The following is a 45,316-nucleotide window of genomic DNA, read 5'->3' on the forward strand; positions in this document are numbered from 1 at the left end:
TTTTCCGCGGGGGAAGCCATGTAGGTACGTACACGTCGTCCTTTTCCGCAGGGGAAGCCATGTAGGTACGTACACGTCGTCCTTTTCCGCGGGGGAAGCCATGTAGGTACGTACACGTCGTCCTTTTCCGCAGGGGAAGCCATGTAGGTACGTACACGTCATCCTTTTCCGCGGGGGAAGCCATGTAGGTATGTACACGTTGTCCTTTCCTGTGGGGGAAGCCATATTTATATGTAAAAAGCTTCACTTCTCAGGATTTTAACAATTATCCGAATGTAAAAAGCGTCCACCGTGCGTCGGCAAAAATTGGATTCTTTTCAGGCTTATGCATCGCCTTTTTCCGGGGCTTTCTAGTGTGCGTTTTATTTAGATTTAGCCTTCTTTGGCCACGTTTTGTGTTTCGGATGTGGCTGGCATAAAAAAGCGGTAATGCCGCTTACGTCTGTTTTTGGTGAAGGCTGAAAGTTCAAAATTTAATAATCCGGGCTGTCTGAGCGAAGCGAGTTCCCGGATTTTAGACAATGAAATTGATTTTTAGAAAATTACTTGCAGCGGCGGCATTTTAATGTTATTGAATTTTGTTACGTTCGGCATTGTTGCAAACAAGTTTGCACACTGCGCTCACTAAACGCAAAATTTTTGTTTACTTTTTTTTGCTGTAGTGGAGCGAAGCGGATCACGAATACCTTTGAAATAGAAATTTCAATGAGTAAAAATAGTAAAAGCCTGTGCGGCTTGCGCAATTAAATGGAGCGTCTTTTTTTACCGGACAACAGTCATTTAATTTAAAGAATAACGCCGTTTTTGCCACATAAGGCAAAAACGGCGTTTCTTTATTTTTATGTATCTTCTTTCTAACCTCTAAGTTGAGCGCCCAGCTCTCTTTCGAAGGCAGCTATAAGGTTTTTCATGATTTTATCAATTTGCTTGTCGTTAAGCGTTTTGGTTGTATCCTGAAGGGTGAAACTGACAGCGTATGACTTTTTGCCGGCGCCAAGTTTCTCTCCTTCATAAACATCAAACAGAGAAATGTTCTTTAATAATTTTTTCCCTGTTTTAATTGCCACAGCCTCAATATCGGCAAATGTTACGTTTTGATCAATCAGTAATGCCAAATCTCTGTTTACTTCCGGGAATTTTGACAGCTCTTTAAAGAGCACCGTTTGTCGCGATGCTATTTTGATCATATTATCCCAGTTAAACTCGGCAAAGTAAACGGCTTCGTCAATATCAAATTGTTTGGTTAAGTTGGGGGCTACAATACCCAGCGTGACCAGTTGTGTCTCATTTTGGCTGTAATCCAGACCGTCGGCTAAAATATCATGTTCTTTAATGGCTTGGGTATGCCAGATGTTTTTGTCAATACCCAAACGAATAAGGATGTTTTCAACTTCTGTTTTTAAATCAGCGAAAGAAGTTTTTTGTGCCGGTGTATTCCAGTTTATTGGTGCTTTCAGACCAGTCATGAACAGAGCCAGATGCTGTTCTTCTTTGTAGCTCTTCTGAATGGATTTGTCTTTCCCTTTAAGGTATTGACAATTTCCTATTTCAAATAGTTTTAAATCCGGATTTTGTCTGTTGCGATTATGTCTGATGGTTTCCAGTCCACCAAAAAGTAATGTTTGACGCATTCCGTTCAGATCGCTGCTCAGCGGATTAACCGGCATTACTGTTTGTGAGGCCGGATAAGTGGTCAGCGGTTCATAATAGGCTGCTTTTGTTAGTGAGTTACACATGATTTCGATGAATCCAGCTGCGGTTAGCTGATCCGAAATTGTGTTGCGTAACTGGTGCTGGTTGGGTTTGGGTGAATATACAATGGTAGAATTAACTTTTGATGATATTTCTATATTGTTATAACCATAAACCCTGAGTATTTCTTCAATCACATCGGCTTCGCGTTGAACATCCACCCGGTATGGCGGAACCGCTACCAAAAGGGTGTCATTTTCTTCGTTTAATATTTTAATATCCAAAGCGCTCAATATGGTTTTAATCAGGTTTCGATCAATGGATTTTCCTATTAAACTGTCGATATGTGTGTAGCTCAGTGTTACTTCGAAATCGGATACCGGCTCAGGATAGACATCAACAATACTGGATGATATATTGCCGCCTGCCAGTTCTTTGATTAACAGTGCAGCACGTTTCAATGCATACAATGTATTATTAGGGTCGGTGCCACGTTCAAAGCGGAACGAAGCATCGGTAAATAAGGTGTGTCTGCGTGAGGTTTGACGAATGTATACCGGATTAAAACAGGCACTTTCTAAAAATATTTTGTTGGTTTGTTCGGTTACGCCACTGTCTATCCCCCCAAAAACACCGGCTAAACACATGCCCGTTTCTTCGTTGCAAATCATCAGGTCGTCGCCACTCAATTCGCGGTTTTTTCCATCCAACGTGGTGAATGAGGTGCCTTCAGAAAGGGTCTTTACAATGACGTGCTGCCCACTGATTTTATCGCCGTCGAAAGCATGCAGTGGTTGGCCGCATTCATGTAATACAAAATTTGTTACATCAACGATGTTATTAATTGGCGTCATACCAATGCTGCGTAACCGATTTTTTAGCCACGCGGGTGACTCCTGAACCTTAAGCCCTGATATCGTTACTCCGCTGTAACGTGAGCAGGCTTTATTATCGTCAACCGTTACTTTGACGGTAAAGTTGTTGTTGTCAACATGAAAGTCGTCAACTGACGGTTTTTTTATTTCGCTGTTAATACCGGTTGCTTTGAGGGCAGCGGCTAAATCGCGCGCTACACCTATGTGCGAAGCGGCATCAATGCGGTTGGGGGTGAGGTCCACTTCAAGGATAACATCCGATTCGACATTGAAATATTCGGCGGCCGGCATACCTGTTTTTGTCTCGGATGGCAATACCATAATGCCGTCGTGAGATGCGCCTATTCCTATTTCATCTTCAGCACAGATCATTCCTTCAGATACTTCACCTCTGATTTTGGCTTTTTTTATCTGGAACGACTCATCACCGCTGTATAGTGTTGTGCCAACAGTTGCCACCACCACTTTTTGTCCGGCAGCCACATTGGGTGCTCCGCAAACAATGGGTAATATTTCGCCTGTGCCAATATCAACTGTTGTTTTACTTAATTTGTCGGCGTTGGGATGTTTTTCGCACGTAAGTACGTGGCCAATAACCAATCCTTTAAGACCGCCCTTTATGGTTTCTATTTCTTCAATGCTGCCCACTTCTAAACCTAAAGAAGTTAGAATTTCAGCCGTTTCTTCGGGTGTCTTATCTGTAGAAAGGTAACATTTCAGCCATTTGTATGAAATATTCATGCCGGTACTGATTCTTTTATGTGTTAAACGATATTTGTCTCCTGTTTCGGAGTGACCTACAAAAGTAAGTATTTTAGACTGAATTACTAACTCTGTCTTCTTTTATCTGAATATTTATAGCTTGCCGGTTGAATGAAAATGATGCTTTAGATCTATCCTTTTATTTTTTGTTGTACTATTCAGTGTTTGTCTATGAAGTCCAATTTCTGCGTTGCGATTGTCATAAAAACAGTTATTTAAGCGACGTAAACGTCTTGATTTTTATGATTGCACAGGCCTTGTATCTGAGCTTTATATTTCAAACATTTTGCTTATCGACAGGCTTTGAGTATCGTTGGGCTACCATTGAGACTATAACAAATAGTAATGAAGGTGTAAGCCGCTTTCTGATGGCTTTAACATCTTTGCCTGTTGCTGCTATTTTGTTATCTTTGGAGACGAAAAAAAACAGGTATGGAAAAGATAAGGAAGAACCACCGGCCTTTAATTTTGGTGACTAATGATGATGGTGTTATGGCAGGTGGTATCAAGGCGTTGGTGGAGGCGGTTCGTTCATTTGGAGATGTGGTTGTGGTGGCTCCCGATGCCGCCATGTCGGGAATGTCGCATGCTATTACTGTAAAGGTTCCTTTAGCACTCACGAAGGTGTCGGAAGAAGAAGGCTTGAAAGTTTATAAGACAAATGGAACCCCTGCCGATTGTGTTAAATTATCAATTAATGCGTTGTTCGAAGATAAACCCGATTTTGTTGTATCGGGCATTAACCACGGTACCAACAGCTCGGTAAGCGTACATTATTCAGGAACTGTGGGCGCGGCTCGCGAGGGGGCTTTGAATGGTATCCCTTCCATTGGGTTTTCTCTTTTAAACTACAATGCGGATGCTGATTTTAGCACCGCGGTGAAATACTGTCGAATGGTTTTCGACTATTTCCTGCGTGAGGGGATGGAAAATGGTATCTATTATAATGTTAATGTACCCGATGGCCAGACTATTAAAGGTATAAAAGTATGTCGGCAGGCCCGCGGTACCTGGACTGAAGAGTTTGAGAAACGGGTAGATCCTCGTGGAAAAATATATTTTTGGCTGACAGGTTATTTTGTGAATAATGAACCGGAGAACGATGATACGGATGAATGGGCATTGACCAATGGCTATGTGGCTGTGGTTCCCTGCTCGGTAGATGTGACACATTATTCTTCGCTTGAGCGACTGAAGCAGCGTGAGATGCCACTGTTTGAAAAATAGTGATGTGGAACGGTTTATGAGGAATATGACAGTTAAACTGTTTACACACAATGTTTGAGGAGATAATGAAACGAGACGTGAAATGAAACAATGTTGGTGTAATAAGCAAATAATAGGGCTTTTAATTGGGGTGTTTTTACCTGTTATTACGTCCTATCTGATTTATTTGAACAGGTATCATGGTGTGAAAAGTTATGGCGAATTTGTTGCAGCTCTTTTTCAATTGTATAGTGTCGGCAAGTTTGTTAGTATTAGTGTGTTGCCCAATTTGTTGCTTTTTTTTGTGGCCATTTGGATGGATCGTATGCTGGCAGCTCGTGGCATCGTCATTGCCACGGCTTTTTATGCGATAGGTATTTTTGTTTTATTTTTGATTAAATAGAGTCTGTCAATAAACTAAGTGTTTGAAGTATAAAGTTTCAATAAAAGGCGGACGAAGTCATAAAAATCCAAGAGTTTGCTTTTCGTAAATGACTGTTTTTATGGCAGGCATAACTGAAGTCGTTGACTTGATAGACAAGCGCTAAATATCAAATTGGTGGGTTGAAGCCGTTTTCGATCGTGTTTGCCCGAAAATTAAAAAGCAGAATTCATTACTGAAATAATTATTTACGGATGAAGTATTACATCATTGCTGGTGAAGCTTCCGGCGACCTGCACGCTTCAAATTTGATGCGTGAGATGAAAAAGATGGATCCCATGGCGAGCTTTCGTTTTTGGGGTGGTGATTTGATGGTTGCTGAAGGTGGTCAACTGGTACGGCATTATCGCGATACAGCATACATGGGTTTTTTTGAGGTGGTGACGCATCTGCCTTCCATCTTTGGGAATATTAAAAAGTGCAAGGATGATATACAATCATGGCAGCCCGATGTGGTGATTTTAGTGGATTATCCGGGATTTAATTTACGTATTGCCAAATTTGCCAAAGAAGCCGGTTTTAAGGTGTTTTATTATATCGCGCCAAAAATTTGGGCCTGGAATCAAAGACGGGTGCATACCATTCGTAAATATGTGGATAAGGTATTTACCATTTTGCCGTTCGAAACCGATTTCTATGCTAAATATGATGTCCCTGTCGTTTATTCAGGCAATCCTCTGCTCGATGCGTTGGAGAACAGAGCCCATAAAGAGGAGAGTCTGGATAATTTTGTTCAGCGTACGCATCTTGGTAACCAACCAATTATCGCATTGTTGGCTGGTAGCCGGAAGCAAGAAATAGATCGTTTGTTGCCTGAAATGCTCTCGGTGGTAAAGGATTTTCCCGGTTATCAGTTTGTAGTGGCCGGTGCGCCATCGTTTACCGCCGAAGACTATCTGCCATATGTTAAAAATTATTCGAACGTAAAAGTTTTATTTGGTGAAACATATAGTCTGCTGGTTCATGCCAGAGCTTCATTAATCACCTCTGGAACGGCAACGCTCGAAGCCGCTTTATTGCGCTCTCCGCAAGTGGTCTGCTATAAAATGTGGGGCGGAAGCTTTACCGATTTTATGGCAAAAAAAGTCATCATTAAAGTCCCTTTTATTTCGTTGGTTAACCTGATTATGAACCGGGAAGTGGTTAAAGAATTGTTTCAAAGTACGTTTAGCCAAGTGGCTTTGCGTGAAGAACTGAATCGTTTGTGCCATGATGATGAATACCGTCGTCAGATGTTGAGTAATTACGACGAACTGGCATTGATTATGGGCGGGGCTGGAAGTAGCGCCCGCACGGCCCGCTTGATGTGGGAAACGCTGAGGAGTGAGTAGCCTTTAATGGATTCAGGCTGTTTGTATTACTGTTTATAGTTACTTTTTTTGACAACTAGTTGTATGTTTGCACTTTACAGAAAAGAGGTCGTGTTATTTTTTAGTACCATAACGGGTTATCTGGTAGCTGGGCTTTTTTTGCTGCTAACTGCTTTGTTTTTATGGGTATTACCGGGTGATCTGAATATTCCGCAAGGCGGATATGCTGTTTTGGATTCTTTTTTTTGGCTGGCTCCCTGGCTTTATCTTTTTTTTATTCCGGCAGTTACCATGCGTTTGCTGGCCGAAGAAAAGCGTTCGGGAACCATGGAGCTTTTGTTAACGCATCCTCTTTCTGATTGGCATATCATATTTGCCAAGTTTTTGGCTGGTTTCACCGTTGTTGGGGTGTCGCTGATACCTACGTTGGTCTATTTTTTCTCAGTTTATCACATGGCGCAGCCTCTGGGTAATGTTGATATGGGTGCCATTTGGGGATCCTATATAGGCTTGTTTTTGCTGGCGGCTGTATATACTGCCATTGGATTGTTTACGTCTTCGTTAACCTCCAATCAGATCGTCGCTTTTTTATTGGCAGCTTTGGTTTCTTTTGTCCTTTATACAGGCTTTCAAACAGTCGCACAAATATCTTTAATGAAACCGGTGGGTAGTCTGTTGGTTAATATGGGAATTGATGAACATTACAGTTCCATTAGCCGTGGGGTGGTCGACTCACGTGATATCATTTACTTCTTGAGTGTAATAGCACTCTTTTTGTCATTTACCAGAATTGTTATCGCCCGTCGACGGTGGTAGTATTAATAGTTATTCAGGGATCGTAATTATGGCGCGTAATAATAGAAACAGAAAACGTGACTTACTTCAGCTTTTGTTGGTTTTGGCCGCAGTGGCGTTGTTCAATTTAATTTCCACTTATTGGTTTTTTAGATGGGATTTGACGGCTGAGAAGCGGTATACCATATCGCCTGTGACGGTTGAACTTATGAAACAACTCGATAAGGAGGTAATGGTTAAAATATATCTTGGGGGCGATTTGACAGTCGATTTTCAGAGGTTGTCACGTGCTACCCGTGAAATGTTGGATGAGGTGGGCCGTTTTTCTGGTGCTACGTTTACTTATGAAATGATTGACCCCCTAAAACAACCTCAGGCATTAAGTGATTTGAAGGATTTTGGTCTGAACGCTGTCCCTGTCTTCGACACTGAAGCGGACGGCCGTAAGACTCAGTTTAATATATATCCCTATGCCATTTTTGGAATGGGCGGTTACCAGGTGTCGGTTTCTTTACTGGACAATTTATCCGGACGGTCGGGGGTTGAGAATCTTAATAGTTCAATGGAATCTCTTGAGTATAAGGTGGTCGATGCCATTCGGCGGCTGAAAACAGATGAGACACCTTCGGTTGCTTTTTTGGAAGGCCAGAGCGAATTGGATGAGTTGGATGTTTATGATATTACCGAAGCCTTATCGCAGTATTTTCAGGTTGACCGTGGCGTGTTGGGCCGTGATGCCCATAGTCTCGATAATTATAAAGTAGTGATAGTGGCAAAGCCACAAACGGCATTCTCTGAAAAGGACAAATTAATACTCGATCAGTATATTATGCGTGGCGGGCGTGTTTTGTGGCTGGTGGATGCAGTTAATGTGACGCTCGACAGTCTCAGGCATGCGTCCGAGACTGTGGGGTTGGCTACTGATATTAACATTTCGGATATGTTGTTCAGGTATGGTGTACGCATTAATCCTGAATTGGTGCAGGATGTTCAGGCTGCTTTGATTCCTGTGAATGTGTCACAGCCGGGAGAGAAAGCGCAGCTGGAACCTATGCCGTGGATGTTCAATCCTTTACTCAATACCAATTTACAGCACCCGGTCACCCGGAATGTGAATGTTGTTAAGACTGAGTTTGCCAGTAGTATTGATACGGTGGGCGAAAATGATGTCACCAAAACGATTCTGCTACAAACAGGCCGCTTCTCGCGTCGTATGCCGGTGCCGGTTTTTATTTCTTTGGCAATGGTGAGCGAACGCCCCGTACCGGAAGCTTTTAACCAGTCGGGCATCCCTGTCGCCGTAGCTTTGGAAGGGCATTTTCAGTCCCTGTTTGCCAATAGACCAATTCCGCCGGGCGTTGATTTTTCTTCGGAGGAGCTGATGAAAAATAGTAAGGCAACCCGTATGATTGTGGTAGCCGATGGTGACGTGATCCGAAATGAGGTCAGACAACGCCATGGCGCGCAACCACAGGCCATTCCCCTGGGGTATGATGAGCTGAGTCATCAGATGTTTGGAAATAAGCAGTTTGTTGTGAATGCGGTGAATTATCTTGCCGATGATGAGGGCTGGATGGCGCTTCGTAACCGGAGTTATGAATTGCGGTTGCTCAACCGGGAAGTGCTGGCTAATAGTCTGACATTCTGGAAATGGTTTAATGTGTCGCTGCCTTTGATGCTTTTATTGATTTTAGGCGTTGTTCTCCCGTTGCGCCGACGTTATAAATATGGACGAAAAGGTTAATCATATTATAAATATAGTCTTAAGTTGTTTTTTTTCGTTTGGTAAATTACTTTTTTGTATTTTCGGACTCCGGTAGCCTCAAAAAGCTTTGGTCTGCCGTCGTCAATTGATTGATATTTCATATCTTTGAAAAGTAACTTTAAAAATCATCCTAAATGAAATTTGTCGTATCCAGTTCTGATTTGCTTTCGCATTTGCAGGCTATTAGCAGGGCCATCGCATCCAAAAGTCAGTATCCTATTCTTGATTATTTTTTGTTTGATGTGAACAAGGATACCTCCTTAAATATTACAGCTTCCGATTTGGAGGTTACCATGATCACGCGTATGGTGGCCGATTCGTCAGACGGAGATGGCGTAATTGCGATGCCTTCGAAAATGTTACTCGAAATTTTGAAGAAATTGCCCGAACAGCCCTTAACGTTCGATGTTAACATGGAAACATTGGCTGTTGATATTTTATCTGAAAAAGGTAAATATAATTTTGTGGGACAGCCGGGAGCCGAATATCCTGAAATTCCAAAGGTGGAAGAGGATAAAGCCAGTCGGTTGCAAATACCTGCATCGCTATTGATGACAGGTATTACTAAAACGTTGTTTGCCACGGCCGATGATGAGTTACGACCCGTTATGAACGGTGTTTTGTTCGAGTTTTCGCCCGAAAATCTGACATTTGTGGCTTCTGATTCGCATAAATTGGTGCGCTACAGACGTCTGGATGCGAAGGCTGAATTTGAGGCTTCTTTTATCTTGCCTAAAAAACCTGCCGGTTTGTTGAAGAATATTTTGCCACGTGAGAGTGGTGACGTAATGGTTGAGTTTGACCATAAAAATGCTATTTTTAATTTACCGAATTATAAAATGGTGTGCCGTCTGGTGGAAGGAAATTATCCCAGCTATACTGCTGTTATTCCGCAAGACAACCCAAATAAGTCGGTCATTGATCGTGTGGATTTGGCCAATACACTGGGGCGCGTTTCTATTTTCTCAAATCAGGCTTCCAATCTGGTTAAATTACATATGAGTACCGACGAAATGGTTGTTTCTGCTCAGGATATTGACTTTTCAGTGTCGGCTTTTGAGAAATTGACGTGTCAGTATGATGGAACGGAAATGGAAATAGGTTTTAAATCAGCCTTTTTGGCCGATATTCTGGACAATATTTCATCGGACGATATCATTCTTGAAATGTCGGATCCTTCAAGGGCTGCCATCATCCTGCCATTTGAGAAAAAGGAAAATGAAGATGAATTTATGCTTCTGATGCCGATGATGATTAATGCCTGATTGAAACAATATGATCGTAAAAAAGCAGTTCCGCCAGATGTCGGGGCTGCTTTTTTTAGTTGGTGCTTGTTCAAGAGTTAGAGAGACAGCTGTGCGCGCTTAACTTTTGAGGCTTGCTCACCTATAAAATATGAGTTTACTTCTTTCATTGATCCAGTGTACAAGAGCCACCCGGACGTTGGTCTTTCTATTATTTATTGGTCTGAAGATTCGTCAAATGACATTATTGTTATTTCACAAAAGGCTCTTTTTCTTACTGTCTGAATTTCCGTATATTTGCACCCTTAAATTATTTTTTGGAAGGAGATTTGATGTCTGAGAACAAGAAAAAGGTAGTTGTGGGTTTGTCGGGCGGTGTCGATTCAAGCGTTGCGGCCTATGTTTTAAAGGAACAGGGCTATGAGGTGATAGGCTTGTTTATGAAGAACTGGCACGACACCACCGGGGTGTTGAAAGCCGATTGTCCCTGGCTCGACGATAAGTTTGATGCCGAGGCGGTGGCGCGTAAGCTGGATATTCCTTTTCACATGGTTGATTTAAGTGACCAATATCGGGCACGTGTGGTTGATTATATGTTTTCGGAATATGAAAAAGGGCGTACGCCTAATCCTGATGTGCTTTGTAATCGTGAGATAAAATTTGATGTTTTTTTGGATGAGGCATTGAAGTTGGGCGCTGATTTCGTCGCAACGGGTCATTATTGTCGTAAAGAAACCATTGATGTGGATGGTCAGCCGGTTTACCGTTTGATAGCCGGATCAGATCATAATAAAGATCAGAGTTATTTTCTCTGTCAATTGTCGCAAAAACAGTTATCTAAAGCATTATTTCCCATCGGCGATATGCAAAAACCCGATGTGCGTCGTATTGCCGGTGAGTTGAATTTGATAACGGCTCATAAAAAAGACTCACAAGGGATTTGTTTTGTCGGTAAAGTTGATTTACCTGTTTTTCTTCAGCAGAAGTTAAAGGCTAAGCCCGGTAAGGTTTTTCTTATTCCACCCGAAAGTGATTTGTTTAAGCGGGATTGGCAGACTGCCATACGTGAGCATACCGAGGCTGTTTTGGATGAGATTTCGCATCCTTATCCTTTTCACCCCAAATATGGACAAAGCATAGGAGTGCATAATGGCGCTCATTTTTATACCATTGGTCAACGTAAAGGTTTGAATATTGGGGGGTTTCCGGAGCCGTTGTTTGTGATTGGCATAGATGTTAATTATAACCAGGTGTATGTTGGAATGGGGCAGTCGCATCCGGGGTTGTTTCGTTCTGTGCTGAAAATTTGCACCAAGGAGATTCACTGGGTGCGTCCGGATATGACAATGAACGATGGAGAGAGCCGTCGTTATAAATTGCGTATTCGGTATCGTCAGCCATTGCAGGATGGCGTTATTTATCAGCATGCCGGCGGTATGTATATCGTATTTGATGAGCCGCAACGTGGTATCACAGCAGGTCAGTTTGCGGCCTGGTACGATGAAAATGAAGAACTGTTGGGTTCAGGAGTTATACATGCCTGAGTGTTGCCTGTTGGTACGACGTTTTTTTATGTGTCTGGAAATGAAGAATCAGGATTTGAGGTGTTAATGCTTGCTATAAAATTTCATATGTTTATATTTTGTTTTTTAAGGTCATATGGAACTCGCCTAACTTAATCATCCCCCTGTGTGTGAAATAATTTCCATGGCTCGTTTCATATGATTATAATTTGTTTTTCAGTTGCCATATGGAACTCGCCGGATAATCATCCACCTGTGTGAGAGATTACACTCATGGCTCGTTTCATAACACAGAAATTGTTTTTTTGCAAGCACCAAATAATTAAGCGAATGAAAAGTTACGATCCATATATGCACACTACCGAGCATATCCTTAACCGTACCATGGTTAATATGTTTGGCTGTGACCGTTCTTTTTCAAATCATCTGGAAAAGAAAAAGTCGAAATGTGATTACCGCTTTAACAGGGCATTGACGGCTGAAGAGGAAACGCTTATTTCTGAGAAAGTGAATGAGCAGCTTACACGAAACCTTGATGTGACACAAAAGGTGGTGAGCAGGGAGGATGCGGCACTCGATTTTGATCTTGATCGTTTGCCCGATGCTGCCGGTGACACAATTCGTTTGGTTTCTGTTGGTGATTACGATGTTTGTCCCTGTATTGGCGATCATGTCCTGAATACTTCCGAAATAGGTGAGTTTGTTCTGGTCAGTTCGTCGTTCGACGATGGCGTGTTGCGTATTCGGTTTAAGTTGAAGTAGTTATTTTGAGTGTTTACGAAGTTTTTGTACTTTTTCTTGTTGGGTCGTGTCATATCCTATATTTAGAAATAAGATCTGTTAGTGTTTTTATTTCAGACTAACTCACCCGCCATTGAAAGTCAATATGCAAGGGTCAATTTTTTTTCACACTAACATACAAACATATCATGCAGCCACAACATGATGTCATGGGGCAGGCAGGCCTCAGCTTTTTGGAAGAAGCTGACAATACTGCTGTTATTAAAGTCTGGTGCGATATCGCCGAAACAGAAGAGTTGCCTGTTTCCTATCTCTTTAGATCTTATCATGATATGCCACTTCTGGAGCAACAGGCGCTGGCACATTGCCGTGGGCGCGTGTTGGATGTTGGCGCAGGAATGGGGAGCCATTCTTTGTATTTGCAGGAGGCCGGGTTCGATGTCACGGCACTTGAGGTGTCGCCATTGGCTTGTGAAGTCATGCAGCGACGTGGCGTGAACAATATTGTATGTCACGATTTTTTTGATTTTAGGTGCGACACTAAATTTGACACGATTTTTTTATTAATGAACGGTATTGGTGTGGCGCAGACGCTTGATCGTTTGCCTGCTTTTTTTGAGCAAGCCCGTAAATTACTGCAACCGGGAGGGCAAATTTTGATGGATTCGTCCGACCTGAAATATCTTTTTATGGAAGAGGATGGCAGTTTGTTGATAGACCTCAATGCCCCGTATTATGGCGAAGTGATGTATAAAATGAGCTTTCGTCATTTTCGCAGTAATAAGTTTCCATGGCTTTTTGTGGGCGATGACCTGTTGGCGCTTTACGCTGCTGAAAATGGGTTTCGTTTTCGTAAATTGCTTGATGGACCTAACTATGATTACCTTGGATTGCTGGAGTGAATCTTTTTTCTGTTTCGTGGCAACATTTCTGTTCTCTTTTTGTTTCTGTTTTTTGTGATTTTAGTCTCATTATGAGAAGTCAAGTCCGTTCGTCAAAAGATTGCGTCTGTTTATCAATAAATAGATATGTTTATATAACATTAAATGTTATTTCCCGTACAAATATTTAATTTTGCACGTCGCACGTTTTTAGGTATTTGTGTGTGGGTTTTTAAATATAGGGATAATTAAGGGAAAGGGAATACTGGCCGATTATTTGAGTTTAATTTGAGGGGTTGGCAGTGTGAAGAGTTAAAAATTTAGACTATGAAAAAAATTTTACAGGAAGTTGGGCTAATTGTACTTTTAATTAGCATGGTAGGGGGAAGTAAAGCGCAGACTTACACATTTAGTCCGGCAGATGGTTCAACGGACGTGTCAACATCTCCTACGCTTACAATCACCTTTGATGGACCGGTGTCGTTGGTGAAAGGGAAATCTATTTATGTGACGAATAGTGATTGGAGTGCATATTTTGCTTTTTCTACAGGTTCTGACGGTGTAGGCTTACCACCTGTGTCCGTACCTGCGGATGATGAGTTGATCGTTTCCGGTAATACTTTAACAATTGATTTGAGCGGTGAGGTGCTGGAGAGTGAACAGGAATATTCTGTTTTTACTGATGCCGGTGCCATTAAAGTATCAGATGATGTTTGGGACGGTCTTGCCACTTATCCAACTTCCATCTGGTCGTTTACGACGGAGTCGTCGGTTGTAGTATCTGTTACGGATTTTTCGCCTGCCGATGATGCCACTGATGTTTCCATCAGTCCTACTTTGTCGGTTACCTTTGATCAGGATATTATTCTGGGTAGTACCGGTTTTTTTAGGATTTATGATGAGCTCAATCAACAGGTTGTGACTATTGATGTTACGAGCCCTAAAGTGTCTGTCAATGCGAATGTGTTGGAAGTCAGCCTGTCTAACGTGCTATTGTCTTATTCATCCCTTTATCACGTCAATATCGATGCCGGGTTTGTCGAATCTTTTGGCGGTATAAGTGATAATACTTCGTGGACGTTTACCACAGAAACAACGCCACCTTCCTGGTTGGTCGATCCAACTGTTTCTCAGTCTACAACGGGATACACTGTGTCAGGACAAACCGATTCAGGTGGTATTTACTATTTTATTGTAACGGATGAATTGAAAACGCCTACGGCAGCTCAGATAAAAGCCGGAACGGATGCATACGGTAACAGCGCTATTGTTGCAATAAATGATCAGATGTATGCCAGTACCACTTTTTCAAACAATCAGACTTTTAGCTCGGCATTGCCTTTAGGACAAGTCTATTATGTCTACATTGTAGCAGCTTCCATCGATTCTAAAAATAGTGATGTGAAGTTGTCATATATTGATCGGACCCTACCCTCTGTTAACGAAGGATTGTGTGACCCACAGGATGGAGAAACCTCAGCTGCCGTGAATACCGATATTACCATTACGTTTACCGAAAAGATGTATGGCTATAGCGGCGGAACACTCGTTGCTTTGGACGAAACTTTTTTTGATTTGACCACGGGTGACACTCCTGTAGACTTTACCTTTTCTGTTAGTACCGACGGAAAAGTGGTTGTCTTGACGCCGGTGGATGAGTTGCTGGGCTCTACTGAGTATCAAATTGCAATCAGTACGCTGTCGGATGCTTATTATAATCAACTGGCGTCCTTAACCCGTACTTTTGAGACGGATGACCTGAACATCTGGACAGGGGCAAATGCAAGCGATCCAACCAACTGGTTTTTGGATGCCAACTGGGCATCTTCTTATGTGTCAGGCAAAAGTGTCAAAATTCCGGCAGACCTGAGTAATTATCCCGTTATTGCTGATGGCGACGATGTTTCTGTCAATAATCTAACCATAGAAGCTGGAGCAAATCTTTCTCAAACCGGTGGACAATTAACCATTGTTGGCGATTTCGTGTTGGAGTCAACGGTTGACATTAACGCATCATATATTTATCAGGGCGGAACATTAAACGTTAGTGATGATAATGTGCATGTGGAACAACAAATATCAAATATTGACTGGACTTATCTTTTGGCATCGCCCACCATGGGTGCTACCAAGTCAGGTATTTTATCAACATATCCTTTAAGGTATTACGATAATCCTACCGACTCCTGGATAGATATTGGCAATACGGCCACCATGGAGCCCGGACGTGGCTATTCTATTTGGACCGATTATACTGACTTTGAATTTACCGGCGCGTTGAATTTGTCTGATGTCAGCGTTGATTTGGTGCGAACCGATGGTCAGGGGTATGGGTGGAATTTGTTGGGAAATCCTTTTACTGCGGCTATTGACTGGTCGTTGCTTGATGTGGATACCTCTAAAATTGTTAATGGTTACTGGATTTGGGATCCTCGTCTGAGTTTATATGGCGCATTAAACAGTGAGAGTGGGGTCATGGTGAATATGGATTACGACAAAATTCCCTCCAATCATGCTTTTCTTGTAAAGGTAAAACCCGGCATCTCGTCTGCTTCTCTCAATATCACCAATCAGGCTTTGGTCGCCAATGTGGGGTCTATGCTTAAGTCTTCTACTCCGTTTGATTATATTAAAATGGCCGGTATTAATGGCGATTATAAGGATGAAATCGCTTTGGCTTTTTCCGATAAAGCGTCGATACTGGAAGATAAATATGATACTGAAAAGAAATTTGCCAACCGCAGTTATCTGCTTGAATTATATACTGAAGTTGGAGATTTAAAAGCCTGTATTAATTCGTTTCCATTGGATGGGGAACGTATTATTCCTTTGGGCTATTATGCTAAAAAAACAGGGTCTTATTCGATAGAGTTAGTTGATAATCCGTCGGCTGTAGAGGTTTCGTTGATTGATCACCAGACCGATAAGGAGTTTGATTTTTCGGAAGGTAATTCGTATTCGTTTACTGCTGGTGAGACTGGTTATAACAGTGAACGTTTTGCTTTGCGTTTAAAACGTGTGGCAACGGATATAACTTCTTTGAAGCACCAAAGTTTGGTGTCGTATGTGAATAATGGAACTCTGTTTGTTGAGGTTCCGGATGATATGGCCGGCGATTATATGACCGTTGTGGATGTTAATGGCAAGGTAATAACAAAAGTAATGCTAAAGGATGGCACGAATCAAATTGATGGTTTGGTTGCTGGTTTATATTTTCTTAATTTTACCACCAATTCTGAAAGTATAAAAGTCCTTGTAAAGTAATATTTATTGACTTTGATGAAGTTAAAAAATAAATACAATAAACCCGAGATTCGTGAAGTCCTGATTGATCAGTCAATTGCTGTTTTTATGACTTCTGAAGGTTCAGGACCTGATCCGAGTGATAAACCTAAAAATGCTTCGCCATCTTCGGATGGCGATAGCTTCAATGAAAATAAACTGGAAGAGAATCCCTTTGAGCGTTAGCTTGAAGGGATTTCCTTTTTATTATCTGTTACCAGTGCATACTTACTGGGCGGGACACCGTATTTCCCTTTGAAACTTTTTGAAAAGGCCGATTGACTTGTGAACCCCACGGCATACATGGCTTCTGAGATGTTGCTGTTTTGGCTTTTAATATATAAGGCCGCTTTTTGCAAGCGGTAGTCTATAATAATTTCCTTGGTCCCTTTGCCTGTGATTTGCCTTAGTCTTCGGTATAAATGTGTGGCACTCATGCCTATTTGTGTCGCAATGTATTCTACGGTGAGTTCAGGGTCATCAACCTTATTTTCGATGATTGTCATCACTTTGGTTAGTAATTGTTCGTCGGCTGTTGGTTTTTCGTTATTTGGGCTTTTAGGCGTGATAAGTAGTTGCTTTTTGATAAATTCTGAGAGTTGACTTTCGCGACGGAAAATGGCTTCTATACACGATTGCAGGTATTCAATATCAAATGGTTTGGTAATGTACATGTCGGCACCGCTTTGCATCCCTTCCAATTTTTGTTGATCCATTGTTTTGGCCGTGAGCAGAATTACCGGCAGGTGCATTGTTTTCTTTTCCTGTTTAATCATTCTACAGAGTTCCAGTCCATTGATGCCGGGCATCATAATATCTGAAATAACCAATTGTGGTTTTTCTTTTTGCAGGATATTCCATCCTTCGTTGCCATCATGTGCTGTTTGTATATAATAGCTGTTTTGCAGGTTCCAACGAATCAGATCAAGAATATCGTCGTTGTCATCAATTACCAGGATTCGTTTGGCCGTTGCCTGATCCAATGGGCGTTTTTCCTGATTGAAAAATGCGGGTACGGTATGGGGGGTTGAATTGGTCGCAATCTCTGGCTTTGTTTTGCAAGCTGGCAGAGTTAATAGAAAGGTGCTTCCCTTATTGATTTCACTTTTAACGGATAGTGTTCCATTGTGCAGCTGCGCGTATTTATGGGCAAGGGTTAGGCCTATACCACTCCCGGTTTTTAGCTTTTTATTTTTCTCGTTGGTTTGGTAAAAATGTTTGAATATGTGTTGCTGGTCGTTGCCCGAAATGCCAATGCCGGTATCTGAAATGGCTATTTGCAGACGTTGCTCTTTATCATTCGTCATTTTCAGAGAAATACTGCCGCCCGACGGGGTATATTTAAATGCATTGGAAAGGATGTTGAACAGGATCGTTTCAATTTTTTCTTTGTCAATGTTGGCGAAGACTGGTTCTATAGGCAGATTAATGGTGTAGTCAATTTCATGTCGGGTGGCGATGTCATCAAAAAAGATGAAAACATCTTTACAGAATTGATTCATGTTGGTTATTTCTGTAGACAGCAATAGTTTATCCGATTCTATTTTTCGAAGATCAAGCAGTTGATTAACCAGCTTGTATAGTCGTAGCGCATTTCGGTAGGCCAGATTAAGCATTTTTTGCTGCACGGGGTTGCCCGGTTGATTCAACAATTGTTTTAGCGGTGGTATAATGAGGCTTAATGGGGTGCGGAATTCGTGTGAGATGTTGGTGAAAAAGTCAATTTTGGCTTCGTACATTTTTTCGCTGTGCTCGTTTTTAAGTTTCAGAATATGTAATTGGTTATTTAATTTTTGTCGATAGTTATATATTTTGAAGATGGTATAGGTGAGCCCTATTGCTATTAATATATAGAGTAGTATGAAAGCTTTGCTGAGAAGGAGTGATGGCGCAATATGAATGGGAAGTTGTCTTGTTTCACTCCATACGCCCAGCCGGTTGGTGCCACTGACTTCGAGCGTGTAATCACCGGGTGTTAGGTTCGAAAAAACTGCGAAGTTTTTGATGCCTGAGGTGAAAGTCCATTCATCCTGCAAAGGCGTTAGTCGATAGCGGAATTGCGAGACATCCGGAAACAGATAGTCGAAGGTGGAGAATTCAAAGGTCAGCGAATTTTCATAGAATTTAAGTTTTAACAGGTCGGTAAAGGCAATGTCGTTAATTGAGACGTGAGTGCTGTCGCTGGGGACTATTTTGCGGTTATTGATGAACAGACCTGAAATAAGCAATGTGGGACGCTTCTCAGGGCCATTGAATGCTGTGGGTTTTACTTCTACATAGCCGTTGTCGCCACCAAAATATAAAATCCCGTCGGTGTTAATGGTGGCTGCATAATTGTAAAATCCCTTGAAGTAGGTGTTGGTATTGACAGGTAGTGTTGTATAGCTTTTGGTGGTTGGGTCAATGCGTAGTATTGTATTGTGAGTCGTGGCCCAGATAAAACCCTGTCTGTCCTCTTGTAGATTGATTATTTTTACCGGTGTCCCTGTGATTATTTTTATCGATGAAATTGAATCAGTCGTTGGGGTATATCTGATGATTTCATTGTGTACACCCAGCCATAAGTCACCATTTTGTGTGGCAATTTGGCTTGTAATATGTTTGTTTTTAATGTGTTGAACAATGGCTTTAACAGAGCTCTTTTCGAGCGTATGGGGATTTATTTTCCAGAATTTATTGGCCTGACTCATATAGATGTTGTTTTTACTGGCCAGGAAACGGGCCTCTCCGTTGTTGTCAAATTGCAGGAAATGAATTTTATCGACGTTTCTTATATCTCCGGTTATCTTGTACATACCACCTTCCCAGGCACTTACCCACATGGAGCCATCATCAAGCACAGCAAAGCCGCTGATGTAGTTGGAGGTGAGACCATTGTTTTTATTGGCTGTGATAGACGTCATTGTTTGAGTTGACGGATTCCATAGGTTGATACCACCTGCTGTTCCTATCCAGATACGGTTCATGGTGTCTTTGGTCAGAGCGTATACATTGTCCAGAAGTATTTGTCGTTCGGGAGCCGAATTGGTTGAGAAATCGGTTTCCAGACCTGTTTTGTTCGACTTGTGAATGACGCCGTGGATCGAAGCCATCCATAAGTCATTATTTTCGTCACAGAGCAGCGCTCTGATCTGATTTCCAATACGGGGTTCCTGGTATGAGAAAAAAGCCTGATGTAATATGTAGCCTGTTTTTGAGGGATCGATGATGCTGATTCCGCCCGAGGTAATGAGCCATACTCGCTGGCTTTGGTCTTCAAATATCTCCCAAATAACATTGTTTGCAATGGAGTGGATGACTTGCGGGTCATGATATAAGGTGATTATCTTACTCGTGTAACGGTTAAAAATATTTAAACCAAAATCGGTCCCCAGCCATATTAGTGAATCGTTTTGTTGATACAGACATTTAACAACTTCATTACTTATGGCGGTGTTGCTGGTGTTATAGGTTTTAGTCTGACCGTTGCGTGTGTCAAAGGCTACCAGTCCGGTTTCAGTGCCTACCCAGAGTAAGGTGTCATTGTTGGATGAAAAGGGGTGAATGGTGCAGATCAGGTTATTTTCGAGTAGTGGCTTGTATGTCCCTTTCAGATTATAGCTGGTAAATGTGCCATTATGAAAGCCGTTTAAACCGTTATAGGTGCCCACCCAGATAGTCCCGTTTTGCGCTTGGTAAAAGGCTCTGATGGTGTTATGGCTTAGTGCTGAGTTGGCGGTGTTGTATAGCGTGTAGGTTTGGGTGGCTGCTGTGTAGATGAGTATCCCTTTGGTGGTTCCAATCCATATTCTTCCACGCTGGTCTTTCATCAGGGCTCTTATTGCTTTAGCGTCACCGGTGTTGATCTGTGTGACTTTAAAGGTGCGGATATTTATGCGTGATAAGCCATTCCAGGTTCCAACCCAAATGTAATCGTCATCGTACAGCAGGGTGCTTATATTATTGGATATGATAGATGTCGGATGGCCTTCATTTTGGAATTGGGTCATTTGGTAGCCGTCGTATCTTGAAAGTCCCTCCTGCGTCCCTATCCAAATGAAGCCATATTTGTCCTGAACAATGGAATTGGTTACGTTACTACCCAGTCCGTTATCAATTGTCAGGTTGGTGAAGAAATAGGCGTCTGTGTTGGCCGCTGATGAAGTCCAGTGACCTAATAGTAATATTGATATGATAATAAGTTTGTTCATGTTAATGCTGCTTTTATGACAAGCGTAACGCAGAAGTTGACTTTAAAGACAAACACTATTTAGTGTTATTGCAATGCCTGTTCATTTTTAGTTTAAGATCAAATTTAAGATATTTTTAGTGATTGTTGGGGGCTTGTTCCATTTTCTGAATTGGAGTGTATGATTTGAGCATTGTTTTATCTGGTTATGGTATAATATGTTGCGTGCATAGGTTCGTATTTTATATTTGACTTGTATGATTTTGACAACTTTCTGTATGATTTGTTTTACACTCTTAATTAACGTTTTTTTAGTTTTAAAAATCTTTCAAAGGAGAGGAAAGTAAGTGCGGAAATGTATCGGTCTTCAGGACTTTGATGATTTGTTTTTTGACATCGAATAAATATTTAAATCGGGCGGTGTTGATGTGAATGTTTCTGCTGATTTGATTTAGTGGCAAGGAGTAGGAGAATAGTATCTTAAGGAATAGTCTGAGACTACTGTCTCAAGGTGTCCGAGACCATTGACTCGGGGTGTATGAGACCATTGTCTCAAGGTGTCCGAGGTTACTGTCTCAAGGTGTCCGAGGTTACTGTCTCAAGGAGTCTGAGGTTACTGTCTCAAGGAGCATGAGGTTACTGTCTCAGGGAGCATGAGGTTACTGTCTCAGGGAGCATGAGGTTACTGTCTCAGGGAGTATGAGACTACTGTCTCAAGGAGTCTGAGACTATCGTCTCAAGGTTTAGATTCGTTGAACTAAGGGTGTTTGTTAATATATAAATGATATTATGATGGGAATGATGAGATTTTTTAGACAACTGTTTGTTCTTTCATTTTTGGTGCTGCTTAGCATGGGTGCCGGATGTTCGGAATCGGATAATGGCAGCACCGAGCCGGATCCGGACGTGGTTATACCGGTCGATTTTCCCGCTTTTGTCAAAGGGGTTGATTTATCCTATGTTAATCAAATAGAAGATAATGGCGGTGTTTATTATAAAGATGGTGTTGCAGCCGATCCTTATGTTTTGCTCAAAGACAAAGGGGCTAATTTGGTGCGGTTGCGCTTGTGGCATAACCCTTCCTGGTATCAAACTATTTATGGGTCAGAGGCGGTGCTTTACAGTGGTTTTGATGATGTGAAGAAGAGCATCAGACGGGCAAAAGAGGCCGGGATGGCTGTTTGTCTGGATTTTCATTATTCTGATACATGGGCCGATCCGGCTCGTCAGGATGTCCCGGCTGCATGGAAAGACATTACGGATATTGAGGTCTTAGAGGATTCTGTTTACCAATATACGTTTGGTGTCCTAAATCAACTTTATTTAGATGGGTTATTGCCCCAGATGGTGCAAATTGGTAATGAAACCAATAGAGGTATGATGGATACCGATGTTTCGGCTGCTTTTCCTAAACTTAATGTGTATGATGGGAACTGGGATAATTATGGTCAGGTCGTGAATGCTGCCATTAAAGCCGTTCGCGATGTTGATGCCATATCTGGTCAGGAAACGGTGGTAGCGCTGCACGTAGCCGATCCTAAAAATCTCGAATGGTGGTTTACTGCTGCCATTAATCAGGGGCATATCAATGATTTTGATGTTATGGGGTTTTCTTATTACCATATCTGGCATACCGAGGTCGCTTTTGATGATTTGCCTGATTTGGTTACTTCTTTATCTGCGCGTTTTGGTAAAAAGTTGATGATTCTCGAAACGGCCTATCCTTTTACGAGGGATAATAATGATACTTATGGCAATATATACTATAACCAGCCGGCATTAGCTCAATTTCCATATACCGTTGAGGGGCAAAAGGCGTTTCTTACATCGTTGCATCAGAATATGTCGGAGGCCGGCGTTTGGGGTGTTATGTACTGGGAACCTGCATGGATAAGTTCACCTATGAGCGATTTGTGGGGAAAGGGGTCGGCCTGGGAAAACTGTGCTTTATTCGATTTTTCCGGTGAGATAAGCACGGCAGCTGATTATTTAAATGAAACCTATTGATTGGTAGTAGGGGAGTGGCAGTACGTTTATTTGTAGTGATTATTAAAATATTGGAATAATGAAAAATAGTTTGCTCTTAGTCATCGTCCTTGTGATGTTTGGGATAGTGGGTTGTAATTCGAATGATACCGGTGCGAAAATACGCGAGCAGTTATTTAATGATAATTGGCAATTTATGAAGGCTGTTGACAGCCTGACTGTTAATGATATGCCTGATGCGTCAGATGCGGCATGGGAAGCGGTGTCGTTGCCTCATACGGCCAATATTGAACCGTTGGTGATTAAAGGGGATCAATGGCAGGGGACGGCCTGGTATCGTAAATCTTTTTTTGTGGCGAAGAGCTGGCGCGACCGTCATTTGGCATTGCGTTTTGAAGGTGCGATGCAAGTGGCCGAAGTGTATATAAACGGTCGGCTGGTGATGAGTCATTATGGTGGTTATCTGCCTTTTTATGTGGAATTGAACGATTGGGTGAATTATGGCGCCGGGAATACCGTAATGGTGCGGTTGAATAATGAGGATAACCCGCAGGTACCTCCGGGCAAGTCTTTGAAGCATCTCGACTTTAATATTTACAGCGGCATATATCGTAATGTGTGGTTTATAAATAAGGATAAGCTGCATGTTTCGGATGCTGTGGGTGCCAATCGGGTGGCTGGTGGTGGCATTATGGTCAGCTATCAAAATGTGTCGTCGCAGTCGGCAACCGTTCAGGTCAGGGTGGAAGTTGAAAATCAGTATGTCGATGCCCGCCCGGCTCGCGTATTACTGGATCTTATTTCGCCTGATGGGATAACGGTTGTATCGCGTGAGTCGGAAGATGTAATGGTTCAACCTGACACTTTTAATGTCTTTAGTTTCTATGTGGATGTGGATCAGCCTGCGTTATGGTCTCCTGATAGCCCGTCTTTGTATCAGCTTGTTGTGCGCGTGGTTAATGATGGTCAGCCGGTTGATTATGTGGAAGAGCATATTGGTATTCGAACATTTCAGTTTACAACCAGTGGCTTTGAGTTAAATGGAAAGCCTTTGTGGCTCCGTGGAACCAACAGGCATCAGGAATATCCGTATGTTGGCTATGCTCTTTCTGATAACGCCAATTACAGAGATGCCTGGAAGATCAAAGCGGCCGGGTTTAATATTGTTCGTCTGTCTCATTACCCTCAATCGCAATCGTTTATGGATGCTTGTGATGAGTTGGGGTTATTTACGGTGGATGCCATTCCCGGGTGGCAGTTTTTTGGTGATACTCTTTTTCAGGAACGTGCCATCAGTGATGTGCGTAATATGGTGAGGCGCGATCGCAATCGTCCTTCTGTGATTTTGTGGGAGGCATCGCTGAACGAATCACGAATGTCTCACGATTTTATGCGGCGTGCGCATGATGCGGTGCATGAGGAGCTGCCTGTACCCGATGTTTATACCTGCGGATGGATCGATGATGTATACGATGTTTATATTCCGGCTCGTCAGCATGGAAAGGCGCCTTATTATTGGAATCAATATAATCGTAAACCTGTTTTTATCGCTGAATATGGCGATTGGGAGTATTATGCTCAGAATGCAGGTTTTAATCAAACCGCATTTGATGATTTAACCTCCGATGAACGTAACTCTCGTCAGTTGCGGGGTTTTGGGCAGAAGCGTTTGGTGCAGCAGGCGCTCAATTATCAGGAAGCCCATAATTCGAATTTAAAGGGTCAGGCTGCCGGCGATGCCAATTGGTTGATGTTTGACTATAATCGTGGTTATGCACCCGATTTGGAAGCGTCTGGTATCATGGACATTTTTCGTCTCCCTAAGTTTGCATTCTGGTTTTATAAGAGTCAGGCGGGCGTAGCGGACAACGATCCGTTTCGTCAGCCATTTGTGCAAATAGCCAATTACTACAACGACCCATCACTCATGGAAGTGAAAGTATTCAGCAATTGTGATGAGGTCGAACTTTTTAGGAATGGGACCTCTTTGGGGCGGCAAAAACCCGATATCGATAATTTTAGCGATGCTATTGAACAACCTCCATTTACTTTTAGGCTGAAGACTTTCGTGCCCGGACAACTGGAGGCCAAAGGATATATTAATGGTGAGCCGGTTGCTAATCATATTAGAAAAACACCGGGGCAGGCAGCAAGAATACATCTGACCGCAGATGAGAATGGACGTCCACTTGAGGGTAACGTCAACGACCTGGTGTTTGTTTATGCCCGTGTAACGGATGATGATGGCATTGAGGTGCCTGATTATAGCAGCGAAATAACTTTTAACCTTTCGGGCGATGGTGAATTAATAGGATATAATCCCATTACTGCGGAGGCTGGTATTGCAACCATCATTTTGAAGGCCGGGAAACCGGGTGATATTACTGTAACTGCCGAAGGATCAGGTTTGGTATCGGCTACCATGAAATTACAGGTGAAATAAAATTATAACTGGATGATGTTTAGAGGGATTAGTTCTGAATTTCCAAAACAAGTTAATAAATCAACGATGTCTATGAAAAACAGGAATGTAAAATTGTTGAGCACCTGGCTTTTGATGTGGAGCTTTGGTTTTATTTTGGCGGCACAAGGACGTTTGGTCACAGGTAATGTGATCGACGGCGTTGATGGTGCTACGGTGCCTGGGGCTACAGTGATGGTTGATGGCACTCAGCGTGGAACGATTACCGATATGGATGGCAATTTCTCAATTGCTGCCGAAGTTGGTGAGACTCTGGTTGTATCGTATTTAGGGTATAAACAAGAACGTGTATTGGTCGACAATCGTTCTAATTACGTCATACGTCTTGTGACGGATGTGATTAGTTTTGATGAGGTTGTGGTGATAGGATATGGTATTCAGCGTAAGGGAGACCTTACCGGAGCTGTGTCCAGCGTAAACAGTAAAGATTTTAATAAGGGGGTAATCAGTTCTCCCGAACAGTTGATAAATGGCAAGGTGTCGGGGGTGCAGATCATGTCCAACAGTGGTTCGCCAACGGCCGGCAGTTCCATTCGTATTCGTGGTGGCGCCTCACTGAACGCCAGTAACGATCCGCTGATAGTCCTCGACGGTGTGCCCCTCGAAACGGGCGGTATTAGTGGTAACAGCAGTAATTTTCTGAGTCTGATCAATCCCAACGACATTGAAAGTATGACTGTTCTTAAGGATGCGTCATCTACGGCTATTTATGGTTCACGGGCTTCCAACGGCGTGATTCTTATATCAACGAAAAAGGGAACTGGCGGTCGGTTGCGAGTGGGGTTTAGCACAACCAATTCGGTGCAGGTGAAGACGAAATTGGCCGATATGTTATCGCGTAATGAATTTATCGATGTGGTCAATAGTGAAGGTTCTGATGAGCAGCGTGCATTGCTGGGTGACTATGACACCAATTGGAACGATGAAATTTATCAACTGGCATTGGGTACTGATAATAATTTAAGCTTTTCAGGGAAATATAAAAGTGTGCCCTTTCGCGTGTCAATGGGGTATTATAATCAGGATGGTATTGTAAAAACCGATAATGCGGAGCGTTGGACTGGCAACCTGTCTGTTTCGCCTTCTTTGCTTGACAACCATTTGAAGTTGACTCTGGGTTTAAAAGGATCTTTGAATAATAATCAGTTTGCTCAGACCAGCGCTATATGGGGGGCTGCCACCTATAATCCAACCATTCCTGTTTATTCGGGGGAGGATGCTTTTGGTGGTTATACCGAGGCCATTGATAGCGGAACTCCTGTTACACGAGCTGTTTTAAACCCGCTTGGAACTTTGGAACAGTATTCGTCAACCAGCACTGTTAAGCGGGTTATTGGTAATTTTGATGTCGATTATAAATTTCATGTTTTGCCTGAGCTGAAATTTCATGCCACTTTGGGCTATGATTATGCCACAGGCGAAGGTTCTGTTATTGTGCCTTTGGAGGCTGCGCAGTATTACACCTCCTCAGGTCGTAATTATTCCTATGGGCCGCAGGAAAAGGAGAATCAACTGTTAACAACCTATTTTAATTATAATAAGGATCTTGAAAATATTAACAGTACACTTGATGTTACTGCCGGATATGATTTCCAGTCATGGAAGAGTACTTCCGATGCTTATGAGGAATTAAATCAGGCTGGAGTATCTCAAAATTTAGTGGCAGCGACCGATCAGCGGCATACTTTATTATCGTATTACGGAAGGGTTAATTATTCATTTAATTCTAAGTACATGCTTACGGCGACCATTCGTCGCGACGGGACATCACGTTTTAGCGATGATAATCGTTGGGGAACTTTTCCCTCTGTGGCTTTGGGGTGGCGTCTGTCTGAGGAAAGTTTTTTGTCGGGCATGGAGGTTCTTAGTAATTTAAAATTGCGTGCCAGCTATGGCGTTACCGGCCAGCAGGAAGGTATTGGAAATTATAATTATTTGCCGGTCTATACCATTAGTCAGACCGGCGCTCAATATATTTTTGGCAATAACCCTGTTTATATTTACCGCCCTGAAGCTTATGTTGCCGGATTAACCTGGGAAACAACAAAATCTTTTAACTATGGTCTTGATCTGGGGTTCTTTGATAATAGAATTTCTGGTGCTTTCGAGTACTACACACGTAAGACGGAAGATTTGCTGGCAACGGTGCCTCCACCGGCCGGCACCAATTTTGATAAAACAATTTTGACCAATGTTGGCAATGTGGATAGTGAAGGTGTGGAATTGACCTTAAATGCGGTTCCCATCGATAATGAAAACTGGACCTGGGATTTAACTTTTAATGCCTCATGGCAATCGCAAACCATTAAGAATCTTTCGAATTTGCCCGGCACCCAAATTAGTAATACTTCTGCCGGAGCAGCTATTGATACCTATTATCTTCAAGTGCTAACCGAAGGGTATACGCCTTATATGTTCTATGTTTATCATCAGTTATACGATGAATCGGGTAAGCCAATTGAAGGTGCTTATGCCGATTTAGACCGGAATGGACTGATTAATTCTGATGATTTGTATCGTTATCACGCACCCACGCCAGATTACATTCTGGGCTTCAGTACTTCTGTCAGGTATAAAGACTGGACGCTTAGTACCAGTTTACGTGCCAATATCGGTAATTATGTGTATAACGGAATGGCGATGAATGCTGGTGCCTTTGGAACCATGTCGTACAATGCCAAACAACTCAATAATTTGCATTCCAGCTATCTGGAAACGGGATTTCAAGCCCGACAGTTTCTGTCTGATTATTATGTCGAAAACGCTTCTTTCCTGAAAATGGATAATCTGATACTGAATTACAATTTTGGAAAAATCCCGGGACTCAGAAATTTGAATGCTTCGGCCATGGTCCAGAATGTTTTTACCATTACTAAATATTCAGGTGTCGACCCTGAGGTTCCGCAAGGTCTGGATGTTTCTTTTTATCCTCGTCCCCGTATTTTTTCATTAAGTCTGGGAGTTGAATTTTAAGTTTAATAATTAATTTTTAGGAAGATGAAACGAGCCATGGAAATTATTTCACACACAGTAGTATGATTAATTCCGGCGAGTTCCATGTAACCTTAAAAATCAAAATATAAACACATGGAAAAGTTATTATATATATGGATACTGGCCATTGTGACCGGATTCACAGCTTGTACCGAGCAACTGGATCAATATCCGGAGATTGAGGATACGTCTGAGTCCGTTTATTCAAATCCGGCCAATTATTTATCCGTTCTGGGTAAGTGCTATGCCTCTTTTGTGATTGCAGGGCAGGAAAAAGGAGGCGGTAACGTCGATTTGAGTAGCAATAATGGCTTTGATTACATGCGTAATTATTTAAACCTGCAAGAGGTAGGAACCGATGAAATTGGTTATACCTGGGTGGAAGGGGATAATTTAACGGCCTTGTCTTATCTGAGCTGGGATGCCAACGATCCTTTTTTAACGGATATGTATTATCGAATTTATTATACGATTTCTTTGTGTAATGAATTTATTAAGAATAGCACCGATGAGGCTATTGCATCTTTTACGAGGGCTGAGCAAGATGAGATTGTAAGCTACAGGGCTGAGGCCCGTTTTTTAAGAGCTTTGGCCTATTATCACGCTTTGGATCTTTATCATGATGTTGCATTTGCCGATGAATCGATTATTGGTGAAGAAGTCCTTCCGGAGAGATGGGAGTCTGTGAAAATCTTTAATTATATCGAGAAAGAGCTCCTTGAATGTAGCATTGACATGCCCACTGCCGATAATTGTGAGTATGGTCATGCGCCGCAGGCTGCTGCCTGGATGTTATTGGCGAGGTTATATCTGAACGCTCCGGTTTATGAAGCCGGCGATTATTATAGCCAGTGTAAGATTTATAGCCAGAAAGTGATTGACGAAGGTTATGTGCTTGAATCGGACTACGCCAGTCTCTTTAATGCCGATAACGATTTGAGAACAGGTAAAGGACATGAAATCATTTTTCCCTTAGTGGTTGATAGCCGGTATGTCGTTTCATGGGGGGCTTCTACCTATATGGTTTGTGGGTCTGTTGATTCTGATTATGGGCCGTCTCCTAATAATCAGGGGGTGGATACTCCCTGGAACAGCTTTCGGATGAAAGGTGAGCTGACATCTCTTTTCGATATGGAGAACGATAGCCGTGCTCTGTTTTTTGTGGGAAGTCAAAGCCAGTATATGGATGGTGGTGTGGCTGATCGTACGGGTGGTTACTTATCCTACAAATGGAGTAATCTTAAAGACGATGGTTCTGTTGCGTCGCTCGCCAGCAACGATGGCGTGGATACTGATTTCCCTCTGTTTCGTCTGGCCGATGCTTATCTGATGTACGCCGAGGCTGCGGCCCGCAGTAATACCGATTTGAGTATTGCCCTGAACTATGTCAACACACTGCGTAACAAACGAAACCTATCAGCTGTTGCGGAATCTGATTTAGTGGCCACTGTAGATGCCATTCCGTATAAATTTTTTCTCGATGAACGCGGTCGTGAATTTTATCTGGAAGGATTGCGTCGTACCGATTTAATTCGATTTAGTTGTTTTACTTCCAGCGATTATCTATGGCAATGGAAAGGCGGTGTTAAAGACGGAGCTGCTGTTGATGATAAATATAGTGTGTATCCAATTCCGGCTACCGAACTGATGGCTAATCCCAATTTATGGAATGAAAATTATTAATCCCTAATTTTAGTCTTACTATGAGATGTTTAAAATTATATATAAGTGTTCTGATGATGTCGTTAGTGGCATTATCATGCGAAGAAGACGGTGATAAATTTATCGTATCGGGATTTGGCGGCGCAGAATTTAGCGTAAGCCAGAATGATATTTTTTTAACGCAGTCGGCTGAAAATGATGTAGCCATCACTTTTTCATGGGATGGGAGCGATCTGACGTTGAATAACGATTCTGTTAAAGTCCCCGCTTCGCTGCCTATGGTTGTTATTGAGGGCTCTGCTTCGTCAGATTTTGAAACAATAATTGAGGTTAATCCTTCTTCAAATCCTTTTTCGCTGACGGTATTGGCATTAAATACCCTCGTTAAGAATATGGGACTTACGGCTGATATCAGTCAGCCTGTTTATTTTAGGGTCCGTTCTTCTTTAGGGAATAATATAGCACCGAAATACAGCGCTGTATCAACGGTTAATGTAACGCCCTATTCCATCGATATGTCAAAAGGTTTTATTCTGGATGTTAAAAAGGAAGATACAGGATTCTTTCTGTATTCGCCAAACAGCAATGGTGAATACAGCGGTTTTGTAAATGCCTCCTCCTGGTTGAATTGGTATATGAAAGAAGTCGATGGCACAATTTGGGGCAATATTGCTGATGATACTCAGGAATTTGTTTTGTCTGATGACGATGAAAACTGGAACTTTTGGTATCCAGGACAAGACGGTTGTTATTATACAACATTGAGTACTGTTGATAAGGTGTGGACGGCTACTTATATCTCTTCGTTAACGGCAACAGGCGATGTGACGGGCGAGTTATCTTTTGTGAAAGCCGATGTGTACTGGATGTTGTCGTTCACCACAAATATTGATAATGCAACATTTAGTGTTGCCGGTAATGCCGCGTTATACAATAAAGCCACCACCACCAGCGATGATGCCGCTATAGCAAAAACAATTGGTTTTATGCCGTCTGCCAATGGGGCACTCGATTTTAGTCTGGAAGGGCAAACCCTGAATTTTACCGTAGCTGAGGCCGGCGATTATACTTTAAAGTTATTCCTTGCCGATCCTACCAATCTGAACTACACCATAACATCAGGTGGAACAGTAATTGAAGAACCCATCAGTGAATTTCTCTATTTACCCGGCATTGATGATGGTATATCGGGGAGTTGGACCTTTGATAATTATCTCCGGTTATTAAATGATCTGGATTCTACTTTTGCCGGCGTTGTGAATGTTAATTCCCAATGGGGTTATAATATGGGGTTGGAAGCCGATAACTGGACGGATGTTTATACGATGGGGGAGGCTGAAGGGCAACTGGCGTTTCAGGGTAGTGAGAATATTGCTGCTCCGGCGCCGGGTCTTTACCTTATTAAAGCCGATCTCAAACAACTGACGTACAGCCATACGGAGGTTCAATCTTTGAGTTATTCCGGATTTAATGATAATTGGGATTTGATCAATATGACGCCGACTGATGTGGCGGGTGTCTATTCCGGTTCTGTGGCGTTAAGTTCCGTTTCAGAGTGGGGCGGAAAATTATATCTCAATGGCGAGTGGGATGATTTCTTTGGTGGACAGGGCGGACATCTTTCCTTTTTGTCTGATGGAATTACTGACGATGCCACCCTTCCTTTGGGAACTTACGATCTGTTGGCCAACCTGACTGAGCAATGGTATGCTTTTTTGGGGGACGAAATTTACATCACCGGATTGAATGATGTCTGGGATTTTTCAACCAATGTTCTTACCAGAACTGAAACAGGTGTTTATTCGGGGTCTGTGACCATTAACTCATTGTCGTCAGCCGGAATAACGATACAAATAGACCAGTCGTGGGAACGCTTCTTTGGAGGGTCTTTTGTTAAGCTATTGCCGGGAGGTGATAATATTACCGATGATCAGACGTTGGCCACTGGTAATTATAATGTCACGGTTGATTTAATACATCAGACTTGTGTTTTTACTTTGGTGGAATAGATTGGTGATGTTGGTTTATTGGCGGGGGCTTTTTTAAGCTTGTATTTTTATTGACATGGTAGTTTACCGTCTGGTTTATAGACATGCGACGAATGATAACATGGTTGTCTTTTAATTCGTGTCTATAGCCAGACTCTCTTTTAGTGTGTCGTCTTGATTTTTTGCAATCGTTATTGGCTCAGGCGTTTGCTAAATATTTTTGTCATTTACCCTGGCTGAACGACACCTACAATATGGTTTTCGGGTACCGGCCCCCAATAACGACTGTCAAACGAACGAGGTTGATTATCGCCGTGCACCCAGTAATAGTTCATCTTGAAAGTGTATTTACTGATGGGTATATTATTTTTAAAAAGATAATTGCCGATACGACAGATGTTTTCCTCTTCAAAAACATTGATAATTCGTTCGTAGAGCGCAAAGTTGTCGGGGGTAAGACGCATTGTCATGCCTTTTCGAGGTATCACAATTGGCCCCATATTATTGGCATTCCAGCGCCGTTGAGCACTGAAAGGGAATGCGTTTGGATCGTATATTCCTGGTCTGATGGTGAATTGTTTGAGCGGTCCATAGGTGTTCTGCAGCTGGCGTGCTTCTTCAACACTCAGTCTTATGGTCGTATTGAACACATCAATCTGGTGCAACGGGATGTCGCGACCCAGTTGCTTTGATATTTTTAAAAGTGTGATGGAATCGCCTGTCCATTCATAGGATTTTATGGTGCTCTCCGGTTCTTCAAATTTTTGTTGGTTAACCCACAAATGCCCCTCTTTTATGATTACAGTATCCCCCGGAAGTCCCACAATACGCTTAATCATTCGTGGTCGTTTATTTACACAAAGGATTTTGATTTGTCCCCATGCTTGCGTATTTACGCTGTCGGGAAGTCTGGATTGGCGTTTTAACAGATAGTAACTTTCGCCGGGCTTTTCGGTGAAGGCGGTATCAGCGTCGGGAAAGTTAAATACGATGATGTCATTTATAGCCAATTTTTGGCCCCAATTCAGGCGGAAGTATTGATTCGCATTGTTGGGATAAAACCGGGGACCTGGTCTGAGTTTGTTTACCCATACGTAATCCCCGGCTTTTATGGTGTTTTGCATTGATGAGGTTGGTACGGCCAGTAGTTCAAATCCATAACGGTATATTGAATCTGAAATAAGCAGCCCCAACCCAATCCAAAGAAGTACTTTTATATTTTTATTTATCTTTTTACTCACCACCTGTCACCACTTTGAAGAATCGGTTCCAGCGTATATTGGCCGGGAAACTTTTGTCCTTGTTCAATGAAAGCCATACGAGAATAGGACGACCAACAATGTGATCTTCAGGTACAAAACCCCAGTACCGGGAGTCTGCTGATTTATGACGGTTGTCGCCCATCATAAAGTAATAGTTCATTTTAAATGTATAGCTGTCGGCTATTTTTCCGTTGATGTAAATGGTTTGCCCCTTAACTTCCAGCTGGTTACCCTCATAAGCGGTGATGATGCGATCATAAAGTAAAATATTATCCATATTAAGCTTTACGGTAGCACCTTTTTGTGGAATCCACAATGGCCCATAATTATCGCGGCTCCAGTTGTAATTTTCGCTGTAGGGGAAAACGAGCTCACGGGAGTCAACCGGTTTTTGTTCATCAATCTGGACCGATTCAATGAATTTATAACCTTTTATTTTATCGGCTTTATCGGCGGTTAATGGGAGCAGATAATGCGGTCCAATACCACCCTGCATTTGATCCTCCGACGAAATCTCCAATCGATCGAAGAAGCGCTGATTGAGCAGTGTGCCATCGGTAATAACATGGTAATTGTGTTGAACGCCCGGCTCGTTTTTCACCGCCTGTCCATCGATAAACACTTGATTGCTCCGGATTTCAAGCGTGTCGCCTGGCAGTGCTATACAACGTTTTACGTAGTTATCGCGACGATCCACAGGACGGTATAGTACCTCTCCAAATTGTTGTGGGTTGTTGTGTACTATTTTTCGGCCTATATCATTAACAAACTGACGGAAGGCATATTCAGAGTCAAAATTTTTATTTTGAATTAGTTCCGGGGTTCTGTTGATTTGGCTTAGCCCTAACTCTCGTATTGTGATGTAATAATCCGGATTGGTATAGAGAACCGGTACTGTATCGCCCGTGGGAAAATTGAACACCACAATGTCGTTATGCTCTACCTGTTTGAAGCCTTTTAAACGTTTGTAGCTCCAGGTGGGCCATTCGGTGTACGACCTGGTGTTGATTATTGGAAAGGTATTTTGTACCAACGGAAAAGCCAGAGGCGTGATGGGCATGCGGGGGCCATAACTCATCTTACTCACAAAGAGATGGTCACCTACCAGCATACTTTTTTCGAGTGATGACGTCGGTATTTTGTAATTCTGAAAGAAAAACAGATTAATGATATATACGGCAACTAAAGCAAAAAGTAACGCATCAATCCATTCAATCCATGCAGCCGGTTTACGCCCATCTTTGGTCTTTTTCCAAAAATTCCAGGGTACTTTTTTACTGATGTAGACATCAAAAATAATGAGCAACCCCGGAAGAAGCCAGTAGTTACCAATCCATATAACCATTAAAATATAAACCAGGGCTGCAAAGGCAAACCTGATGATACGGGCTTTTGGGATATTCTGCATAATTGTTTTTATTATTTTGCTTAATGCTTAAAATTTTAATAGGTCGCTCATTGTAAGGAAGCCTTTGTTTTTGCACGTAAATTCAGCGGCAAGCACAGCTCCCAGCGCAAATCCCTGTCGCGATTTTGCACTGTGATGAATGACAATTTCATCCACATCTGATTCGTATTTGACGGTATGAATTCCGGGTACTTCGTCTTTGCGAATGGCATCTATGCAGATTACGTCATCGGCCGATTGTTTTTCCAGCTCCCATTTTGTTTTTCGATCGATATTAGTAATGAGATCTTCGGCCAGTGTGATGGCAGTACCGCTGGGTGCATCTAATTTATGAATATGGTGTACCTCTGTCATACTAACTTCATAGTTGGGTTGTGCATTCATCAGACGCGATAACTGACGGTTTATCTCGAAGAAGATATTGACACCCACGCTATAATTAGAGGCATAAAAAAATGTTTGCCCTTTGTTGGCGCACCATTCTTTAATTTCAGACAATTTTTCTGTCCAGCCAGTGGTTCCTGCAACAACCGGCAGGTTGTGTTTAAAACACGTCATATAGTTGTCATAGGCTGCTTTAGGAATGGAAAATTCGATGGCTACATCGGCACTTTTGAATGCCGGGGAACTAAAATCTTCGCCGGTAGCAGGATCTATTCTGGCAACGATTTGGTGACCACGCGATTTAGCTATTTTTTCGATGATTTGACCCATTTTCCCGTATCCTATCAGTGCTATTTTCATATGTTTATAATTTGTTTGTTAAGGTCATATGGAACTCGCCTAGCTTAATCATCCCCCTGTGTGTGAATCAATTCCCATGGCTCGTTTCATATGTTTAAATTTATCTTTCAATGGTCATATGGAACTCTCGATGAATTTTAATCATTCTCCTGTGTGTATTTTAGAATGCTAAAATTCATGTTCGTTTCATATGATTATAATTTGTTTTTCAGTTGCCATATGGAACTCGCCGGAATAATCATTCACCTGTGTGAGAGATTACTCTCATGCTCGTTTCATCAGTGCTGTTTTTTATCAATAAAATAATATGCAGGCTGTATCTTTTAACAAAAACAATGCCTTTTTTATATTCAGACAAAGATATAAAAATGTATTGGTTTTTCCTGAAAGGGGTATGGGCATAAGGTTGTTCGAAGCAGGTAAAAAAAAACGTCCCAAACTCGAAAGCAGGGACGTTTTTGAAAATATTGTGATAAAACTATTTATTCATCGCTTTTTTGACAACAGCTTTAAACGCATCCGGATGGTTCACAGCCAAATCGGCTAATACTTTACGATTGATTTGGATGTTTTCTTTAGCCATCAGGCCCATAAGCTTGCTGTAGGAAATTCCTTCCATACGTGCCGCAGCGTTGATACGCTGAATCCACAAGGCGCGGAAATGGCCTTTTTTGCGTTTGCGGTCACGGTAAGCATACTGCTGACCTTTTTCCCAAGTGTTTTTGGCGACCGTCCAAACATTCTTTCTTCTACCAAAATAGCCTTTGGTAAGTTTTAAAATCTTTTTTCTTCTTGCTCTTGAAGCAACAGCATTTACTGATCTTGGCATGTTTTTACTGTTTTCGAATGGTTAGCGTTCCGCTTCGTTGGAATCTTTCAGCTAATTCATTCAGGTTACTTAAATAATTTGTTGTGAAAGAAATGAATTACTTCATTGCCAATAATAACTTAACGTTTTTTTCGTCAGTTTTATTAACAGTAGCAGAATAAGTCAGGTTTCTTTTCCTTTTGGTTGACTTTTTAGTCAAAATGTGGCTTTTAAAAGCGTGTTTACGCTTAATTTTTCCACTTCCGGTGATCGTGAAACGTTTTTTCGCGCCGGAATTAGTTTTCATTTTTGGCATTGTTCAATATATTTAGTTGATTAATGTGCAACTATTTTTTTGCCACCTTTTTGGGCGTAATGAACATTGTCATTCGTTTCCCTTCCAAACGCGGCAACTGTTCTACTTTTCCTAATTCTTCCAGATCCTGCGCAAATTTCAATAGCAAAATTTCTCCCTTTTCTTTGAATAGGATACTTCGGCCTTTGAAAAACACGTATGCTTTTACTTTTGCGCCTTCGTTAAGGAATTTGACGGCGTGCTTTAACTTAAAGTTATAGTCGTGCTCATCAGTGTTGGGGCCGAACCTGATTTCTTTAACGACAACCTGGACAGCTTTTGCTTTTAACTCTTTCTGCTTCTTCTTTTGCTGATACAGAAATTTTTGGTAATCTGTAATTCGGCAAACCGGCGGATCGGCCGTTGGAGATATTTCAACCAGATCAAGTTCTAACTGATCCGCTAATTTTAAAGCTTCCTGAGTTGAAAAAACACCAGGGCTTTCAATGTTGTCACCAACCAAACGGACTTGTGGCACACGTATTTGATGATTGATTCGGTGATTCATCTCATCTTTCTGGGGACCACCCATATTTCTTCTAGGTCTTATAGCCAAATTTATTTTTGTTTAATTATTAATTAATGAACTAAAATTCGCGTGTCAAATATAAAAAATCAACGGGATACAATTCAAATATCCCTTTGATTTTTATGTGTGATTTCAATTATTTTCTACGAATGGTTCAATGTTTTTAACTCTTAAGCATGTCTTCAACTTCTTTGTTTACTAGGCTGGCGAAGTCTTCGATAGACATAGTGCCCTGATCTCCTTCGCCTTGACGACGAACTGAAACCGTGTCGCTTTCTGCCTCTTTTTCACCAACAATTAACAGGAATGGAATACGTTTTAATTCATTGTCTCGTATCTTTTTACCTATTTTCTCGTTGCGGTCGTCTAAGACGGCGCGAATATCGGAATTATTAAGGAGATTTAAAACTTTTTCGGCGTATTCATTATATTTTTCGCTGATGGGTAATATAACTGCCTGATCGGGCGTTAGCCATAGCGGGAATTTACCGGCGGTGTGCTCAATCAACACTGCTACGAAGCGTTCCATACTGCCGAATGGTGCACGGTGGATCATAATAGGCCGGTGCGCTGAATTGTCCTGACCAATATATTCCAATCCAAACCGTTCGGGTAAATTGTAGTCAACCTGAATGGTTCCCAACTGCCATTTGCGACCGATGGCATCGCGTACCATGAAGTCTAATTTGGGGCCATAAAAAGCGGCTTCCCCTGTTTCAACCGTGGTATTTAAGCCTTTTTCCTGACAGGCTTCCACAATGGCGCGTTCGGCTTTTTCCCAATTTTCATCCGATCCTATATATTTTTCGGAATTGTTGGGGTCTCTTAATGATATTTGAGCGATGTAATCTTTAAAGTCAAGTGTCTTGAAAATGTAAAAGATGATGTCAATCACTTTTTTAAATTCATCTTTTAACTGATCCGGACGGCAAAATATGTGAGCATCGTCCTGAGTAAAGCCTCTGACTCTGGTCAGACCATGCAACTCACCACTTTGCTCATAACGGTACACGGTTCCAAATTCGGCATACCGAATTGGCAGGTCACGGTAGGAGTGGGGACGCGCCCTGTATATTTCACAGTGATGAGGGCAATTCATTGGTTTCAGGAGAAACTCTTCGCCTTCGGCCGGTGTGTGGATGGGCTGGAATGAGTCGGCTCCATATTTGGCATAGTGACCCGATGTTACATACAACTCTTTGTTACCGATGTGAGGTGTGATAACGGGTTGGTAACCATATTTGGTCTGAACTTTTTTGAGGAAAGTTTCCAAACGTTCACGCAGCATAGCGCCCCGCGGCATCCACAATGGTAATCCCAGCCCTACTTTTGAACTGAAAGTGAATAAATCCAGCTCTTTTCCGATTTTACGGTGGTCACGTTTTTGCGCTTCTTCCAGTTTTAACAGGTATTCTTCCAGCATTTTTTGCTTGGGGAAGGTGATACCATAAATCCGGGTCAGCTGTTTACGCTTTTCATCGCCACGCCAGTAGGCGCCAGCCAGACTTAATATTTTTATGGCTTTAATCGATTCGGTATTTGGTAAATGAGGACCCCGGCACAAATCAGTGAAGTTACCTTGTTTGTATAGAGTTATAGTACCATCCTCCAAATCATTTATCAGTTCCACTTTGTAGGGATCGTGACTGAAAAATTTTAGTGCTTCGTCTTTTGAAATATCGCGACGTACATAGTCATTTTTTTCGCGGGCCAATTCCAGCATTTTCTTTTCAATACGAGGAAGGTCTGTCTCCGAAATGGTTACATCACCCGGGTCTATATCATAGTAAAAGCCGTTTTCAATCGCCGGCCCAATGCCAAATTTAGTGTCCGGAAACAAGGCTTGTAACGCTTCGGCCATAAGGTGAGCCGACGAATGCCAAAATGCATGTTTTCCCTCTTCATCTTCCCATTTGTGAAGACGAATTGTGGCATCCTGTTTAATTTCGCGGTTTAAATCCCAAAGCTGATCATTTACGGTTATGCTAAGTACTTCTTTGGCAAGTCTGGGACTGATGCTTTTAGCTATTTCATATCCGGTTACGTTTTCGGGATATTCGCGTACGGATTGATCGGGCAATGTTATTTTTATCATCTCTTATCTTGTGTTTCTGATGTTTCGTAATCTTTTTTTAACGTGCAAAGATATACATTTTGAACCGGATGCAAAAAAGTGATTGTTGTAAGTTTTGCTTATTGAAAATTTTGATGGTTTTTCAATAATACCTTTCGCTATTTTTTTTGGCATATTGCCGTTAGCTTTGGTATAACGTTTTATTTCCGTTTCTGTCCTCTGGTTTTGGGCTTTCCGTATTTAGCTTTCATCTGGTCAGCACGCCTCACTTTTTTATTGGTCTTTTGATTGTGTGCTGCTTTTTTTTGAAATGCGGGGCCCGATTGCGACGCTTTAGGTGTTTTAATCAATACATTTTTCATTTTCACCTTATTCTTATCGAAATCAGTGATCAGATCAGAAATTTCCAGGTCTTCGGGTAGTTCAGAGTTAGGAATTTCCATATTCATCAATATTTCAATTTCCAGTCTTTTTTCTTCGTCGCGTGGTGTAATAAAGCTGATGGCATCACCATTTTCATCGGCACGGCCTGTACGGCCAATGCGGTGAATATAGGTCTCCGGGTCGTCCGGCAAGTCAAAATTGATGACGTGACTGACGTTTGAGATGTCTAAACCTCTTGAAACAAGGTCGGTGGCGATGAGGATGCGACGTTCGCCGCCCTGGAATTCGGTCACCATTCTGAAGCGGTAGTTTTGTGCTTTGCCCGAATGTATGAGGCCTATCTCTTCATTAAAAAGAGGTTCTAATTTTTCGAAAACATAATCGGCCATTTTTTTAGTGGCGCAGAATACCAATACACGCGTCATCTCTTCCTGACGGCCAAGCAACCATTCTAACAGATTCAGTTTGGTGGTGAAATTGGGTATAACATAGGCCTGCTGGGTGATGTTATCGAGGGGGGTGCCGGTGGCAGCGGCTTCCACTTTTTGGGGCGATGTAAAATAATTTTGAATAAGTGCTTCCACTTCCGGCGTTATGGTGGCTGAGAAGAGTAAATTTTGGCGTTTGGCGGGGATTATATCGAAAATTGACGATAGTTGAACGCGAAATCCTAAATCGAGCATTTCGTCAACTTCGTCGATAACCAATTTTTTTACGTTTCTGAGTGACACAAAGCCATCAAGTGCCAGGTCGCGCAAGCGGCCTGGAGTGGCTACTAAAACATCCATGCCATCAGCAATTTCCAGAGCCTGGGTTTTCATGTTAACGCCACCATACACGCCTTTGACTACCAGACTTTGATAGGTCGAAAGTTTCTCAACGACTTCCACAACCTGAACCACGAGTTCGCGGGTGGGAACCATAATGACAATTTGCGGTTCTTTGGTTTTTGTGTATTTCCACATGCGTAACAACGGCAGCAGATAGGCAATTGTTTTTCCGGTACCTGTCTGGGCGATACCCAAAACATCTTTACCTGACATGATGACTGAAAAGGCGCGCTCCTGTATTAGTGTAGGGGTGGTCATTCCCATGTCGGTGATGGCGTTTAGCAAAGGGGTATTTAAATTAAAATCCGCAAATGTCATAATGTTAAATTTTAGCGCTCAAAGTTACTCTTATTTCATCAACCTGAAAATGAAATGAAATAAGAGTCTTTGCGTGAAAAGGGTTGCGTTTTTGAAATGATGTTGTGTAAGGTTGTCAGACTGTTATAAATTGGGACACATTATAGGTTGTCTCTTTGTTTTAGAATGTCCGGTTATTATTTTCTGGGTTGGAGGTTCTCCAGTTTCACTATGGCAGAATTGATAACTCGTCATTTGTTATCCGCTCGATATATGGGCGCAAAGCATTACCCCAAATTTGATATCCCGCATCGTTTGGATGGCAGAAATCAAGCGTGACGTCTTTTGTTAGCACACCATCTGAAGTAAGCATTTGGGAACTAATATCCAGTAATGTGATATCATTTTTATCTGCAAATTTCTTTAGTATCTGATTGGTTTCATTTATTAATATTCGACGCGGGTTGTCAGGCATTTTTTCACGAGGCATTATTTGCATTAAAATAATTTTAGCTCTGGGAACTTTCGATCTTACGCGCATACAAACAGCCTGAATGCCTTCGACTATTTCAGAAGCCGTGTTCATGCGGGCATTTTTTGTTTCACTGGTATTATTGGTGCCGATGTGTATGATGACCAATTTTGGATCAAGGGCATCCAGTTCGCCTTGATCCAAACGCCACAAAACATTTTGGGTACGGTCCCATCCGAACCCTAAATTTAATACGCGATGGTGGCCAAATGTCGCATTCCATGACTCCGGGCCATTGGGCGTTCTGTCTGTTCCATCGAAATATTTTAAAGGGGGATAATTGCCACCCCAGAAATGTGTGATGGAGTTTCCTATTAATACGATTTCCGGATTTAGAGAATCTTTTACTTTAAGAACATCGTTGTGTCTTTCCCACCAGTCATAACTATCGTCTTCGAGCTTTGACGTTGGAATAATGGCTGTATTTGAGGGCTTTTTGTCGTTGCGTGGTTTATCTTGCATTAATTTGGAGAGCAACGGTTCCATGGCTTGTGCCCATAATTCGGCTCCTTTCGGATTTGGATGTAACCAGTCGGACATTAAATCATGGTTGATTGAACCATCAATATTAAGGAAGACATGGTTGACATCGCAATAAAAAATGTGTTCGTTATCGGCCAAATGAGAAACAATATCGGAAGCTCGTTCAAGTATTCTGCGATGCGATGTGGGGTTTGGACCGCCATAGCATCCCGGGAAACAACGAAGCAGGATGATTTTTGAATCGGGACATTTTTCCCTGAATATTGTCACTATTTTTTCTATTCCACCGGCCAGCTGATTCGCTGTATGACGCGTTGGATAATTTTTTTCATCAATATTATTGGTGCCGATTTCGAGAATGATCACTTTAGGTGATTGATTTTCCAGTTCTCCATTTTGAATATTCCAGATAAGGTTTTCGGTGCGATAACCAGAATAACCTAAGTTAATGGCATTGCGTGAACCAAAATATTTGTTCCATACTTTTTGATACTGCGGTTTTTCAAAGTTGTGCGTTATTGAGTTGCCTACAAACAGCAAATCGTATTTGTGATTTTTAAGCAGTTTTATTTTTTCGGCATGACGTTGCGGGTAATAACCTTCAACAGAAACAGCAGCGGGGTTAACCTTTTCTTTTGTGAAAATCATTTTTCCATTCAAAAATGATGTTAAAGCTTCAATATATTTTTCATTTAAAGAAGCTGGTTGTCGGTTATTCACTATTTCTGTACGAAAAGCGATACCGTCGTAGCCAATCCATGTTTTAGTATATTCATTAGCTGCTTTGGATGCTGTTTCGTTGAGGATGGTTGTGTCGATAATGCATAATAGTTCCGTTTTTGTGTTTAACGGTGGATTTATGACAGGAAAAACGGTGCCTTCTGTTGTTTTGCTGAAATTGGTGGGGTTAACCAGTATTAATTTGTCAGGACGTTCAGCTTCGTCTAATTCGTTTTCGGTTAGTGCAGCAAGTATGGCACCGTCACAAGAGCCAATTATACTGGTTATATTGGTATTGAGTTTTAGCCTTGTTTCTGATTTAATTAAGCGATACGCATTAATTGCATCGGCTAATTTGATGTTGTGGCCTTTTAATGTCGCAACCGAAAATTGCATTTCAGTAAACAGGGCCGTCAATGAATCGTTTTCACACCCATTACCTGGATAAAATACGATCGTTCCTGTTGATGGTTCAGGATGGGTTATTTGTAAATATGGCATTGCAATGTTGCTTGCATCATCTTTACTGAGAATTTGTCCATCGAGAGCAATGAACTGTTCCTTTTGTTGTTGACAGCTTATGATATAAGTTGAAAGAATGGCAAAACAAAGTACCCTAATTCTCAATTTCATTTTTTCTCAATTTTAATGGTATTTCTTTTTATTGGTTGGATTGACGCAAATTAACCGCGTGACTCAATTTCTGTTTTTGGGCGCATCTAACTGGCCTGGTTCAATGGATATGGCTAGACTGAGGAATCTTTATTTTTCTCAATTTGCGTTTCTATGTTTTTCTTGATTTGCTCTTTTAATGCCTCATTTCTTTTTATGATTGATTTTATTTTTTTTATCCCGATATCATCTTTTAGGTCCTTTAATTTTTCTTTTAAAGCGTCCTGTTTATTATCAATGACTTTGAGATAGTCTTTTTTTATTTCTATTTTTTCAGATTTTATGGCTTCATCAAAGATTAAATCTTCCGGGGATTTCTCATCACTTGAATCTTTTTTTTCCGCTACTTGGTTTGGAATGAAATTTTTTTCATCAACACGTCGTTGATTCATAAATGTTGGTGAAACAATTTCTATATTATTCTCATGAAGTTTATCCATTACATTTGCATTAAGAAGAGAACTAACGCTGAAAAATTTGCTGCTATCATCTAAAAATCCATGAATTTTATAGATCACGGAAAAATCACCTAAGTTTGTAATATAAACATAAGGGTCGGTCAGTCCGGTGGCAATCGCAGCGTCTTTTAGGGTCTCTTCAATTGTAACGCGGGATAAATCATATCCCAATGAAACAGAAGTTGAAATCACTGTATTCGATTTACGTGTTAGTTTTACCGGGTTATTTGCAATGTATAGGTTTGGAATAGTAATGAAATTACTGTCTTCGAGTTGTATCTCTGTGTGAAAAATGCTTTTTTTAATAACTCTTCCGTGAAAGTCTCCTATTTTTATAAGGTCTCCATTTCTAAAGCGATTCATTGAATTATTCATGATTCCGGCTATGAGATTACCGAGAACTGTTGTTGAGCTTAAAGCAATTCCGGCGCTGATAATAATACCCAGAAAGCTTAGTATTTGTCCCTTTAGCGATTTATCTATTGGCAGAACTAAAATAAATGCCAGTATGCCGACGAGGGTTAAAATAAATGAAATGGCGCCTTTGGTGATATTTCCGTTGGATGCTGTTGATTTTAGTTGTTTAAAGATCCATGAGTTTAAAACTAAAAGGATTGCAAAAGCAAACAATACAATTGTAGGTTCAATTATCGACTCAATTATTTTTATTGCATTTTCCATTTTTGTAATGCTTTGACCGGGTAGCCTTTGCGTTTAAAGTTAATTAAAAGCCCAATGGGCATTCTGTTAAATTATTTTTAAGACGACTGCGATTGGACGCTATCTGGTTGTATGATTAATTTTTATTTGACATAAATGTAGTCATTTGTTTGCATTTATTTGACGGGGCTTCCTGCCATTGGTTTTCCATGATTTAACGTGGAAGCAGCTTACGTAATTATTACTTTAATAGGCGAGTGATTATGGCCACGGTGCTGAATTTAATCTGTCGTTTTAAGTTTCCTGGCCTTGCGCTCTTTAATCAACAGGGAGTGGTAAATAAATTGATTGATTGGTGCTTTTATCCCGGCTTTTTGTGCCAGGCGAACAACGGTTCCATTTTGATATTCAATTTCCGAGGGTCTCCCTTCCCATACGTCGCGTGTCAGAGACGCTGTTGAGTTGAAGGGAAAGGCTTCGGTGGCAGCCATTATTTTATCTTCAAATCCAACAGGGATGTTTATGCCTAAGGCTCGCGCAACTTCGGCTACTTCAGCATACAGTTGATGTAAAATGGCATGGGTCTCCGGTTGTTGACAGACTTCGCCATAGGTGCCACCCGTAACAGCCAGCCAGCCGCTGGCGCAGATGGAGATGAATTTTTTCCATCGCTCGGCCTGTATGTCGTCCGCGATGAAGGCTTTAAATCCTGCTTTTTGAAGCGTCGTTTGAACCGGCACGAGACGTTCACTTTTGTGATTGTTGTATTCTCCAAAAATCAGGGTTGGTTCAACAGCCAGATGATTTATAACACCAGGTGCCTCAATTTTACTGATGATACGACATAAGCCTGACAGGACGTTTGCGTGGGGCAGTATTTCGCGTAACTCTTCGCTGGACATAACGCCGTTCTGAAGCGGTAATACCATGGTATCCTTACCAATAACCGGTAATAGTTGATGGGCTATGTCCTTTACTTGCCAGGCTTTGGTGGCAATGATAACCAGATCGGCCGGAGTTGTTTTGGCGATGGCATCGGTTGCCCGGACGGGATGAATGTGAAAATCGCCTTGTATACTTTTTACTGTTAGTCCGTCTTTTAGCAGTGCTTTGAGGTGTTGTCCACGTGCCACGAATGTGACATCATTACCGGCCTCGGCCAGCCGCCCGCCAAAATAGCCGCCTACGCCGCCTGTCCCTACAATGGTTATTTTCATATGTTTATAATTTATCTTTCAATGGTCATATGGAACTCTCGATGAATTTTAATCATTCTACTGTGTGTATTTTAGAATGCTAAAA

General features: G+C 41.8%; 30 protein-coding genes. 17 read left to right on the forward strand and 13 right to left on the reverse strand.

The window, feature by feature from the left end; translation table 11 throughout:
• Positions 1-854: 854 nt before the first annotated feature.
• Positions 855-3,392, reverse strand: a complete 2,538-nt coding sequence (gene pheT / locus ACT3CD_RS11825) for a phenylalanine--tRNA ligase subunit beta (RefSeq protein ID WP_444645869.1) — start codon at positions 3,390-3,392, stop codon at positions 855-857.
• A 179-nt stretch (positions 3,393-3,571) separates the two neighbouring features.
• Here pheT and ACT3CD_RS11830 point away from each other — a divergent pair, with 179 nt between their 5' ends.
• The 12 genes from ACT3CD_RS11830 (at position 3,572) to ACT3CD_RS11885 (ending at position 16,704) form a co-directional block, all read left to right on the forward strand.
• Positions 3,572-3,808, forward strand: a complete 237-nt coding sequence (locus ACT3CD_RS11830; RefSeq protein WP_444645839.1) for a hypothetical protein — start codon at positions 3,572-3,574, stop codon at positions 3,806-3,808.
• Positions 3,762-4,556 (forward strand): 5'/3'-nucleotidase SurE, encoded by a 795-nt coding sequence (gene surE / locus ACT3CD_RS11835; protein WP_444645840.1) that lies wholly within the window; start codon positions 3,762-3,764, stop codon positions 4,554-4,556. Before ACT3CD_RS11830 ends, surE begins: the two co-directional genes overlap by 47 nt.
• A gap of 82 nt (positions 4,557-4,638) precedes the next feature.
• Positions 4,639-4,938 (forward strand): hypothetical protein, encoded by a 300-nt coding sequence (locus tag ACT3CD_RS11840; protein WP_444645841.1) that lies wholly within the window; start codon positions 4,639-4,641, stop codon positions 4,936-4,938.
• Between the two features lie 233 nt (positions 4,939-5,171).
• On the forward strand, positions 5,172-6,308 hold the full coding sequence (lpxB, locus tag ACT3CD_RS11845) for a lipid-A-disaccharide synthase (RefSeq protein WP_444645842.1): 1,137 nt from the start codon (positions 5,172-5,174) through the stop codon (positions 6,306-6,308).
• A gap of 63 nt (positions 6,309-6,371) precedes the next feature.
• Positions 6,372-7,103, forward strand: coding sequence for a gliding motility-associated ABC transporter permease subunit GldF (gene gldF, locus ACT3CD_RS11850; protein WP_444645843.1), 732 nt, complete (start codon positions 6,372-6,374; stop codon positions 7,101-7,103).
• Between the two features lie 28 nt (positions 7,104-7,131).
• Entirely contained in the window at positions 7,132-8,826 is a 1,695-nt protein-coding gene (gene gldG / locus ACT3CD_RS11855) for a gliding motility-associated ABC transporter substrate-binding protein GldG (RefSeq protein WP_444645844.1), read from the forward strand.
• A 155-nt stretch (positions 8,827-8,981) separates the two neighbouring features.
• The gene (gene dnaN / locus ACT3CD_RS11860; protein ID WP_444645845.1) at positions 8,982-10,112 is read left to right on the forward strand and encodes a DNA polymerase III subunit beta; all 1,131 of its coding nucleotides are present in this window, start codon (positions 8,982-8,984) and stop codon (positions 10,110-10,112) included.
• A 296-nt stretch (positions 10,113-10,408) separates the two neighbouring features.
• A complete protein-coding gene (gene mnmA / locus ACT3CD_RS11865) occupies positions 10,409-11,635 on the forward strand; it encodes a tRNA 2-thiouridine(34) synthase MnmA (protein ID WP_444645846.1) in 1,227 nt (408 codons plus the stop codon).
• Positions 11,636-11,944: 309 nt separating this feature from the next.
• A complete protein-coding gene (locus ACT3CD_RS11870; protein ID WP_444645847.1) occupies positions 11,945-12,376 on the forward strand; it encodes a hypothetical protein in 432 nt (143 codons plus the stop codon).
• Positions 12,377-12,543: 167 nt separating this feature from the next.
• Positions 12,544-13,257: a class I SAM-dependent methyltransferase gene (locus ACT3CD_RS11875; RefSeq protein ID WP_444645848.1), complete on the forward strand. Its 714-nt coding sequence runs from the start codon at positions 12,544-12,546 to the stop codon at positions 13,255-13,257.
• A 306-nt stretch (positions 13,258-13,563) separates the two neighbouring features.
• On the forward strand, positions 13,564-16,500 hold the full coding sequence (locus tag ACT3CD_RS11880) for an Ig-like domain-containing protein (protein WP_444645849.1): 2,937 nt from the start codon (positions 13,564-13,566) through the stop codon (positions 16,498-16,500).
• A 15-nt stretch (positions 16,501-16,515) separates the two neighbouring features.
• Complete coding sequence (locus ACT3CD_RS11885; RefSeq protein ID WP_444645850.1) at positions 16,516-16,704, forward strand: hypothetical protein; 189 nt, start codon at positions 16,516-16,518, stop codon at positions 16,702-16,704.
• Here the strand turns inward: ACT3CD_RS11885 and ACT3CD_RS11890 are convergent.
• Positions 16,701-20,708, reverse strand: a complete 4,008-nt coding sequence (locus tag ACT3CD_RS11890; protein WP_444645851.1) for a two-component regulator propeller domain-containing protein — start codon at positions 20,706-20,708, stop codon at positions 16,701-16,703. The two genes, ACT3CD_RS11885 and ACT3CD_RS11890, sit on opposite strands and share 4 nt — an antisense overlap.
• Positions 20,709-21,484: 776 nt before the next feature.
• Between ACT3CD_RS11890 and ACT3CD_RS11895 the strand changes: the two genes are divergently transcribed.
• The 5 genes from ACT3CD_RS11895 to ACT3CD_RS11915 all read left to right on the forward strand — a co-directional run bounded on the left by ACT3CD_RS11895 (position 21,485) and on the right by ACT3CD_RS11915 (position 31,819).
• Positions 21,485-22,693, forward strand: a complete 1,209-nt coding sequence (locus tag ACT3CD_RS11895) for a glycoside hydrolase family 53 protein (protein ID WP_444645852.1) — start codon at positions 21,485-21,487, stop codon at positions 22,691-22,693.
• Positions 22,694-22,751: 58 nt separating this feature from the next.
• The gene (locus ACT3CD_RS11900) at positions 22,752-25,115 is read left to right on the forward strand and encodes a glycoside hydrolase family 2 protein (RefSeq protein WP_444645853.1); all 2,364 of its coding nucleotides are present in this window, start codon (positions 22,752-22,754) and stop codon (positions 25,113-25,115) included.
• Between the two features lie 72 nt (positions 25,116-25,187).
• The gene (locus ACT3CD_RS11905) at positions 25,188-28,127 is read left to right on the forward strand and encodes a SusC/RagA family TonB-linked outer membrane protein (protein WP_444645854.1); all 2,940 of its coding nucleotides are present in this window, start codon (positions 25,188-25,190) and stop codon (positions 28,125-28,127) included.
• Positions 28,128-28,241: 114 nt separating this feature from the next.
• Positions 28,242-29,831, forward strand: a complete 1,590-nt coding sequence (locus tag ACT3CD_RS11910) for a RagB/SusD family nutrient uptake outer membrane protein (protein WP_444645855.1) — start codon at positions 28,242-28,244, stop codon at positions 29,829-29,831.
• A 20-nt stretch (positions 29,832-29,851) separates the two neighbouring features.
• Positions 29,852-31,819: a DUF5114 domain-containing protein gene (locus ACT3CD_RS11915; protein WP_444645856.1), complete on the forward strand. Its 1,968-nt coding sequence runs from the start codon at positions 29,852-29,854 to the stop codon at positions 31,817-31,819.
• Positions 31,820-32,025: 206 nt separating this feature from the next.
• On the opposite strand, the gene lepB is transcribed toward ACT3CD_RS11915, so the two are convergent.
• From lepB to ACT3CD_RS11970, 11 genes are all read right to left on the reverse strand, one after another.
• Positions 32,026-33,039, reverse strand: a complete 1,014-nt coding sequence (gene lepB / locus ACT3CD_RS11920) for a signal peptidase I (RefSeq protein WP_444645857.1) — start codon at positions 33,037-33,039, stop codon at positions 32,026-32,028.
• Positions 33,032-34,468 (reverse strand): S26 family signal peptidase, encoded by a 1,437-nt coding sequence (locus tag ACT3CD_RS11925; RefSeq protein ID WP_444645858.1) that lies wholly within the window; start codon positions 34,466-34,468, stop codon positions 33,032-33,034. The genes lepB and ACT3CD_RS11925 overlap by 8 nt, the downstream gene beginning before the upstream one ends.
• Before the next feature lie 27 nt (positions 34,469-34,495).
• On the reverse strand, positions 34,496-35,212 hold the full coding sequence (dapB, locus tag ACT3CD_RS11930; RefSeq protein WP_444645859.1) for a 4-hydroxy-tetrahydrodipicolinate reductase: 717 nt from the start codon (positions 35,210-35,212) through the stop codon (positions 34,496-34,498).
• A gap of 478 nt (positions 35,213-35,690) precedes the next feature.
• Positions 35,691-36,041 (reverse strand): 50S ribosomal protein L20, encoded by a 351-nt coding sequence (gene rplT / locus ACT3CD_RS11935; protein WP_444645860.1) that lies wholly within the window; start codon positions 36,039-36,041, stop codon positions 35,691-35,693.
• Between the two features lie 97 nt (positions 36,042-36,138).
• Complete coding sequence (gene rpmI / locus ACT3CD_RS11940; RefSeq protein WP_444645861.1) at positions 36,139-36,336, reverse strand: 50S ribosomal protein L35; 198 nt, start codon at positions 36,334-36,336, stop codon at positions 36,139-36,141.
• Between the two features lie 31 nt (positions 36,337-36,367).
• Complete coding sequence (gene infC / locus ACT3CD_RS11945) at positions 36,368-36,931, reverse strand: translation initiation factor IF-3 (protein ID WP_444645862.1); 564 nt, start codon at positions 36,929-36,931, stop codon at positions 36,368-36,370.
• A gap of 136 nt (positions 36,932-37,067) precedes the next feature.
• Entirely contained in the window at positions 37,068-38,999 is a 1,932-nt protein-coding gene (thrS, locus tag ACT3CD_RS11950) for a threonine--tRNA ligase (protein WP_444645863.1), read from the reverse strand.
• Between the two features lie 179 nt (positions 39,000-39,178).
• Positions 39,179-40,510, reverse strand: coding sequence for a DEAD/DEAH box helicase (locus ACT3CD_RS11955; protein WP_444645864.1), 1,332 nt, complete (start codon positions 40,508-40,510; stop codon positions 39,179-39,181).
• Positions 40,511-40,718: 208 nt separating this feature from the next.
• Positions 40,719-42,857 carry a GDSL-type esterase/lipase family protein gene (locus ACT3CD_RS11960; protein WP_444645865.1) on the reverse strand — a complete coding sequence of 713 codons (2,139 nt, stop codon included), beginning with the start codon at positions 42,855-42,857 and terminating at the stop codon, positions 40,719-40,721.
• 113 nt (positions 42,858-42,970) lie between these two features.
• Positions 42,971-44,035 carry a mechanosensitive ion channel family protein gene (locus ACT3CD_RS11965; protein ID WP_444645866.1) on the reverse strand — a complete coding sequence of 355 codons (1,065 nt, stop codon included), beginning with the start codon at positions 44,033-44,035 and terminating at the stop codon, positions 42,971-42,973.
• A gap of 260 nt (positions 44,036-44,295) precedes the next feature.
• Positions 44,296-45,231, reverse strand: coding sequence for a ketopantoate reductase family protein (locus ACT3CD_RS11970; protein ID WP_444645867.1), 936 nt, complete (start codon positions 45,229-45,231; stop codon positions 44,296-44,298).
• Positions 45,232-45,316 lie beyond the last annotated feature (85 nt).

Source organism: Geofilum sp. OHC36d9, from assembly GCF_052400685.1.
GTDB lineage: Bacteria > Bacteroidota > Bacteroidia > Bacteroidales > Marinilabiliaceae > CAZHHH01.

Excerpts from the sequence above, each read along its gene's own strand:
- ACT3CD_RS11870 (WP_444645847.1), top strand. The coding sequence starts at position 11,945 with ATGAAAAGTTACGATCCATATATGCACACTACCGAGCATATCCTTAAC.
- rplT (WP_444645860.1), bottom strand. The coding sequence starts at position 36,041 with ATGCCAAGATCAGTAAATGCTGTTGCTTCAAGAGCAAGAAGAAAAAAG.
- ACT3CD_RS11830 (WP_444645839.1), top strand. The coding sequence starts at position 3,572 with ATGATTGCACAGGCCTTGTATCTGAGCTTTATATTTCAAACATTTTGC.
- ACT3CD_RS11890 (WP_444645851.1), bottom strand. The coding sequence starts at position 20,708 with ATGAACAAACTTATTATCATATCAATATTACTATTAGGTCACTGGACT.
- ACT3CD_RS11880 (WP_444645849.1), top strand. The coding sequence starts at position 13,564 with ATGAAAAAAATTTTACAGGAAGTTGGGCTAATTGTACTTTTAATTAGC.
- ACT3CD_RS11970 (WP_444645867.1), bottom strand. The coding sequence starts at position 45,231 with ATGAAAATAACCATTGTAGGGACAGGCGGCGTAGGCGGCTATTTTGGC.
- gldF (WP_444645843.1), top strand. The coding sequence starts at position 6,372 with ATGTTTGCACTTTACAGAAAAGAGGTCGTGTTATTTTTTAGTACCATA.
- dapB (WP_444645859.1), bottom strand. The coding sequence starts at position 35,212 with ATGAAAATAGCACTGATAGGATACGGGAAAATGGGTCAAATCATCGAA.
- ACT3CD_RS11960 (WP_444645865.1), bottom strand. The coding sequence starts at position 42,857 with ATGAAATTGAGAATTAGGGTACTTTGTTTTGCCATTCTTTCAACTTAT.
- ACT3CD_RS11915 (WP_444645856.1), top strand. The coding sequence starts at position 29,852 with ATGAGATGTTTAAAATTATATATAAGTGTTCTGATGATGTCGTTAGTG.
- thrS (WP_444645863.1), bottom strand. The coding sequence starts at position 38,999 with ATGATAAAAATAACATTGCCCGATCAATCCGTACGCGAATATCCCGAA.
- ACT3CD_RS11905 (WP_444645854.1), top strand. The coding sequence starts at position 25,188 with ATGAAAAACAGGAATGTAAAATTGTTGAGCACCTGGCTTTTGATGTGG.
- ACT3CD_RS11910 (WP_444645855.1), top strand. The coding sequence starts at position 28,242 with ATGGAAAAGTTATTATATATATGGATACTGGCCATTGTGACCGGATTC.
- ACT3CD_RS11955 (WP_444645864.1), bottom strand. The coding sequence starts at position 40,510 with ATGACATTTGCGGATTTTAATTTAAATACCCCTTTGCTAAACGCCATC.
- lpxB (WP_444645842.1), top strand. The coding sequence starts at position 5,172 with ATGAAGTATTACATCATTGCTGGTGAAGCTTCCGGCGACCTGCACGCT.
- dnaN (WP_444645845.1), top strand. The coding sequence starts at position 8,982 with ATGAAATTTGTCGTATCCAGTTCTGATTTGCTTTCGCATTTGCAGGCT.
- ACT3CD_RS11895 (WP_444645852.1), top strand. The coding sequence starts at position 21,485 with ATGATGAGATTTTTTAGACAACTGTTTGTTCTTTCATTTTTGGTGCTG.
- ACT3CD_RS11900 (WP_444645853.1), top strand. The coding sequence starts at position 22,752 with ATGAAAAATAGTTTGCTCTTAGTCATCGTCCTTGTGATGTTTGGGATA.
- ACT3CD_RS11875 (WP_444645848.1), top strand. The coding sequence starts at position 12,544 with ATGCAGCCACAACATGATGTCATGGGGCAGGCAGGCCTCAGCTTTTTG.
- surE (WP_444645840.1), top strand. The coding sequence starts at position 3,762 with ATGGAAAAGATAAGGAAGAACCACCGGCCTTTAATTTTGGTGACTAAT.
- ACT3CD_RS11965 (WP_444645866.1), bottom strand. The coding sequence starts at position 44,035 with ATGGAAAATGCAATAAAAATAATTGAGTCGATAATTGAACCTACAATT.
- ACT3CD_RS11885 (WP_444645850.1), top strand. The coding sequence starts at position 16,516 with ATGAAGTTAAAAAATAAATACAATAAACCCGAGATTCGTGAAGTCCTG.
- ACT3CD_RS11840 (WP_444645841.1), top strand. The coding sequence starts at position 4,639 with ATGAAACAATGTTGGTGTAATAAGCAAATAATAGGGCTTTTAATTGGG.
- ACT3CD_RS11925 (WP_444645858.1), bottom strand. The coding sequence starts at position 34,468 with ATGCAGAATATCCCAAAAGCCCGTATCATCAGGTTTGCCTTTGCAGCC.
- rpmI (WP_444645861.1), bottom strand. The coding sequence starts at position 36,336 with ATGCCAAAAATGAAAACTAATTCCGGCGCGAAAAAACGTTTCACGATC.
- gldG (WP_444645844.1), top strand. The coding sequence starts at position 7,132 with ATGGCGCGTAATAATAGAAACAGAAAACGTGACTTACTTCAGCTTTTG.